This window comes from Mycobacterium kyorinense (assembly GCF_001672775.1).
In the GTDB taxonomy this organism is placed as follows: Bacteria; Actinomycetota; Actinomycetes; order Mycobacteriales; family Mycobacteriaceae; genus Mycobacterium; species Mycobacterium kyorinense_A.
In genome coordinates this window covers 56,004-113,399 of sequence record NZ_LZKJ01000125.1, presented here as the reverse complement: position 1 = coordinate 113,399, position 57,396 = coordinate 56,004, and the positions used below count along the sequence as shown (strand labels likewise).

52 protein-coding genes and 2 riboswitches (1 of these 54 cut by a window edge) are annotated in these 57,396 nt (G+C 67.2%); of the genes, 31 read left to right on the top strand and 21 right to left on the bottom strand.

Going from position 1 to position 57,396, the window contains the following annotated elements:
* The first annotated feature begins 235 nt into the window (after positions 1-235).
* The 3 genes from A5707_RS13975 to A5707_RS13965 all read left to right on the top strand — a co-directional run bounded on the left by A5707_RS13975 (position 236) and on the right by A5707_RS13965 (position 2,723).
* Positions 236-1,042, top strand: coding sequence for a hypothetical protein (locus tag A5707_RS13975; RefSeq protein ID WP_419866427.1), 807 nt, complete (start codon positions 236-238; stop codon positions 1,040-1,042).
* Positions 1,043-1,132: 90 nt separating this feature from the next.
* A complete protein-coding gene (locus tag A5707_RS13970; protein ID WP_065015051.1) occupies positions 1,133-1,711 on the top strand; it encodes a sigma-70 family RNA polymerase sigma factor in 579 nt (192 codons plus the stop codon).
* Positions 1,704-2,723 carry an anti-sigma-D factor RsdA gene (locus A5707_RS13965; RefSeq protein ID WP_065015050.1) on the top strand — a complete coding sequence of 340 codons (1,020 nt, stop codon included), beginning with the start codon at positions 1,704-1,706 and terminating at the stop codon, positions 2,721-2,723. The genes A5707_RS13970 and A5707_RS13965 overlap by 8 nt, the downstream gene beginning before the upstream one ends.
* On the opposite strand, the gene A5707_RS13960 is transcribed toward A5707_RS13965, so the two are convergent.
* Complete coding sequence (locus A5707_RS13960) at positions 2,720-3,112, bottom strand: DUF5319 domain-containing protein (protein WP_065015049.1); 393 nt, start codon at positions 3,110-3,112, stop codon at positions 2,720-2,722. The genes A5707_RS13965 and A5707_RS13960 overlap by 4 nt on opposite strands.
* A gap of 150 nt (positions 3,113-3,262) precedes the next feature.
* On the opposite strand from A5707_RS13960, the gene guaB reads away from it, so the two are divergent.
* From guaB to A5707_RS13945, 3 genes are all read left to right on the top strand, one after another.
* Positions 3,263-4,840 (top strand): IMP dehydrogenase, encoded by a 1,578-nt coding sequence (gene guaB / locus A5707_RS13955; protein ID WP_065015072.1) that lies wholly within the window; start codon positions 3,263-3,265, stop codon positions 4,838-4,840.
* Between the two features lie 20 nt (positions 4,841-4,860).
* Positions 4,861-5,988, top strand: coding sequence for a GuaB3 family IMP dehydrogenase-related protein (locus A5707_RS13950; RefSeq protein WP_156657920.1), 1,128 nt, complete (start codon positions 4,861-4,863; stop codon positions 5,986-5,988).
* A 111-nt stretch (positions 5,989-6,099) separates the two neighbouring features.
* Positions 6,100-7,836: a GMC family oxidoreductase gene (locus A5707_RS13945; RefSeq protein WP_065015048.1), complete on the top strand. Its 1,737-nt coding sequence runs from the start codon at positions 6,100-6,102 to the stop codon at positions 7,834-7,836.
* Here the strand turns inward: A5707_RS13945 and A5707_RS13940 are convergent.
* A complete protein-coding gene (locus tag A5707_RS13940; RefSeq protein WP_065015047.1) occupies positions 7,833-8,723 on the bottom strand; it encodes a TauD/TfdA dioxygenase family protein in 891 nt (296 codons plus the stop codon). The genes A5707_RS13945 and A5707_RS13940 overlap by 4 nt on opposite strands.
* A gap of 63 nt (positions 8,724-8,786) precedes the next feature.
* On the opposite strand from A5707_RS13940, the gene A5707_RS13935 reads away from it, so the two are divergent.
* Positions 8,787-9,350, top strand: coding sequence for a TetR/AcrR family transcriptional regulator (locus A5707_RS13935; RefSeq protein WP_082969455.1), 564 nt, complete (start codon positions 8,787-8,789; stop codon positions 9,348-9,350).
* A gap of 75 nt (positions 9,351-9,425) precedes the next feature.
* On the top strand, positions 9,426-9,737 hold the full coding sequence (locus tag A5707_RS13930) for a hypothetical protein (protein ID WP_156657909.1): 312 nt from the start codon (positions 9,426-9,428) through the stop codon (positions 9,735-9,737).
* A 7-nt stretch (positions 9,738-9,744) separates the two neighbouring features.
* Here A5707_RS13930 and A5707_RS13925 read toward each other — a convergent pair whose 3' ends face one another.
* Positions 9,745-12,135 (bottom strand): glycoside hydrolase family 65 protein, encoded by a 2,391-nt coding sequence (locus A5707_RS13925; protein WP_065015045.1) that lies wholly within the window; start codon positions 12,133-12,135, stop codon positions 9,745-9,747.
* A complete protein-coding gene (locus tag A5707_RS13920; protein ID WP_065015044.1) occupies positions 12,132-12,869 on the bottom strand; it encodes a beta-phosphoglucomutase family hydrolase in 738 nt (245 codons plus the stop codon). Before A5707_RS13920 ends, A5707_RS13925 begins: the two co-directional genes overlap by 4 nt.
* A gap of 93 nt (positions 12,870-12,962) precedes the next feature.
* Here A5707_RS13920 and guaA point away from each other — a divergent pair, with 93 nt between their 5' ends.
* The 3 genes from guaA to A5707_RS13905 all read left to right on the top strand — a co-directional run bounded on the left by guaA (position 12,963) and on the right by A5707_RS13905 (position 16,953).
* On the top strand, positions 12,963-14,516 hold the full coding sequence (gene guaA / locus A5707_RS13915) for a glutamine-hydrolyzing GMP synthase (protein ID WP_082969454.1): 1,554 nt from the start codon (positions 12,963-12,965) through the stop codon (positions 14,514-14,516).
* Positions 14,517-14,747: 231 nt separating this feature from the next.
* Positions 14,748-15,383 carry a hypothetical protein gene (locus A5707_RS13910; protein WP_065015042.1) on the top strand — a complete coding sequence of 212 codons (636 nt, stop codon included), beginning with the start codon at positions 14,748-14,750 and terminating at the stop codon, positions 15,381-15,383.
* Positions 15,384-15,387: 4 nt separating this feature from the next.
* On the top strand, positions 15,388-16,953 hold the full coding sequence (locus A5707_RS13905) for a DNA polymerase Y family protein (protein ID WP_082969453.1): 1,566 nt from the start codon (positions 15,388-15,390) through the stop codon (positions 16,951-16,953).
* A 25-nt stretch (positions 16,954-16,978) separates the two neighbouring features.
* Here the strand turns inward: A5707_RS13905 and A5707_RS13900 are convergent, their stop codons facing one another.
* Complete coding sequence (locus A5707_RS13900; RefSeq protein ID WP_065015040.1) at positions 16,979-17,569, bottom strand: TetR/AcrR family transcriptional regulator; 591 nt, start codon at positions 17,567-17,569, stop codon at positions 16,979-16,981.
* 124 nt (positions 17,570-17,693) lie between these two features.
* Between A5707_RS13900 and A5707_RS13895 the strand changes: the two genes are divergently transcribed.
* A complete protein-coding gene (locus tag A5707_RS13895; RefSeq protein ID WP_232000722.1) occupies positions 17,694-18,137 on the top strand; it encodes a DUF1772 domain-containing protein in 444 nt (147 codons plus the stop codon).
* Between the two features lie 32 nt (positions 18,138-18,169).
* Positions 18,170-18,532 carry a hypothetical protein gene (locus A5707_RS13890; protein ID WP_156657916.1) on the top strand — a complete coding sequence of 121 codons (363 nt, stop codon included), beginning with the start codon at positions 18,170-18,172 and terminating at the stop codon, positions 18,530-18,532.
* 16 nt (positions 18,533-18,548) lie between these two features.
* Here the strand turns inward: A5707_RS13890 and A5707_RS13885 are convergent, their stop codons facing one another.
* The 4 genes from A5707_RS13885 to A5707_RS13870 all read right to left on the bottom strand — a co-directional run bounded on the left by A5707_RS13885 (position 18,549) and on the right by A5707_RS13870 (position 23,054).
* Positions 18,549-19,514, bottom strand: coding sequence for a nucleoside hydrolase (locus A5707_RS13885; RefSeq protein WP_065015037.1), 966 nt, complete (start codon positions 19,512-19,514; stop codon positions 18,549-18,551).
* The gene (locus tag A5707_RS13880; RefSeq protein ID WP_156657907.1) at positions 19,511-20,218 is read right to left on the bottom strand and encodes a 2OG-Fe dioxygenase family protein; all 708 of its coding nucleotides are present in this window, start codon (positions 20,216-20,218) and stop codon (positions 19,511-19,513) included. Before A5707_RS13880 ends, A5707_RS13885 begins: the two co-directional genes overlap by 4 nt.
* A 44-nt stretch (positions 20,219-20,262) precedes the next feature.
* On the bottom strand, positions 20,263-22,275 hold the full coding sequence (locus A5707_RS13875; protein WP_065015036.1) for an SDR family oxidoreductase: 2,013 nt from the start codon (positions 22,273-22,275) through the stop codon (positions 20,263-20,265).
* Between the two features lie 71 nt (positions 22,276-22,346).
* On the bottom strand, positions 22,347-23,054 hold the full coding sequence (locus tag A5707_RS13870; protein WP_065015035.1) for a histidine phosphatase family protein: 708 nt from the start codon (positions 23,052-23,054) through the stop codon (positions 22,347-22,349).
* Between the two features lie 113 nt (positions 23,055-23,167).
* Here A5707_RS13870 and A5707_RS13865 point away from each other — a divergent pair, with 113 nt between their 5' ends.
* Positions 23,168-24,040 carry a MaoC/PaaZ C-terminal domain-containing protein gene (locus tag A5707_RS13865; protein WP_065015034.1) on the top strand — a complete coding sequence of 291 codons (873 nt, stop codon included), beginning with the start codon at positions 23,168-23,170 and terminating at the stop codon, positions 24,038-24,040.
* 72 nt (positions 24,041-24,112) lie between these two features.
* The gene (locus A5707_RS13860) at positions 24,113-24,418 is read left to right on the top strand and encodes a hypothetical protein (protein WP_065015033.1); all 306 of its coding nucleotides are present in this window, start codon (positions 24,113-24,115) and stop codon (positions 24,416-24,418) included.
* 1 nt (position 24,419) lies between these two features.
* On the opposite strand, the gene A5707_RS13855 is transcribed toward A5707_RS13860, so the two are convergent.
* Positions 24,420-25,643: a serine hydrolase domain-containing protein gene (locus tag A5707_RS13855; protein WP_065015032.1), complete on the bottom strand. Its 1,224-nt coding sequence runs from the start codon at positions 25,641-25,643 to the stop codon at positions 24,420-24,422.
* A 118-nt stretch (positions 25,644-25,761) separates the two neighbouring features.
* Here A5707_RS13855 and A5707_RS13850 point away from each other — a divergent pair, with 118 nt between their 5' ends.
* The gene (locus A5707_RS13850; protein WP_065015031.1) at positions 25,762-26,508 is read left to right on the top strand and encodes an ANTAR domain-containing protein; all 747 of its coding nucleotides are present in this window, start codon (positions 25,762-25,764) and stop codon (positions 26,506-26,508) included.
* On the opposite strand, the gene otsB is transcribed toward A5707_RS13850, so the two are convergent.
* Complete coding sequence (otsB, locus tag A5707_RS13845) at positions 26,505-27,647, bottom strand: trehalose-phosphatase (protein ID WP_065015030.1); 1,143 nt, start codon at positions 27,645-27,647, stop codon at positions 26,505-26,507. The genes A5707_RS13850 and otsB overlap by 4 nt on opposite strands.
* A gap of 57 nt (positions 27,648-27,704) precedes the next feature.
* Here otsB and A5707_RS13840 point away from each other — a divergent pair, with 57 nt between their 5' ends.
* The 3 genes from A5707_RS13840 to A5707_RS13830 all read left to right on the top strand — a co-directional run bounded on the left by A5707_RS13840 (position 27,705) and on the right by A5707_RS13830 (position 32,675).
* Complete coding sequence (locus tag A5707_RS13840; protein WP_065015029.1) at positions 27,705-28,580, top strand: universal stress protein; 876 nt, start codon at positions 27,705-27,707, stop codon at positions 28,578-28,580.
* Between the two features lie 38 nt (positions 28,581-28,618).
* A complete protein-coding gene (locus tag A5707_RS13835; protein ID WP_065015028.1) occupies positions 28,619-31,930 on the top strand; it encodes an error-prone DNA polymerase in 3,312 nt (1,103 codons plus the stop codon).
* 103 nt (positions 31,931-32,033) lie between these two features.
* Entirely contained in the window at positions 32,034-32,675 is a 642-nt protein-coding gene (locus A5707_RS13830; RefSeq protein WP_065015027.1) for a nitroreductase family protein, read from the top strand.
* Positions 32,676-32,744: 69 nt separating this feature from the next.
* Here the strand turns inward: A5707_RS13830 and A5707_RS13825 are convergent, their stop codons facing one another.
* Positions 32,745-33,206 carry a tRNA (cytidine(34)-2'-O)-methyltransferase gene (locus A5707_RS13825; RefSeq protein ID WP_065015026.1) on the bottom strand — a complete coding sequence of 154 codons (462 nt, stop codon included), beginning with the start codon at positions 33,204-33,206 and terminating at the stop codon, positions 32,745-32,747.
* A gap of 75 nt (positions 33,207-33,281) precedes the next feature.
* Here A5707_RS13825 and A5707_RS13820 point away from each other — a divergent pair, with 75 nt between their 5' ends.
* From A5707_RS13820 to A5707_RS13800, 5 genes are all read left to right on the top strand, one after another.
* Positions 33,282-33,887, top strand: coding sequence for a class I SAM-dependent methyltransferase (locus tag A5707_RS13820; protein WP_065015025.1), 606 nt, complete (start codon positions 33,282-33,284; stop codon positions 33,885-33,887).
* Between the two features lie 213 nt (positions 33,888-34,100).
* The gene (locus A5707_RS13815; protein ID WP_065015024.1) at positions 34,101-36,869 is read left to right on the top strand and encodes a sensor histidine kinase; all 2,769 of its coding nucleotides are present in this window, start codon (positions 34,101-34,103) and stop codon (positions 36,867-36,869) included.
* Entirely contained in the window at positions 36,866-37,279 is a 414-nt protein-coding gene (locus tag A5707_RS13810) for a roadblock/LC7 domain-containing protein (protein WP_065015023.1), read from the top strand. The genes A5707_RS13815 and A5707_RS13810 overlap by 4 nt, the downstream gene beginning before the upstream one ends.
* A 6-nt stretch (positions 37,280-37,285) precedes the next feature.
* Positions 37,286-37,660: a DUF742 domain-containing protein gene (locus A5707_RS13805; RefSeq protein WP_065015022.1), complete on the top strand. Its 375-nt coding sequence runs from the start codon at positions 37,286-37,288 to the stop codon at positions 37,658-37,660.
* The gene (locus tag A5707_RS13800; RefSeq protein WP_065015021.1) at positions 37,641-38,234 is read left to right on the top strand and encodes a GTP-binding protein; all 594 of its coding nucleotides are present in this window, start codon (positions 37,641-37,643) and stop codon (positions 38,232-38,234) included. The genes A5707_RS13805 and A5707_RS13800 overlap by 20 nt, the downstream gene beginning before the upstream one ends.
* Before the next feature lie 12 nt (positions 38,235-38,246).
* Here A5707_RS13800 and A5707_RS13795 read toward each other — a convergent pair whose 3' ends face one another.
* Positions 38,247-40,850 carry an ATP-binding cassette domain-containing protein gene (locus tag A5707_RS13795; protein ID WP_065015020.1) on the bottom strand — a complete coding sequence of 868 codons (2,604 nt, stop codon included), beginning with the start codon at positions 40,848-40,850 and terminating at the stop codon, positions 38,247-38,249.
* A gap of 82 nt (positions 40,851-40,932) precedes the next feature.
* Positions 40,933-42,126 carry an NADH:flavin oxidoreductase gene (locus A5707_RS13790; protein WP_065015019.1) on the bottom strand — a complete coding sequence of 398 codons (1,194 nt, stop codon included), beginning with the start codon at positions 42,124-42,126 and terminating at the stop codon, positions 40,933-40,935.
* A 38-nt stretch (positions 42,127-42,164) separates the two neighbouring features.
* Here A5707_RS13790 and A5707_RS13785 point away from each other — a divergent pair, with 38 nt between their 5' ends.
* Positions 42,165-43,013, top strand: coding sequence for a bifunctional methylenetetrahydrofolate dehydrogenase/methenyltetrahydrofolate cyclohydrolase (locus A5707_RS13785; protein ID WP_065015018.1), 849 nt, complete (start codon positions 42,165-42,167; stop codon positions 43,011-43,013).
* Positions 43,010-43,303, top strand: coding sequence for a DUF3017 domain-containing protein (locus A5707_RS13780; protein ID WP_419866426.1), 294 nt, complete (start codon positions 43,010-43,012; stop codon positions 43,301-43,303). Before A5707_RS13785 ends, A5707_RS13780 begins: the two co-directional genes overlap by 4 nt.
* On the opposite strand, the gene A5707_RS13775 is transcribed toward A5707_RS13780, so the two are convergent.
* From A5707_RS13775 to A5707_RS13765, 3 genes are all read right to left on the bottom strand, one after another.
* Positions 43,300-43,692, bottom strand: coding sequence for a DUF732 domain-containing protein (locus tag A5707_RS13775; RefSeq protein WP_156657905.1), 393 nt, complete (start codon positions 43,690-43,692; stop codon positions 43,300-43,302). The genes A5707_RS13780 and A5707_RS13775 overlap by 4 nt on opposite strands.
* 84 nt (positions 43,693-43,776) lie before the next feature.
* Complete coding sequence (locus tag A5707_RS13770) at positions 43,777-44,439, bottom strand: AAA family ATPase (RefSeq protein WP_232000721.1); 663 nt, start codon at positions 44,437-44,439, stop codon at positions 43,777-43,779.
* A 7-nt stretch (positions 44,440-44,446) separates the two neighbouring features.
* On the bottom strand, positions 44,447-44,803 hold the full coding sequence (locus A5707_RS13765; RefSeq protein ID WP_065015017.1) for a type II toxin-antitoxin system prevent-host-death family antitoxin: 357 nt from the start codon (positions 44,801-44,803) through the stop codon (positions 44,447-44,449).
* A 147-nt stretch (positions 44,804-44,950) separates the two neighbouring features.
* On the opposite strand from A5707_RS13765, the gene A5707_RS13760 reads away from it, so the two are divergent.
* On the top strand, positions 44,951-46,405 hold the full coding sequence (locus A5707_RS13760) for an FAD-dependent oxidoreductase (protein WP_065015016.1): 1,455 nt from the start codon (positions 44,951-44,953) through the stop codon (positions 46,403-46,405).
* Positions 46,406-46,473: 68 nt separating this feature from the next.
* On the opposite strand, the gene A5707_RS13755 is transcribed toward A5707_RS13760, so the two are convergent.
* Genes A5707_RS13755 through A5707_RS13745 form a run of 3 tightly spaced genes read right to left on the bottom strand, consistent with a single transcriptional unit; the run spans position 46,474 to position 49,707 of the window.
* Positions 46,474-47,205: a class I SAM-dependent methyltransferase gene (locus A5707_RS13755; RefSeq protein WP_065015015.1), complete on the bottom strand. Its 732-nt coding sequence runs from the start codon at positions 47,203-47,205 to the stop codon at positions 46,474-46,476.
* Positions 47,202-48,341: a homoserine O-acetyltransferase MetX gene (gene metX / locus A5707_RS13750; protein WP_065015065.1), complete on the bottom strand. Its 1,140-nt coding sequence runs from the start codon at positions 48,339-48,341 to the stop codon at positions 47,202-47,204. Before metX ends, A5707_RS13755 begins: the two co-directional genes overlap by 4 nt.
* Positions 48,342-48,351: 10 nt before the next feature.
* Complete coding sequence (locus tag A5707_RS13745) at positions 48,352-49,707, bottom strand: bifunctional o-acetylhomoserine/o-acetylserine sulfhydrylase (RefSeq protein ID WP_082969452.1); 1,356 nt, start codon at positions 49,705-49,707, stop codon at positions 48,352-48,354.
* A 175-nt stretch (positions 49,708-49,882) separates the two neighbouring features.
* Positions 49,883-50,003: riboswitch (SAM riboswitch) on the bottom strand.
* Positions 50,004-50,242: 239 nt separating this feature from the next.
* Between A5707_RS13745 and A5707_RS13740 the strand changes: the two genes are divergently transcribed.
* A complete protein-coding gene (locus tag A5707_RS13740) occupies positions 50,243-52,486 on the top strand; it encodes an NADP-dependent isocitrate dehydrogenase (RefSeq protein WP_065015013.1) in 2,244 nt (747 codons plus the stop codon).
* A 131-nt stretch (positions 52,487-52,617) separates the two neighbouring features.
* Positions 52,618-53,844: an NADP-dependent isocitrate dehydrogenase gene (locus tag A5707_RS13735; protein WP_065015012.1), complete on the top strand. Its 1,227-nt coding sequence runs from the start codon at positions 52,618-52,620 to the stop codon at positions 53,842-53,844.
* A gap of 10 nt (positions 53,845-53,854) precedes the next feature.
* On the opposite strand, the gene A5707_RS13730 is transcribed toward A5707_RS13735, so the two are convergent.
* Positions 53,855-54,685: an alpha/beta fold hydrolase gene (locus A5707_RS13730; protein WP_065015011.1), complete on the bottom strand. Its 831-nt coding sequence runs from the start codon at positions 54,683-54,685 to the stop codon at positions 53,855-53,857.
* 79 nt (positions 54,686-54,764) lie between these two features.
* A riboswitch (cobalamin riboswitch) is annotated at positions 54,765-54,955 on the top strand.
* A 110-nt stretch (positions 54,956-55,065) separates the two neighbouring features.
* Here A5707_RS13730 and A5707_RS13725 point away from each other — a divergent pair.
* Positions 55,066-56,730: a PPE family protein gene (locus A5707_RS13725; RefSeq protein WP_065015010.1), complete on the top strand. Its 1,665-nt coding sequence runs from the start codon at positions 55,066-55,068 to the stop codon at positions 56,728-56,730.
* Between the two features lie 44 nt (positions 56,731-56,774).
* A protein-coding gene (gene trpS / locus A5707_RS13720; protein WP_065015009.1) for a tryptophan--tRNA ligase crosses the window boundary here: on the top strand, positions 56,775-57,396 show its 5' portion. Its footprint extends 398 nt past the window's final position; the window shows 622 of its 1,020 coding nt (coding positions 1-622); the start codon lies at positions 56,775-56,777; its stop codon lies beyond the right edge, outside the window.

Sequence of the window (57,396 nt, the reverse complement as noted above, 5' to 3'; positions counted from 1 at the left end):
GAAATTCCGTCAATCTCGGCTTGTGTGACCGAATATCCAACTGTGCCTTGAGAATTTACTTCGCGTTCATCGCCGCGATGCAATTGTTGGGGGCACTAGGTGCTACCGCGACGATGCTCTATGTCGGGATTTGCCTGCTCGCGCTTAGGCGGTATGGAAACCACGAGGATTAATACCGGCCCTGGGTTAATGTCGCCGTAACAAAGAAACCACGAACTTTTAACTAATGCTCACAGTGATTGATACCCGTTGCGCTTCGAAGATCGAGGCAACCCTTACCGCAGCGGCGTTCGGAGATCAGCCCGGACGCTGGCCGCTGCCGACCGCGCACACCCCGCAGCAGCTGTGGCTGCGCGCGGTCGCAGCGGGCGGGCAGGGCCGCTACGGCAACGCGCGCACCGATTTGGCGACGCTTATCCGCGCTGCGCCGAGCGGTCGGCTGGCGTCGCTGGCGCACAGCACGCGGGCATCGTTTCTGCGGCAGCTCGGATGGCACGCCCTCGCCCGCGGTTGGGACGGCCGCGCGTTGGCGCTGGCCGGGAGCGATCCCGAGGCGCGCGCCGACGCGGTGATCGGACTGGCCGCCGACGCCCTGGGCGTGGGTCGGTTCGCGGCCTCGGCGGCGTTGCTCCGCCGCGCGGAGCCCTTGGCGGAATCGGCGGGCCAGCGGTTGGCGGTGCGCCGCGCCTGGGTCACTGCCGAGCTGGCGATGGCGAGCGGCGACGGCCAGCGCGCAGTCAGTCATGCCGAGATCGCAGTCGAGCTGGCCGCGGCCGCCGACTCGGCGCGGCATCGGGTCAAAAGCGCCGTGGTGCTCGCCGCTGCGCTGTGCAGCGCCGGCGACCTGAATCGGGCCCGCGCCGTCGGCGAGGCGGCGCTGCAGGACACCGACCAGTGGGGTCTGGCGCCGCTGCGCTGGGCCGTGGCCTGCCTGCTGGTCGACCTCGGCAGCACTGCGCATACCAACCAAGCGCTGCGCGAGATCCGCGACACGGCCGCCGAACACGTGCGCCACGCCGGAGGGGTCTGGAGCGCGCGCTAACCGGGAAACAGCGAAGCGGACCTTATGGTTTTAGCTGGGTCGCCGTGCCGGGCTGTGTTCGGTTCGTAACGTTGGAGATATCGCCGTCGAATGACAGTGCAGGAAGAACGTCTCGACGCTGTTGTCGCTGACGCTGTGGCAGGGGATCGGGACGCGCTTCGAGAAGTGCTGGAAACGATCCGCCCGATCGTCATTCGCTACTGCCGCGCGCGCCTCGGCACGATCGAGCGGGGCGGCCTCTCGGCCGATGACGTCGCGCAGGAGGTGTGCTTGGCCGCCATCACGGCGCTGCCGCGCTACCGGGACCGCGGACGCCCCTTCCTGGCCTTTGTGTACGGCATCGCCGCACACAAAGTGGCTGACGCGCACCGCGCCGCCGGCCGCGACCTGTCCTACCCGGCGGAATCGCTTCCCGAGCGACGCTCAACCGATGCGGGGCCCGAGCAGTTGGCCGTCGAAGCCGATTCGGTGAGCCGGATGGCGGAATTGCTCGAGATCTTGCCCGACAAACAGCGCGAGATCCTGATTCTGCGGGTCGTGGTCGGGCTGAGCGCCGAGGAGACCGCCACCGCCGTCGGCACCAGCGCGGGCGCGGTCCGAGTGGCACAACACCGCGCGCTGACCCGGTTGAAGTCCGAAATCGTCGCGGCAGGACGTGACTATGTCTGATTACGGTCGCACCCCGTTTGACCAACCCGACCTGGCCGCGTTGGCGCACACCGACCGGCTGCTTGACGCCCTGGCGACACGCGAGCCCGTCGGCTTCCCCGAGTTCGTGGAACCCGGCGACGACGCGCTGGCCGCGCTGCTGGCGGACTGGCGCGACGACTTGAGGTGGCCGCCGGCAAGCGGCTTGGTCAGCGACGCCGAGGCCATCGCGGCGCTGGAACGCGGACTGACCGACCAGCCGCCCCGCCGGCGCGGCCTAGCGCTGGCCGGGTCGGCCGCCGCGGCGGTGCTGGCGCTGGGTGGCTTCGGCGCTCTGGTGGGCAACGCGCAGCCCGGCGACGCGCTCTACGGGATGCACAGGATGCTGTTCGGGGAACCACCGTCAGTGCATGACGATCGCGTCGAACTGGCCGCCAAAACCGAGCTGGAGCAAGTCCAGCAAATGATCAACCAAGGTCAGTGGAGCCAGGCGCAGGACAAGCTCGCCGCGGTCAACGACAGTGTGCAAACCGTCAACGACACCAGCCGCAAACAGCAGCTGGTCGATCAGATGAATCAGTTGAACGCCAAGGTCGCCACCCACGATCCCAATGCCACCGTCGCCCCCAGCACGGTGCCCGACCCCGGGGTGCCACCGGCGACCACGACGACGATGCCGGTGAGCGTCTCGGCGTCCAGCTCCGAGCCCACCACCTCGGTGCCGTCCTCTGCTGCGGCGCCGACCACGACCGCACCGGCCGCGACAACCACGGCAAGCCCGGTGCCGGCCTCGACGCCGACGTCGGTGCCGCCCGCCGCGGCCTCGCAAACCCCGCCCAGCCCGTCGACCTCGGCGCCGCCGACCGCCAATGCGACCACGCCGACGACGTCAGCACCGACGCCCGCTCAGTCGCCCTCACAGGTGGTCACTGTGACTCAAACCACGCAGATGCCGTCGACTGCGGCGAAAAGCACCAGCCAACAACCCGTTCCGAGTAGTGACGGAAAAAACGACGGTCCGGGTGAAAATTAGCTTTCCGTCGTCGCCTCGTTGAGCGAGGCATCGGCGTACCCGCGGCAGTAATCCCAGGTCACGTAGGCATCTGGTTCCGGGTCATAGGCCGGCTCATGGGGGCGGACGGTCCCGTCGACGAGCAACTGCAACAGGTTGGCGCGCAACATGTCCCAGTCGTGGTAGTGGTCCTGCTGACATTCGTCGCAGCACACCACCAGACCGCGAATACCCTTGTGCGCCAACAATGCCTCATATACCGCGAGGTCGGCCAAGTCGGCTTCGACCGCCATCCGCTCCTGGGCATCCAGCGGCTGACCCGGCTCGACGGCATCCAGCGCCGCCGACGGATCGCATGGGTCATCGGCAAAGGGGTCGGGCGGCAAACCCGGTGGGAGGTAGTCGCGCACGGCTCCACATTACGCAGCCGGGTTGGTATCGCGCCAGCGGTCTAGCCGCTGCCGACCGGCCACGCCGCGGTCCGCGAGCCACAATCCAGCGCGAAGCGCCGAGCCGATAGGATGGGATCTTCACTCCGCCTGCGTATGGAGGCCTCATCGATGACCGGTCTTGACGGCAGCGCCGACCTGATTGTCAGCCCGTCCGCCCGCGTCGGTGGCATGCCTGACGACGCGGTGCCCACCGGCGGCGACGACCCGCACAAGGTCGCGATGCTCGGGCTGACTTTCGATGACGTGCTGCTGTTGCCGGCAGCCTCCGATGTGGTACCCGCCACCGCGGATACCTCCAGCCAGCTCACCAAGAAAATCCGGCTCAAGGTGCCGTTGGTCAGCTCGGCGATGGACACCGTCACCGAGGCGCGGATGGCGATCGCGATGGCCCGCGCCGGCGGCATGGGGGTGCTGCACCGCAACCTGCCCGTCGCCGAACAAGCCGGGCAGGTCGAGACCGTGAAGCGGTCGGAGGCGGGCATGGTCACCGATCCGGTCACCTGTCGGCCGGACAACACGCTGGCCGAGGTCGACGCGATGTGCGCCCGATTCCGCATCTCGGGACTGCCGGTGGTCGACGACGCCGGCGCGTTGGTGGGCATCATCACCAATCGCGACATGCGCTTCGAGGTCGACCAATCCAAGCCGGTGGCCGAGGTGATGACCAAAGCCCCGCTGATCACCGCGCAGGAAGGTGTCACGGCCGACGCCGCGCTGGGCCTGCTGCGCCGGCACAAAATCGAGAAGCTGCCGATCGTCGACGGACGCGGCCGGCTGACCGGGCTGATCACCGTCAAGGACTTCGTCAAGACCGAACAACACCCGCTGGCCACCAAGGACAGCGACGGCCGGTTGCTGGTCGGCGCGGCCGTCGGGGTCGGCGACGACGCCTGGACGCGGGCCATGACGCTGGCCGACGCAGGCGCCGACGTGCTGGTCGTCGACACCGCGCACGCGCACAACCGGCTGGTGCTCGACATGGTCGGCAAACTCAAGGCCGAAGTCGGCGACCGGGTCGAAGTGGTCGGCGGCAACGTCGCCACCCGCTCGGCGGCCGCGGCGCTCGTCGAAGCCGGCGCCGACGCCGTCAAAGTGGGCGTGGGCCCGGGCTCGATCTGCACCACCCGGGTGGTGGCCGGAGTCGGGGCGCCGCAGATCACCGCAATTCTGGAGGCCGTCGCGGTGTGCGGGCCCGCGGGCGTACCGGTGATCGCCGACGGCGGCCTGCAGTACTCCGGCGACATCGCTAAGGCGCTGGCCGCTGGCGCGTCGACGGCGATGCTGGGTTCGCTGCTGGCCGGCACCGCCGAAGCGCCCGGCGAGCTGATCTTCGTCAACGGCAAGCAGTACAAGAGCTACCGCGGCATGGGGTCGCTGGGGGCCATGCAGGGCCGCGCGGAGGGCAAGTCGTACTCCAAGGACCGCTATTTCCAGGACGACGTGCTCTCCGAGGACAAGCTGGTGCCCGAGGGCATCGAGGGCCGGGTACCGTTCCGCGGCCCGCTGTCGACGGTGATCCACCAGCTCACCGGTGGGCTGCGCGCGGCGATGGGATACACCGGCTCCACCACCATCGAGGCTTTGCAGCACGCGCAATTCGTCCGGATCACCGCGGCGGGCCTGAAAGAAAGCCACCCGCACGACATCACGATGACCGTCGAAGCGCCCAACTACTACGTGCGGTGAATGGGTCGTTCATGCGTGACATGGTCGAGATCGGCATGGGCCGCACCGCCCGTCGTACCTACGAACTCGACGACATCAACATCGTCCCGTCCCGGCGCACCCGCTCCTCGCAGGATGTGTCGACGGCCTGGCAGCTCGACGCGTACCGGTTCGAGATCCCCGTCATCGCCCACCCGACCGATGCCCTGGTGTCTCCGGAATTCGCGATCGAGCTGGGCCGGCTCGGCGGCCTGGGAGTGCTCAACGGCGAAGGGCTGATCGGCCGGCACGCCGACGTGGCGGCCAAGATCGACCAGGTTGTCGAGGCCGCGGCCAAAGAACCCGAACCCTCGGCGGCGATCCGGCTGCTGCAGCAATTCCACGCCGCGCCGCTGGATCCCGAGCTGCTGGGCGCCGCGGTGGCCCGCATTCGCGAGGCCGGCGTGACCACCGCGGTGCGGGTGAGCCCGCAGAACGCGCAGGCGCTGACCCCGGCGCTGGTGGCCGCCGGTATCGACCTGCTTGTCATCCAGGGCACGATCATCTCCGCCGAACGCGTCGCCAGCGACGGCGAGCCGCTCAACCTCAAGACGTTCATCTCCGAGCTCGACGTGCCGGTGGTGGCCGGCGGGGTGCTCGACCACCGCACCGCGCTGCACCTGATGCGCACCGGGGCTGCCGGCGTCATCGTCGGCTACGGCTCGACACGCGGTGTGACCACCAGCGACGAGGTGCTGGGCATCAGCGTGCCGATGGCCACCGCGATCGCCGACGCCGCCGCGGCCCGCCGCGAATACCTCGACGAGACGGGCGGCCGCTACGTGCATGTGCTGGCCGATGGGGACATCCACACCTCCGGCGAGCTGGCCAAGGCGATTGCCTGCGGCGCCGATGCGGTGGTGCTGGGCACGCCGCTGGCCGAGGCGGCCGAAGCGCTCGGCGACGGGTGGTTCTGGCCGGCCGCCGCGGCGCACCCGTCGCTGCCGCGCGGCGCGCTGTTGCAGGTCGCCATCGGGGAACGGCCGCCGCTGCGCCAGGTCCTCAGCGGCCCGTCCGACGACCCGTTCGGCTCGCTGAACCTCGTCGGTGGTTTGCGCCGTTCGATGGCCAAGGCCGGGTACTGCGACCTCAAGGAATTCCAGAAGGTCGGCCTGACCGTCGGCAGTTGACGAGCCGCCGCCCGCCCCCACCGCCGAGCGTGAACTTAGCTTCACGTTGGGCACCGAGCGTGAACCCAACTTCACGCTCGAGCGGGGGGTTTTGGGAGCTAGGCTGGCCGGGTGCAACCGGATTACGACGTTCTCATCATCGGTTCGGGGTTCGGCGGCAGCGTCACCGCGCTGCGATTGACCGAAAAGGGCTACCGGGTCGGCGTGCTGGAGGCGGGTCGCCGCTTCGCCGACGCGGATTTCGCCAAGACCTCGTGGAACCTGCGCAAATTTCTGTGGGCGCCGAAGCTGGGCTGCTACGGCATCCAGCGCATCCACCTGCTGAACAACGTGATGGTGCTGGCCGGCGCCGGCGTCGGCGGGGGATCGCTGAATTACGCCAACACGTTGTACGTGCCGCCGGAGCCGTTCTTCGCCGACCGCCAGTGGAGCCACATCACCGACTGGCGTTCTGAGCTGATGCCGCACTACGACCAGGCGCAGCGGATGCTGGGCGTGGTCAAGAACCCGACGTTCACCGATGCCGACCGCATCGTCAAAGAGGTTGCCGACGAGATGGGCGTGGGCGACACGTTCGTGCCCACCCCGGTCGGAGTGTTCTTCGGGCCGGACGGGCAGAAGGTCCCAGGCAAGACCGTGCCCGACCCGTATTTCGGCGGCGCGGGCCCGGCCCGCGCGGGTTGCCTCGAAGTCGGAGAATGTATGACCGGCTGCCGCCACAACGCCAAGAACACACTGGTCAAGAACTACCTGTATCTCGCGGAATCCGCTGGCGCGCAAGTACATCCGATGACGACCGTCACCGGCTTCGAGCAGCGGCCCGACGGTGTGTGGCAGGTTCATACGGCGCGCACCGGTCGCTGGGTGCGCCGAGACAAGCGCACCTTCACCGCGACGCATCTGGTGCTGGCCGCGGGCACGTTCAACACCCAGAAGCTGCTGTTCAAGATGCGCGACACCGGCAAGCTGCCGCGGCTGTCCGAGCGGTTGGGGGTGTTGACCCGCACCAACTCCGAGTCGATCGTCGGCGCCGGCCGCCTGGAAGTCAGCTCCGACCTGGATCTGACGCACGGGGTGGCGATCACGTCGTCGATTCACCCGACGTCGGACACCCACGTCGAACCGGTCCGCTACGGCAAGGGCTCCAACGCGATGGGGCTGTTGCAGACTCTGATGACCGATGGGCCCGGCCCGGAGGGCACCGACACCCCGCGGTGGCGACAGCTGCTGGATCAGGCCCGCGAAGACCCGCGCGGCATTCTGCGGCTGCTCAACCCGCGGCGGTGGAGCGAGCGCACGGTGATCGCGCTGGTCATGCAGCACCTGGACAACTCGATCACCACGTTCACCAGGCGCGGGCGGTTTGGCATTCGCCGCTACTCCAGCAAGCAGGGGCATGGCGAACCCAATCCGAGCTGGATTCCGGTGGGCAACGAGGTCACTCGCCGCATCGCCGCCAAGATCGACGGCGTGGCCGGCGGAACGTGGGGAGAGCTGTTCAACATCCCGCTGACTGCGCACTTCCTGGGCGGTGCGGTGATCGGCGACAGCCCCGAACACGGCGTCATCGACCCGTATCAGCGGGTGTACGGCTATCCGACGCTGTTAGTCACCGACGGCGCCGCAATCTCGGCCAACCTGGGCGTCAACCCGTCGCTGTCCATCACTGCGCAAGCTGAGCGTGCCGCGTCGCTGTGGCCGAACAAGGGCGAGAATGATCTACGCCCGCGCCAGGGTGAGCCGTATCGGCGCCTGGACCCGATCGCTCCGCAGCATCCGGTGGTGCCCGCCGACGCGCCCGGCGGGCTGCGCTGGCTGCCGATCGAGCCGATGAGCTCGGCGGGTTAACCCGCGACGGCCTCCAGCGGGGCACCGCTGATCACCCGGCTCCGTTGCCCCGCCACGTCGACGGGTACATCACCCATCAACGTGACCCGGTGCATCAGGCGGCGCTGACCGTCGTAGTCGTCGACGGCCCGGTGCTGGGTGGCCCGGTTGTCCCAGATGGCGACGTCACCGAGCTCCCAGTTCCACCGGATCGTGTTCTCCGGCACGGTGATTCGCCGCTGAAGCAAGTCGAACAGCACACGGGACTCGTGCTCGTCGAGCCCGACGAACCCGCGGACGAAATCTCCGGCCACCAGCGTGCGTTCGCCGGTCTCCGGATGCACCCGCACCACCGGGTGCTCGGTGCGAAAGTCCCGCTTCTCGAACGCCTCTCGCAGCGTCCGCTGCTCGTCGGTCATGGTGGCGGCCGCGGCGTAGTCGTACCGGTTGCTGTGCAGCGCCCAGAGACTGTCGGCAAGCCGTTTGAGCGGTTCGGGTAGCGCCGCATAGCCGGCCGCGGTCGAGGCCCACAACGTCGATCCGCCGTAACTGGGCAGGGTGACGGCCCGCAGGATCGATGCGGCCGGGTAGTTCGGGACAAACGTGACGTCGGTGTGCCAGCGGTTGGCCTTGCCGTACTCGGAGTCGATCGGCGTGATGGTCGGCGCGTCGTCGTACTTGATCGCCGGGTGGCCGACCGGGGTGCCCAGCAGGGTGGCGAAGGCCAGCTGTTGGGCGTCGTCGAGGTGGTGTTGACCGCGGAAAAAGATCACCTTGTGGGCCAACAGCGCCCGGTGAATCTCCTCGAGCGTCGCCGCGTCGAGGTCGCCGCCGAGTCGGACGCCGTCGATGCGCGCGCCGATGCGACTGCCCAGCTTGGTCACGGCCAGAGCCGAGGGAATGGTCATCTCGAAGGTCCTCGAATCGCAATATGACTGTAGCCAGTTGACTACGTAGGCTAGTGTAGTCATATGACTACGCGAGTGGCAAGAGACCGGGGCGAGCAGATACCGGTAGGGCGGGAAGAGGTGGTGGCGGCCATCCTGGCCGCCGCCGCCGACCTGTTCGCGGAGGGCGGCCCGGCCGCGACGTCGATCCGCGACATCGCCGCCCGGTCGAAGGTCAACCACGGGCTGGTGCATCGCCACTTCGGCAGCAAGGAGAATTTGGTCGGCGCGGTTCTCGACCACCTGGGCACAACCACCACCGAGCTGCTGCAGACCGGCGCGCCGGAAGCGGAGCGGGCCTTCGACCGGCATCTGCGGGTGCTTGCCCGGGCATTACTCGATGGCTATCAAGTCGGGCAGTTGCAGACCCGGTTCCCAGGCGTGTCGCAGCTGCTGGACGAGGTCCGGTCGCGACACGACAGCGAACTAAACGCGCGGGTAGCCGTCGCCAATGCTGTTGCCTTGCAGCTTGGTTGGCGGTTGTTTGAGCCTTTCCTGCGTTCGGCGGCCGGCATCGGCGAGCTGACCGAGTCAGACTTGCAGCAGGCCGTCACCGCCGAGGTGGCGCGGCTGGTTGAACCGCATTGACCAGCCGGTGACGTTTGAAGCCGGCACATCCGGGGCAACGCTGGGTGAACAGTCCTCGCCAATGAAGGAGGGACGTTGCTCTGGCTGGCCGTAGTGTGCGTCATCGTCGGCGCCGTGATGTTTGTGGGCGGGCTCATGCTCTTCACCAACGGCGGCGGGGTGGCGCCGCACCGTCGTACCGCGGGTGATCCCACCGGCGCCAAGCGGGCCGCATCGCGGGTGCAGTGGCGCGAGGTGTTTCGCCGGATACCGCAAAGCCTCGGGGTCATGATGGGGCGGGACGCCGAGCGCAGCGACAAGTTGATGTCGGTGGGCTCGCTGTGCGTGCTGGCCGCTCTTGTCGCCTGGTTTGCCGCAGTGCTGGCGTTCATCACCGCGTTCATCTGAGCGCCGATCAGGTCGTCGGACTGACGGTCTGTCCCTGGGACCGGATCATGCGCCGATGCGTGGGCTCACGGTTCGGCGGCTGGTGCGGGGTGGGCAACAGCGGCTCCCGGCGCCGGAGACCAATGGTCGACGGCTCGCTGGTCGACAGCTTGAGATCTTCCCCGGCGTGGCGGATCGTCAACTCACCGTCGGGCCCGTCGCGCAGCGTATAGGTGACGTCGTCGTGCGATACGCAGACCGTCAGCCGAAAACCCTTCCACCGCAACCGGAATCGTAGACACGAAATACCGTCGGGCAGTGCGGGGTCCAGCGAGAGGATGCCCTCGTCGTCGCGCAGCCCACCGAAACCCGCGACCAACGCAGTCCACGCCCCGGCCAGCGAGGCCATGTGCAGACCGTCGCGGCTGTTGTGGTGCAGATCCCGCAGGTCGATGAGCCCGGCCTCAAAGGCGTAGTCGTGAGCCAAATCCAGATGCCCCACCTCGGCGCACATCACCGCCTGGATGCACGCCGACAGTGACGAATCGCGCACGGTGCGCCGTTCGTAATAGTCGACATTGCGGGCCTTTTCCTCCGGGGTGAACGCGTGGCTTTGCCACTGCATCGCCAACACCAGATCGGCCTGCTTGATCACCTGCGCCGGATAGAGCCGCACATACGGCTTGTGCAGCAACAATGGGTAAGTGGTGTTTGCTTCAAAGTCCCACTCCGCGAAGGTGGTAAAGCCCTCACACTGCTGGTGCACGCCCAGGTCCTCGTCGTAGGGGATATGCGCGGCGTCGGCGGCGTCTCGCCAGGCAGCCATCTCCTCGGTAGTGACGCCCATCGCCTGGGCCGCCTCGACGTGGCGGGCACACGCATCGGCCGCGGTGCGCAGATTGTGTGAGGCCATCAAATTCGTGAACACGTTGTCCCGGACGATCGCGGTGTACTCGTCGGGGCCGGTGACCCCGTCGAGATGCCACACGCCATGCCGGTCGTGGTGTCCCAGCGAGCGCCACAGCCGGGCGGTTTCGATCAGCACCGCCAGCCCGCAGTCCTCTTCCAACGACTGGTCGCCGGTGACGACGCGATACCGCTCGAAGGCCATCGCGATCGCGGCGTTGATGTGAAAGGCCGCAGTGCCGGCCGGCCAGTAGCCCGAGCACTCCTGGCCGCGGATCGTCCGCCAGGGAAAGGCCGCGCCGTCGAGACCGAGCTCTTCTGCCCGCTCCTTGGCGAGGTCCAGTGTCGAAGCCCGCCACCGCAGCGCATCGGCTGCCGCGTGCGGCGCGGTGTAGGTCAGAACTGGCAGAACGAATCCCTCGGTGTCCCAAAAGGCGTGGCCGTCATAGCCGGTGCCGGTCAGCCCCTTGCTGGGGATCGCGCGCTGTTCGGCGCGTGCACTGGCCTGCAGGATGTGGAACAGCCCGAACCGCACCGCCTGTTGGCTGTCGGCGTCGCCGTCGACCTCCACGTCGGCGCTGTCCCAGAAGTCGTCGAGATATTCGCGTTGGGCGTCCAGCAGCCCCTGCCAGCCTACATAGCGGGCGCCGGTGATGGCGCCCGCCGCCTGGTCACGCAAGGCCGGCCGCGAGCGCAGACTCGACCAGCCATAGGCCAGATATTTGACGATGCGCAGTTTCTGGCCCGGGCGAAGCCCGCAGATGATCGTCGTCCGGGCCAGGTCGGGACGCGCTTCGGTGGAGGCCTCGACGCGTCCGGGAACATCGATTTCGTGGTCCATCACCGCGGCCATCATCAGCCCGCTGCCCCGGGTGCGGTGCATCAGCATGGCCCGGTGGTCGGTGGTGCTTTCGTGGTCGACGGCCTCCAGTGGTTCGTCCAGCACGGCCGACACCCGCGGATCGGCTGAGGTCTGCGGCTGGTCCTCGTTGGCGACGAGCTCGGATTGCACTGTCACGCGGACGAATTCGTCGAGCGCCTCGACGACATATTCGATCGCCGCCACGCTGCGCTGGTCCAGCGACACCAGCCGGGTGGACACCACCTTCACCTGCTTGCCCGCCGGCGAGCGCCAGTGCGCGTGACGGGTCAGCGTTCCGGCCCTCAGGTCGAGAATCCGCTCGTGGGCGAGCAGTTCGCCGTAGCGGACGTCGAACAACTCGTCGTCGACCATCAGGCGCAGGATCTTGCCGTTGGTGACGTCGACGACCGTCTGGCCGGCCTCCGGATACCCGAAGCCGGCTTCGGCGTACGGCAATGGCCGTACTTCGTAAAACGAATTCAGGTAGGTGCCCGGCAGGCCGTGCGGCTCGCCTTCGTCGAGATTGCCGCGCAACCCGATGTGGCCGTTGGACAGCGCAAACAAGGATTCCGACTGGGCCAGCACGTTCAGGTCGAGCCGCGTTTCGCGCACCTGCCAGGGCTCGACGGGGAAGTCCTCATCGGTGATCATGACAGCAGCTCCGCCAGGTCGGTGACGACGACGTCGGCGCCGTCGCGGCGCAACTCCTCGGCCTGTCCCACCCGGTCGACGCCGACCACGAACCCGAAGTTTCCGGCGCGACCGGCGGCCACACCCGACAGCGCGTCCTCGAACACCGCGGCCGCGTCGGCGTCCACCTGCAGCAGCTCGGCTGCCCGCAGAAACGAGTCCGGGGCGGGCTTGCCCGCGATGTGCTCTTCGCGCAGAGTTACCCCGTCGACGCGCTGCTGGACGAACCGGTCCAGGCCGGTCACTTCGAGCACCTCGCGGGTGTTGGCGCTGGACGACACCACCGCCACCGCCAGGCCGGCGTCCGCGACGGCTTCCAGGTAGCGCCGCGACCCGTCGAACACCTCGACGCCGTCATCGCGCAGGGTCTGCTGAAACGCCTCGTTCTTGCGGTTGCCCAGGCCGTGCACGGTCTCGGCGTCGGCGGGATCGTCGGGGCCGCCCTCGGGCAGCTCGATGCCGCGACTGTCCAAAAAGGACCGGACACCGTCCTCGCGTTTCTTGCCGTCCACGTACTGCCGATAGTCGGCGGCCGGGTCGAACGGCACGAATTCCTCGCCGGTGCGCTCGGAGCGCCGGCGAAGGTAGTCGTCGAACATGGTCTTCCAGGCTTTGGTGTGCACGCTCGCGGTGTCGGTGAGGACACCATCGAGGTCGAACAGACAGGCATGCACCTTTTCCGGCAGACCCAGCACAGCAGACCTCCTTTCAGTTGGGGCACTACCACTTCACCATGCCGGTGATCGGCAGGCAGCGTTTCGCCAAGGGCCGCTCACTAGACTGGGCCGGTGCAGTCAGCATCGCCCCGCCCTGTGTTGGTCGTCGATTTCGGCGCGCAGTACGCCCAGTTGATCGCCCGCCGGGTGCGCGAGGCCCGGGTGTTCTCCGAAGTCATTCCACACACCGCCTCGGTCGAGGAGATCAAGGCCCGCGACCCGCAGGCGCTGGTGCTCTCCGGCGGGCCGGCCAGCGTGTACGCCGAGCAGGCGCCGCAGCTCGATCCGGCCCTGTTCGACCTGGGGCTGCCGGTGTTCGGGATCTGCTACGGCTTCCAGGCCATGGCCCAGGCGCTCGGTGGTACCGTCGCGCCCACCGGGACCAGTGAATACGGCCGGACTCAATTGAAAGTGCTTGGCGGCGAACTGCATTCGGACCTGCCGGATAACCAGCCGGTGTGGATGAGTCATCGGGACGCCGTCACCGCCGCACCGGACGGATTCGAGGTGGTGGCCACCAGCGCCAGTTCGCCGGTCGCCGGCTTCGAGGACCGGGCCCGACGGCTGGCCGGCGTGCAATACCACCCCGAAGTGATGCACACCCCGCACGGGCAGCAGGTACTCAGCCGCTTCCTGCACGACTTCGCCGGCCTCGGCGCGGATTGGACGCCGGCCAACATCGCCAGCGCGCTGGTCGAGCAGGTGTCCGAGCAGATCGGCGACGGCCACGCGATCTGCGGGCTGTCGGGCGGGGTCGATTCGGCGGTGGCCGCGGCGTTGGTGCAGCGTGCCATCGGTGACCGGTTGACCTGTGTTTTCGTCGACCACGGGCTGCTGCGGGCCGGCGAGCGCGCGCAGGTGCAGCGCGACTTCGTGGCCGCCACCGGCGCCAACCTGGTCACCGTCGACGCGGCGCAGACCTTCCTCGAGGCGCTGTCGGGGGTGACCAACCCCGAAGGCAAACGCAAGATCATCGGCCGCCAGTTCATCCGGGCGTTCGAAGGCGCGGTGCGAGATGTCATGGGCGACACCGAGATTGACTTTTTGGTGCAGGGCACGCTGTATCCGGACGTGGTGGAGTCCGGTGGCGGCACCGGCGCTGCGAACATCAAAAGCCACCACAATGTCGGCGGATTGCCCGATGATTTGAAGTTCAAACTCGTCGAGCCGTTGCGATTGCTGTTCAAAGACGAGGTGCGAGCGGTCGGACGGGAGTTGGGTCTGCCGGAGGAAATCGTTGCACGCCAACCCTTTCCGGGGCCGGGGCTGGGGATTCGGATCGTCGGCGAGGTCACCGCGGCGCGGCTAGAGACGCTGCGGCGCGCCGATGCGATCGCGCGCGAGGAGTTGACCGTGGCGAGCCTTGACACCCAGATCTGGCAGTGCCCGGTGGTGCTGCTGGCCGACGTCCGCTCGGTGGGCGTGCAGGGCGATGGCCGTACCTACGGGCATCCGATCGTGCTGCGGCCGGTGTCCAGCGAGGACGCCATGACAGCCGACTGGACGCGGGTGCCCTACGAGGTGCTGGAGCGCATTTCCACCCGGATCACCAACGAGGTCGTCGAGGTCAACCGGGTGGTGCTGGACATCACCAGCAAGCCGCCCGGCACCATCGAGTGGGAGTAGCTGACTGCAGTTTCGACGCAGCGGCCGGGCCCCCGTGTTCGCGAGAGTGCAACTACCGACGCCTCTTCTCGGGCGATGCGTCGGCAGTCGCACTTTCGCGGCGTATCGAAGCACCATTTGCCCCACCAGCACCGACCGCATAAAGCAGCCTCTTGCGTTGCTTGACGGTTGTCGGTGGGCCGGTGTTGACTCATCGGTATCGAACATACATTCGAGAACGTGAGGGATTTTATGCCGACCGCTGCAGTTGATGACCGCGCTGAGCAGCTGAAACTGCTGCGCCGGCAGATGGCGGCGGTGTCGGGGAAGGTCGGCTCCGGGCGGCAGGCGGAGTCAGAGGCCAGGTTGCCGGTCCCGCCGTTGCTGGCCGATGTGCTGCCCGACGCGTTGCCCCGCGGGACGGTGGCGGTGCTGTCGGGGGCCCGGTCGCTGCCGCTGAGCATGGTGGCCGCGGTGACGGCCGACGGCGGCAACGCGGCGATCGTCGGCCAGCCGGATATCGGGCTGCTGGCCGCCGTGGAGATGGGCGCGGACCTGAGCCGGCTCGCGGTGATACCGGATGCCGGAACCGACCCGGTCGAGGTGGCCGCGGTGCTGATGGACGGAATGGATCTGGTGGTCCTCGGGCTGGGTGGACGCTCGGTGCCGTTGACCCGGGCGCGGGCGGTGGTGGCCCGCGCGCACCAGAAAGGCTGCACGCTGCTGGTCACCGACGGCGATTGGCAGGGAGCGCCGCTGCGGCTGGAGGCTCGGGTCTGCGGTTATGAGACCGGCGTGCCAGGTTTTGGCCGTATCGGGCAGGTGCGGCTCCAGGTCAGCCGGGTAGGCGGGCGAGGCCGAATGGTTGGGCGGATACGGGCGGGTTAGTTCGATGGCCTCGCGGGTGCTGGCGATCTGGTGTATGGATTGGCCGGCGGTGGCCGCAGCGGCGGCCGCCGGCCTGCCCGCGACGGCGCTGGTCGCGGTCACTCTGGCCAACCGGGTGATCGCCTGTTCGTCGGCCGCCCGTGCGGCGGGGGTGCGACGTGCGCTGCGGCGACGGGAAGCGGTTGCGCGCTGTCCGCAACTGCACGTGGTGGCCGCCGACGCCGACCGCGACGCCCGCTTCTTCGAAGGCGTCGTCGCCGCGATCGACGATTTGGTGCCGCGCGCCGAGGTGCTGCGGCCCGGGCTGGTGGCGGTGCCGGTGCGCGGGGCGGCCCGCTTCTTCGGATCCGAACAGGCTGCCTCCGAGCGGCTGATCGACGCGGTGGCCGCCGCCGGCGCCGAATGTCAGGTCGGAATCGCCGACCAGTTGTCGACCGCGGTCTTTGCTGCCCGTGCGGGCCGAGTCGTGCAACCGGGACACGACGCGCGGTTCCTGTCGGTGTTGTCGATCCGCCAGCTCGCCACCGAGCCCAGCCTGTCCGGTCCCGGCCGCGACGACCTGGCGGACCTGTTGTGGCGGATGGGAATTCGCACGATTGGGCAGTTCGCCGCCTTGTCGCGTACCGACGTGGCGTCGAGGTTCGGTACCGATGCGGTGATCGCGCACCGGTTTGCCCGCGGTGAGCCGGAGCGTGGGCCATCCGGACGGGAGTTACCGCAGGAATTCGATGCCGTCCTGCACTGCGACCCGCCGGTCGATCGGGTCGACGCCGCAGCCTTCGCCGGCCGCTCGTTGGCCAGCGCGCTGCATCAGACGTTGATGGGCGCCGGGGTGGGATGCACCAAGCTGGCCATTCACGCCGTCACCGCCAACGGCGAAGAGCTGCAACGGGTATGGCGTTGCGCCGAGCCGTTGACCGAGGACGCCACCGCCGACCGGGTGCGCTGGCAGCTGGACGGGTGGTTGAACAAGCGGACCGCCGGCGATCGCCCCACCGCGCCGGTGACGCTGCTGCGGCTGCAGGCGGTGGAGGTGATCTCGGCCGGGGCGCTGCAGTTGCCGTTATGGGGTGGACTCGGCGACGACGACCGGTTGCGCGCCCGCCGGGCGCTGGTGCGGGTGCAGGGTCTGCTCGGGCCGGAGGCGGTGCAGGTGCCGGTCCTGTCTGGCGGGCGCGGGCCGGGCGAACGCATCACCTTCACGCCGCTGGGCGACGAGCCGGTGCCGCAGGCCGACCCGCGTCAGCCATGGCCGGGTCAGCTGCCGGAGCCCTCACCGACGGTGTTGCTCGACGACCCAGTGGAATTGTTTGACACGCACGGCAATCCGGTACGGGTGACCAGCCGCGGATTGTTCTCCGCCGACCCGGCGCGACTGACCGCCCGCGGCCGCGACAACCGGCTGTGCTGGTGGGCCGGCCCCTGGCCGGTCGACGAACGCTGGTGGGATCCGCAGCGGGCTAAGGGCCGCACCGCCAGGGCGCAGGTCCTGCTCGACGGTGACCCCGCTAGGGCGCTGCTGCTGTGCTACCGCCGGCGGCGCTGGTATCTGGAGGGGATCTACGAGTGACGGTTTGTCGGAGCCGGTCTCACCATCAACCTGACCGCGCGCTTGCCGAAGCGAACCGGCTTATCAGCAAGTCGACACGGGCAGCGTGTTGCTCCGGGCGTAATCGGCCGCCGCGGAAGAGCGTGACCAGTCCGTGCAGCGCCGCCCACAGCACCTCGGCGAGGGTGTCGACATCCTGGCGGCCTGCGATTCCCGTGACTGCTTGACGGAGCTCGGCAAAGCCTTTTACCAACTCGGGCGGGGTATCTGCATCAGCGAATCGCAATGTGGTGGCGCGGGTGAACATTGCGTCGTAGAGCGCTGGGTTCTTTTCAGCGAACTCGAGATAGGCATGCGCGATTCGTTTCAGCGTGGCCTCGGGACCTCGTCGCCCACGGCGGGCGCGCGACAGCACCTCGGCAAGTTCGTCGAACCCGTCGATCGCCACGGCCTCGGCGATACTGTCCATCCCCGAAAAGTGCTTGTACAACACCGGCTGGCTGTATTCGATCTCCTCGGAAAGCCGACGCGTGGTAACCGCTTCCCATCCTTCGGTTTCAGCCAATCCGCGGGCCGCGCTGATGATGAGGCGACGACGTGCGGCTTGCTCACGCGCTCGGCGCTCATTGATGGCCATATCTGATAATAGCACCGCTAGGAAATCTAGCGGTGCTATTGACGCGCGCATGCGACAGCGCTAGCATTGCTAACCTTACGACTGAGAGTGAGGCGCGATGATCGAACTCGCCGAGGTGTTGGCGATGATCGCGGTGCTGGGCACTGCGGTGGTGTACGGCACCGACGTATTCTGCGCGGTTGTTCAGCGACCAGCATTGGCCGCCGTTGACGATGGTGCCCTGGTGGCCGTGATGGGCAACGTGCATCGCTACGGTGACCGCCGCATGCCAGTGCCCGGTGTTCTCGGCGCCGTGGCCGCCATCGCCAGTGCTGCGCTGTTCGCGGTCGCCGGTCAATGGGCCCAGAGCATTACGGCATTCTGCGCGGTAGTGATGCTGCTGCTTTGGATCGTGCTTTATGCGCGGGTCAGCGCGCCGATCAACCGCCAGCTGACCCGGGCCGCTATCAGCCGCCAGTTCCCGGCGAACGCGCGTGTGTTGCAGTCCGGTTGGGACCGCATCATCAACGTTCGTGCCGCGTTGCAGGGACTTGCGCTCGCAGCGCTGTGCCTCACGATGATCGTCTGACCCGCAATGCCCACACCGGAAAGGAGGTCGCAATCGTGCGACCGCAAACACTTGGCCGACTCTTGATGCGCGCGGCACCGCTTTTCAACGCGCCGGTGGCCGCGGTGGCCAACTCGCCACGCTTCGGCGGGCTGGTGAACCGCAACATCGCGATGCTCAGCTATACCGGACGGCGGTCCGGACGTCGGTTCAGTATCCCGGTGGGATACCGCCGCAGCGCTGACGAGGTCGTCATCGGCGTCAACATGCCGGAGGCAAAGACGTGGTGGCGCAACTTTCTCGGCGAGGGAGCTCCACTGACGTTGCTGCTCGACGGCAGCGAACGCGCCGGGCATGCGGTCGCCACGCGTGACCAGAAGGGGCGCGTCACCGTCACCGTGCGACTGGCCAACTGATTTACCGGAGCGCGGGTCAGCCCAGCTGACGCGCGAACAGCCCGACCCGCTCGATGAACCGGTCGAAGAACACTACCGGGTCGACGTCAACGCCGATGAGCGCGTTGGGGTCTCGACCCCAACGTCCCGACCAGTCGGTCACTGTCATGCCGCGGGTCAGGCTGCCCGTCAGCTCGACGTCCACCGTCGCCGGTCGGGTCGCCACCAGCTGCGGGTCCAACGCGACCGCGGCGGCCAGCGGATCATGCAGGTGCGCCAGATACCCGTAGCCGGCGTTGGCGTGGGCCTCGAAGTAGAACCGCATCGCATCTTCGATGAACCGGATCAACGGATTGGGGGTCGTCGTCGCCATCCGCGACAGGTGCTCCGGTGTCATCGCGATGTGCTGGGTCAGGTCCAACCCGCACAGAATCGGAAGACGTTCGGCGCCAACCCAGCTCCCGAAGACTTCCGCCGCCGCCTCGGGGTCCACGCTGATGTTCCATTCGGCCACCGGGTTGGTGTTGCCGCGGTAGTCGTAGGCGCCGCCCATGATCACCAGACGGCGCAGCAGCGTCGGCAGCGCGGGTTCGGCGCGCAACGCCAACGCCAGGTTGGTCAGCGGCCCGGTAGCGACGCCGATCAGCTCGCCGGGATACGCGCGTGCCGCCCGGACCCAAGCGCTCGCCGCGTCGTAGCCGGTGAGCGGACGATCAGACGGCGGCAGCTCGGCATACCCTAACCCGTTGGGCCCGTGAGCTTTTCCGGGAGGGCACATCGGACAGTTCAGTGGCTGCCCGGCGCCCTTGGACACCGGGATCGCGCCCGCCCGGCATAGGTCGAGCAATCCCAGGTTGTTCTCGCAAACCTGGTCTACCCCAACGTTTCCTCCGGTCGAGGCGATGCCCACCAGTTCGGCCTCTGGGCTGGCCAGCAGATACACCAGTGCCAGCGCATCGTCGACACCCGTGTCGACATCGACGAAAATCGGTGATGTGTTCACGCAAACGTGATTACCAGAACGTCGCGCAGTGCAGGCGCCGACTCGTCAACTGGCCGGATCGGCGAGACGCCATGCACGGTACGACGGTCGTCGCCCAGCAGCAGTGTCCCGGGCTCGGCCAGCGTGGTGGCCAGCAGTTGACGACCGCTCACATCGAAGACCGTGCTCTGGCCACCGGCGGCATTGCTGCGATTGATCAGCAGCGAGGCGACCAGCGTGACGCCATCGCGGTGCAGCCCCTCCGGAGTGGGCTGACCGTCGTCATCCGCCGATGCCACCACCCGAAACGGATGCACCTTGACGGTCCACTGCGCAGCGTCGTCAAGGACAGTTGCGAACCGGCCCAGCAACCCCAGGATCCGTTGCAGCAGCGGATCGCTGGCGAACGTCTCAGTCAACGGCTCGAAGTGGCGATTGCGCTCGACGTAAAGCGGGTTGGAGTTGTCCGGCTGCACAAATGCACCGACCGGTATCGGCGCCGCGACTCCAGCCTTGACCGTGTAATGGCCGTAGCGGCGCAACCGGCGCACGCCGAGCTCGGCGGCGTAACGGTCCGGCGCCAAATCCTCCCAGTGCTTGGCAAAGCGCGCCCACCCGCCGTCGGACACGCCCAAAGTTGCCGAGAGATCCGCGGCGGGCAGCACGCCAGTGCCCGACGAGGTGAGTGTCGAGGTGGCAGCCGCTACTGGATCCGTGTCCAACACACCGCCGGTGTACCTGCCAGCCGGGCCGGCTAAACGCAACGGTATTACCAGTGCACGCCGGGCACCAGCCGCACGGCGCGTTTGACCGGACGAGGCACTCGCACTCGAGGGACCGCTCGAACCGGGCGCTTCGGCTTGCGCCGCGACGACGGCTGGGCGGCAACGGGTTCGGCCGGTTCGATCCCGAGCGCCGCCGCGGAGTCGGGGTAGCCGAGATAGAGCTGATGCAGGATTCGCCGCGACAGCTTCGGAGTGAAGTAATTGCCGACATCAGCAAGGGTCCCCAACGGGGTGTCGATGCGCGCCGGCTTCTCGACCAGGCCGCGCACCACCATCGCCGCCGCGTGCTCGGGGCTGATCGCGCGCATCGGGTTGAGCCGCCGCGACGGCGCAATCATCGGCGTGGCCACCAACGGCATATGGATGTTGGTGAACGTGATGTGATCCGACAGCGTCTCCGACGACACCACCTCGGCGAACGCGTCCAGCGCCGCCTTGGACGGCAGATACGAGCTGTACTTGGGGCTGCGGGCCTGCACCCCGGCACTGGACACGTTGACGACGTGACCGAACCGTCGCTCACGCCAGTGCGGCAACAGCGCCAGCATCATCCGCACCGCGCCGAAATAGTTGACCGCCATCACTCGCTCGTAATCGTGCAGTCGCTCAGTGGAATTGACCACCGATCGGCGGATCGAGCGGCCCGCATTGTTGACCAGATAATCGACGTGGTCGAACCGGCCCAGGATGTCCTTGATGGTGTGCTCGACCGACGCCGAGTCGGTGACGTCACAGGTGAACGCATAGGCTCGGCCACCGCCTGCCCGGATGTCGGCGACCAGCTCGTCGAGCGCCTCGCCGTTGCGGGCCAGCGCGAACACCGTCGCACCCCGCTCGGCGACCGCGAGGGCCGAGGCCCGGCCGATGCCGCTGGATGCGCCGGTGATGATGACGTGCCGACCGACCAGCGGGCCGGCCGGATCGTCGCGCCGGGCACGGTCAGGATCTAGATGCTGCGCCCAGTACCGCCACAACGCCGGCGCGTAATCGGCGAACTCGGGCACGCTGATCCCGGTGCCGCGCAACGCCTGCCGTGTTTCCTCGGAGGTGAACGTGGGCGCGAGGTCGACGACGTCGAGAACCTCGGCGGGAATACCGAGTTGGGTGGCCGCCATGTTGCGCCACACCTTGGCCCGGCCGCGCACTTTGAGCACCGGGGCGGCCACCGTGCGGGGCAGCGAGCCGCGCAGCGCCGGCAGGCCGGCTTCGGTGGCGATACCGCGGTAAATACCGCGCAAGCCAATGGTTTTCGGGGCGGTCAGGTGGAAGGCCTGTCCGTCTCGGCCCCCGGTGTGCATCAGCGCCACCAGCGCGTTGACGACGTAGTCGACCGGGACGATGTTGGTGCGGCCGGTGTCGGGCAACATGATCGGCGTGAACGACGGCAAGACGGCCAGCTTGGTCAGCAGCGGAAAGAAGTAATACGGCCCGTCGACCTTGTCCATTTCGCCGGTGCGCGAATCACCCACCACTACCGCCGGCCGGTAGATGCGGTAGCGCAACCCAGGCGCCGAACGCACCAACGACTCGGCTTCGAACTTGGTCTGGTGATAGGGCGTCGGCAGCTGCTGCCCGACGTCGAAATCGGCTTCGGTGTACTCGCCGCGGAAGTCGCCGGCCACCGCGATCGACGACACATGATGCAGCGTCGCGTCGAGCCGGTGGGCCAGTTGGATCACCGCGCGGGTGCCGTCCACGTTGGCGGCGCGTTGGTCGGCGTCCGACGCGGTGATGTCATAGATCGCCGCACAGTGCACCACATGGTCGACGTCGCTCAGCTCGGCAACGGCCTGGTCGGTCAATCCAAGGTCGGCCGCCGTCAGGTCACCGACCAGCGGTTTTACCTGCTCACCCCAGTCCCGGGCCAGCCGCTCGAACCGGCCCAGCGTCGGCCGGCGGACCAATACGAACACCTCGGCGCCCGGCTGGGTGGCGAGCAGACGGGAAACCACTCGTCGACCAATAAACCCGGTACCGCCGGTAACGACATACCGCATGCAAGCCATCGTGACGGCTGACACCGCGCCCGTCAACGCACTGTGACGGGATCGTCTAGATCAACCGCGGCCTAATAGCTGAAGTCGCGGACGCCATCCCAATCCACCAGCGTCCAGCCCATCGCGGGACTGCCCTTGATGACGACGCGCCCGGTGTTGGGCAGCGGATGGCTTTTCACCAAGCTGTCCTTGGGGTTCTTCACGTTCATCAGCGTCCAGTACATGATCGACGTGCTGTGCGAAAACGCGATCGGTTTGCTGTTGCCGCTGTCGTAGATCTTTTGGACGGCCGCGCCGAATTGGTCGTTGAACTTGCTCCCGCTGATGGACCCGGGGATGGCGTCCTGGTGATCGCCGTTGAGCCAATCCGCGGGCGCGAGCAGATAGGTCGAGCTGGCCCGGTCTGATCGGGTGTTGTCATACCAGCCGGCGTCGACTTCGCGGAGACCAGGCAGGATCTGAACCTGCTCGTTGAGTTCCTTGGCCAACGGGGCAGCGGTCTGCTGCGTGCGGACCATCGTCGAGGCGTACACGCCGTCGTAGTCGTTGCGGGCTAGCTGGTGGGCGAGCTGCTCGGCCTGCCCCTCACCTTCCTCGGTGAGGCCCGGACCGGGCACCTCGGTGTTGATCATGCCCGCGGCGTTGCTCTCGGACTCGGCGTGCCGCACAAAGGTCAACGTGATGGTGCGCATGTGCGGCGTTCCCCCCGAGCAGGCGCCGACGACGATGGCCGCGGCAAGCGCGGCCGCCGCCTTCCAGATAATGGTGCGGTTGAGCATGCCGATAGCCTGCCTTGTCAAGGGCGTCGGTGTGAAGCATTTGCCCGGGTTGGAATGAAGAAGTGTCGCGGCAGCACACACTGCCGAGTGAATCTGATCGAGAGGAGACCCGCATGGCGATCGACCCGAAGGCCGTCGGTGCGACGACGGAGCCGATGCTGTTCGAATGGACCGACCGCGACACGATGCTATATGCGCTCGGTGTCGGCGCCGGCACCGACGAGCTGTCGTTCACCACTGAGAACAGCCACGACATCAGCCAGCAGGTGCTGCCCACCTATGCCGTCATCTGCTGCATCGGGTTCGCGGCCGCGGCCAAGGTCGGCCAGTTCGACTTCAGCCAACTGCTGCACGGGTCGCAAGAGATCCGGTTGTTCGCCCCGCTGCCGCCGGCCGGCCGGCTCAGCGTCGTCTCCGAGGTGGCCGACATCCAAGACAAAGGCGAGGGCAAAAACGCGATCGTCATGTTGCGCGCCCGCGGCACCGACCCGAACACCCAGCAGGTCGTCGCCGAAACCCTGACCACGGCCGTCATCCGCGGTGCCGGCGGGTTCGGCGGAGAGCCGGGCCAGCGGCCGGCGGCGCCCGAGATCCCGGACCGCGAACCCGACGCCCGGATCACTTACGCCACCCGCGAAGACCAGGCCCTGCTCTATCGGCTCTCCGGTGACCGCAACCCGCTGCACAGCGACCCATGGTTTGCCCAAACGCTGGCGGGCTTCCCCAAGCCGATCCTGCATGGGCTGTGCACCTACGGGTTCGCCGGGCGCGCGCTCGTCGCCGAACTCGGCAACGGCGATGCCACCAAAATCACCAGCATCGCCGCACGTTTCACCTCGCCGGTGTTTCCCGGCGAAACGCTGACCACCTCGATTTGGCGCACCGAGTCCGGCCGGGCGGTGTTCCGTACCGAGGCGTCCGGGCCCGACGGCGGCGACGCCCGGTTGGTGCTCGAGGACGGCGCGGTCGAATACGCGGGCGAGTAGCGCGCACTGTTTGCAACCGAGTAATTTGCCGCAGTCGGTTTACCAGGGGCGTTCTTGTGGCACTTTGCGACTATGGCGTTCAAACTCACCTACAGCGACGGGCAAGAGACCGATTACGACGACGACACCAAATGGGAAGTCGAAAACGGCGTCCTGAAAATGGGACGGGAGCCGGGCAAGTGGACGGTGTTCATTTCCCCGAGTCATTGGGCCACCCTTGAGATAACTCAGGCTAAGGACGGCGGCAAAGACAAGGACGGCGGCAAAGACAAGGACGGCGAGAAAGACAAGGACGGCGAGAAAGACAAGGACAAAGAGGGAGGCGACGGCGAAGACCGCGACGAAGACGACGGCAAAGAGAACGAGAAGGACAGCTGAGCTATCGTCCCGGCGGCGCGTCGTTAGGCGCCAGTTCGGCGCCGATCTTGCGGAACAGCGTCTCGGCCTCGTTGCGGTAGTTGCCCTGGGCGTCGAATGCCTCGGGTTGGTAGGTGACCGCGACCGCGATCGCCGTCTTCTGCGCCGGGAGGTAGGCCTCGACGGCGGACTCGCCGGCGAACATCGGGTTCTGCAGCAGCCAGTTCCCGGAGATCACGATCCCGAGTCCGTAGGTGTAGTCGTCGTTGTGCACCCGACAGGTGTCGCAGCCCGGCAGCGCGGTGGTGTGGCCGCGCAGCTCGGTGGACACCATCGCCCGATACGACTCGGGCGAGAGCAGCTTGCCTGAGCCGATACCCACCGCGGTGGCCTCCATGTCGTAGATGTTGGTGGTCTGAACCGCACCGTGGGTCATCGTCCAGGACGGGTTCCAAAAGGTGGAGTCCTCGTAAAACGGTGTGCCGGCCGGGACCTTGAGCGCCGCGCGGCGTTCCGAAGTGAAGGCATGCAAGGTCGGCACTGGAATTTGCGGGGTGAACGAGTTGGCGGTGTTGAACAATGCCAGCGGCTCGAGCACCTTGTCCTGCAACAGTTTCGACATCGCCGCCCCGGTGGCTTTCTCCAGCGCCAGGCCGAGCAGCAGGTAGTTGGTGTGGGTGTAATTCCAATTGGTTCCGGGCTCATACAGCAGCGGCTTGTGCACCGCGTAGTCGAGCAACTCCTGCGGCGTCCATTGCCGGAACGGATCAGCGGCCCGGGCAGCGTCGAACTCGGCGTTGCCCAGCGCATAGTCGGGATAGCCCGAGGTCATCTGGGCGAGTTGCCGCAGGGTGACCCGGTCGGAGCTGGGAATGTCGGGAAGCCACTTCGACAGCTTGTCGTCGAGCCCCACCTTCTTCTCGTCGACGAGCTTGAGCAGCAGCGTCGCCACGTAGGAGATCGCCACCGCGCCGTTGCGAAAGAACATGCTGGGGGTGGCGGGCACGCCCGTCATCGCGTCGCCGACAGCCTGCGTGACGATCTCCTTGCCCCCGACGGTGACGCGCACAATCGCCGCCTTGAGGTGAGCCTGCGACATCGTGTCGTGGACGATCTTCATCACCGCTTGAGCCTTGGCCGGATCGGCGGACGAGGAGGAGGCGGGAAGTTCGTACGTCGAGGTGCAGCCCGCCGAAAGCACGGCAACGACGCACGCCACAGATCCCAGTCGCCGGAAGATCGCCATCGTTTGATCTTTACAGCTGCAGCCGAGCGCTGAGTAAGCAGACACTGGTGGATTGAGCGTCGACGGATGTGGGCACCCCCATCACGTCCGTTAAATCGTTCACGGTGGGGTTTCGGAAGTGCCAGATCAGACGTCATTTGGTCTGATTGCTCGCAGTGTCGTGCCGGAGTCGTCGGCGATGCCGATGCTGTTGCTGGATCCGACGCTGCGGATTCGTGGGGTGAACAGCGCCTATGAACGCGCGACCCTGCGCCCGCGCGACGAGCTGGTCGGTGAGCTGTTGTTCGAGGCGTTCCCGGACAACCCCGACGACCCGGAGGCGTGCGGCACCCACAACCTCGGTGCTTCGCTGGAGACCGTGATGCGCACCGGCCGTAGCCACGATATGTGGGTTCAACGCTATGACGTCGCCGATCCCGCGCAGTCGGGAAAATTCGTGCCGAAGGTGTGGGGCCCGCGCAATTCGCCGGTCTACGACCATGGCGAGCTGGTCGGCATCGTCCATCAGGTCGAAGAGCTGACCGATCTGCAAAGCACTCTGTCAGCGATGGCGCACGCGCTCGAAGCTGACGACACGTTATCTCCGGCCGAGCAACTGCACGTGCTGGCGGTTTTCGCGGCCGCGCTGCCAGCCGAGCGGGAACGACTCCGCGCGTTGTCCGCGGAGAACGAGCAGTTGCGCCAAGCGGTGGAAACCCGCGACATCATCGGCCAGGCCAAGGGCATGGTGATGGAGCGCTATGGCCTTAGCGCTGATGCGGCATTTCGGTTGCTGGTCAGATTGTCACAACAAAGCAATACCCGGGTCGTCGAGATCGCTCGCAGGCTGGTGGAAATCGACCAGCCGCGCGACACTGCCCTTTAAGAAACGGTGCCGCCGCGTTCGGTACCGATCTGACGTGCCAGCCGCCGCGTGAATGCAACAACGCGATCCGGACTGTCCAATGCGTAGCCCGCTGCGGTGGCGCGGTCACCGTCGTCGCTGTGGCGCACCACGATTCCGACGCCGTCGTCGCGGATCGCGTCAAAGGCGTCCTCGTCGGTGATGTCGTCGCCGAGATAAATCGGCAGCAGCGGGGCGGAGTCAGCATCTTGGATGTAGTCGAGCACCCAGTGCAGCGTCTTTCCCTTGTCCCAGTCGACGTTGGGCCGTAACTCGATGACCTCGCGCCCAGTGGTCACCCGCAGCTCACTGCGTCGGCCGGCGGTCCGCACGACGGCCGAAACCTCACCAACCCGGTTCCGTGCGGCATTTCGATAATGCACGGCGATACCAAATCGCTTGTGCTCCACGACAACACCGTCGACCGCAGCCAGCTGACTGCGTAACTCGGCAGCCGCCTTCTCGAGCACTGGGATGCTGGCGGCAGCTTCCTCGTTTTGGTGGTGCTCACCGTCGGCGCCGGTCAGCTCGAAACCATGACTGCCCGCATACCAGATGCCGGGTAGCCCGATCCGCTGCTGCACGTCGGCGAGATCGCGGCCCGACAGCACCGCAACCGGGCACCGCGTGGTCAACAGCCTCAACGCCTCGGCTGCGCCCTCGGCCAGCCGCGCGGTGTCGGGATCGTCGACGATCTCCGACAGCGTGCCGTCGAAGTCGAAGAACACCGCCGGGCGCTGTTCGGCCAGCTCGTCGGCGGCTTGCAGGCCGTCGGCCAGCTCCGACATCCGCCGATCTCCGGTCCGCACGGCGACCTCACCCAGGTCGGCGACCACCGCGTCGGCGCCCCGGTCACGCAGCCCCTCGGCGGATCCCGTCGCAACACCGATGACCAATGCGAATCCGGTGTCCCGCGCCGCGGCCACTCCCTGCGGTGTTGCGGTGACGACGGCACACCGGCCCGGCCGGACCGACAGCCGGTCCGCCGCCGCGACGAACGCGGGCGCTTCGGCTGGCGCGGTGGCGACACCGGCGTCGCGCAGTCGCTCGAGCAGTGCGGTGTCGGCCGGCAGGTCGAACAGCACCGCGTCGTGGCGGCGCGGGTCGATGACGACTGACATACCCATGACATTAGGTGCGCCGCCGAATTAGCGTGGTAGCAGGTGAGGAGGAGCATCATGTCGGCCCCGGTATCGCACAACGGAATTCTGGTCGGTGTGGACGGATCACCGTCGTCGAAAGTCGCGGTGAATTGGGCGGCACGCGATGCACTCATGCGTGGCGTTTCGCTGACGTTGGTCCATGTGCTCGCCCCGCCCGTGGTGATGACCTTTCCGGAGACCCCGATGCCGCCCGGGTACATGGAATGGCAAGAGGAGCAGGGGCAACGCCATCTGCAAGAAGCCTTGACGCTCGCCCAGCGGGCCGGGCTGGCCCACGTCGGCACGGAATCCATAGTCGGCTCAACCGTTCCCACCCTGGTGGACTTGACGAAGGAAGCCGCGATGGTGGTGGTGGGATGCCGCGGCCACGGATGGTTGCGGCGCAGCCTGCTGGGCTCGGTCAGTTCCAACCTCGTCCGGCACGCGCGCTGCCCGGTGGCGGTCATTCACGACGAAGAACCCTCGGCGCACCCCGCCGACGCCCCGGTGGTCGTCGGTGTCGACGGTTCCCGGGTCTCCGAGGCGGCGACGGCGGTGGCCTTCGAGGAGGCGGCGTTGCGCGGCGTCGAGCTTGTCGCCGTGTACGCCTGGCACGACGCCAACGTCTTCGAGTTCGCCGGTATCGACCTCGCCACCATGCAGTCGGAAGGCGAGCGGGTACTTGCCGAGGCGCTGACGGGCTGGCAAGAGCGCTATCCCGAAGTCACGGTGCGCCGCGTGGTGGTGAGCGACCGGCCCGCCGACCAGTTGATCGAGCAATCACGTTCCGCCCAGCTGGTCGTCGTCGGCAGCCACGGTCGGGGCGGCTTCGCGGGCATGTTGTTGGGTTCGGTCAGCGTGGCCGTCGTGCAGGCGGCACGTACGCCGGTGATCGTGGCCCGGGGGGCATAGCCAATTCACTTCGAACATATATTCGATACACTGGCCGGGTGGGCTGGGGCAATGGCCCGCCGACCTGGGCGGAGATGGAGCGGGTGCTCGACGGCAAGCCCCGCGGCGATCGCAAGCGCGGCGAAGCCGAGCGCGGCGGGTCCCTTGCGGCTGCGCCGCCCGACGACGGCCCCCGATCGCGCAAGCGTGGAAGCTATCAGCCGCCGGAGGGTAACCGGGCAATTCGTTCGTCGGTCGCCTATGCCGAGTTGCACGCGCATTCGGCGTTCAGCTTTCTCGACGGGGCCGGCACGCCGGAGGAGTTGGTCGAAGAGGCCGTGCGACTGGATCTACGCGCTATCGCGCTGACTGATCACAACGGTCTGTACGGCGCGGTGCGGTTCGCCGAAGCCGCCGCGGAACTGGACATGGCAACCGTCTTCGGCGCCGAACTGTCTTTGGCGTCCGGCGCCCGCACCGACGAGCCCGACCCGCCCGGTCCGCACCTGCTGGTGTTGGCCCGCGGTGCCGAAGGCTATCGACGGCTGTCCCGGCAGCTGGCCGCCGCGCACCTGGCCGGCGGTGAAAAAGGTAAGCCGCGCTTTGATTTCGATGCGCTGTCCGAGGCAGCGGGCGGGCATTGGCACATTCTGACCGGCTGCCGTAAAGGCCATGTCCGGCAAGCGCTTTGTAGCGGAGGCCCGGAGGCGGCGGCGGTGGCGTTGGCCGAGTTGGTGGACCGATTCGGCGCCGAGCGAGTCAGCGTCGAACTAACCCATCACGGCCAGCCATGCGACGACCAGCGCAACGCCGAATTAGCCGAGCTGGCAACTCGATTCGGGCTCGGCGTCGTCGCCACCACCGGCGCACACTTCGCTGCGCCCTCGCGAAGTCGACTGGCGATGGCCATGGGCGCGATACGGGCCCGCCAGTCCCTGGACGAGGCCGCCGGCTGGCTGGCCCCGCTGGGCGGCTCGCACCTGCGCTCCGGAGAGGAGATGGCCCGGCTGTTTGCCTGGTGTCCCGGCGCGGTGACCGCCGCGGCCGAGCTTGGCGAGCAGTGCGCCTTCGGGCTGGCGTTGATCGCTCCCCAGCTGCCGCCGTTCGACGTGCCGGCCGGCCATACCGAAGACAGCTGGCTGCGCGAGTTGACGATGACCGGTGCCGGTGACCGCTACGGCCCCCCCGAGCAGGCGCCGAAGGCCTACGCACAGATCGACCATGAACTGAATGTCATAGAGCAGCTGAAGTTTCCGGGCTATTTTTTGGTGGTCCATGACATCACCCGGTTCTGCCGGAAGAACAACATCCTGTGTCAGGGCAGGGGATCGGCGGCCAACTCCGCGGTCTGTTTTGCGCTCGGGGTCACCGCGGTCGATCCAGTGGCCAACGAGCTGCTGTTCGAACGCTTCTTGTCGCCGGTTCGCGACGGCCCGCCCGACATCGACATCGACATCGAGTCGGACCAGCGGGAAAAGGTCATCCAGTACGTCTATGACCAATACGGTCGCGACTATGCCGCCCAAGTCGCCAACGTCATCACCTACCGCGGGCGGATTGCGGTGCGGGACATGGCCCGTGCGCTGGGGTTCTCGCAGGGGCAGCAGGACGCGTGGAGCAAACAGATCAGCACATGGAACGGGCTGGCCAACTGTCCCGACGTCGACGGCATCCCCGAGCAGGTGATCGACCTGGCGACGCAAATCCAGAACTTGCCGCGGCATATGGGCATCCACTCCGGCGGCATGGTGATCTGTGACCGCCCGATCGCCGACGTGTGCCCGGTGGAATGGGCGCGGATGGAAAACCGCAGTGTGCTGCAGTGGGACAAAGATGACTGTGCAGCAATCGGTTTGGTGAAATTCGATCTGCTCGGGCTGGGCATGCTCTCAGCGCTGCACTATGCCGTCGACTTGGTGGCCGAACACAAGAGCATCGAGGTGGACCTGGCCAAGCTGGACCTCTCCGAACCGGCGGTCTATGAGATGCTGGCCCGCGCCGATTCGGTCGGGGTATTCCAGGTGGAGTCGCGAGCCCAGATGGCCACCCTGCCGCGTCTACGACCACGCAAATTCTATGACCTGGTGGTCGAGGTTGCGCTGATCCGTCCCGGGCCCATCCAGGGCGGCTCGGTGCATCCCTACATCCGGCGACGCAATGGCGTCGACCCGACTGTCTACGACCACCCGTCGATGGAATCCGCGCTGCGGAAAACCCTTGGCGTACCGTTGTTTCAGGAACAGCTGATGCAGCTCGCGGTCGACTGCGCCGGGTTTTCGGCGGCCGAGGCCGACCAGTTGCGGCGGGCCATGGGGTCCAAGCGCTCAGCCGAGCGGATGCGACGGCTGCGTGGCCGGTTCTACGACGGCATGCGTCAGCTACACGGCGCCCCCGACGATGTGATCGAGCGGGTGTACGAAAAGCTGGAAGCGTTCGCCAACTTCGGCTTCCCGGAAAGCCATGCGCTGAGTTTCGCGTCGCTGGTGTTCTACTCGTCGTGGTTCAAGCTGCACCATCCGGCGGCGTTTTGTGCAGCGTTGCTGCGTGCCCAGCCGATGGGCTTCTATTCGCCGCAGTCGCTGGTGGCCGACGCCCGCCGGCACGGGGTGATCGTGCACGGGCCCGACGTCAACGCCAGCCTCGCGTACGCCACCCTGGAGAACGCCGGGATGCAGGTGCGGCTGGGGCTGGGCAGTGTGCGTCATATCGGCGACGATCTGGCCGAGCAACTGGTGGAGGAACGAAAAGCCAACGGCCCGTTTACTTCTCTGCTGGATTTGACGATGCGTGTGCAGTTGAGCGTGCCGCAGACCGAAGCGTTGGCCACTGCCGGAGCGCTGAGTTGCTTCGAGCTCTCCCGACGGGAGGCGCTGTGGGCGGCGGGGGCGGCCGCCACCCAACGCCCAGACCGCCTGCCCGGAGTGGGCTCGTCGTCGCACATCCCGGCGTTGCCGGGGATGAGCGAGCTGGAGCTGGCCGCCGCCGACGTGTGGGCGACCGGCATTTCCCCGGACAGCTATCCGACCCAGTTTCTGCGCGCGGATCTGGATGCGATGGGGGTGCTGCCCGCCGAGGCATTGTTGTCGGTGCCCGACGGCGATCGGGTGTTGATCGCCGGCGCGGTGACTCATCGGCAACGGCCGGGGACCGCCCAGGGAGTGACGTTTCTCAACCTCGAAGACGAGACCGGGATGGTCAACGTGCTCTGCACGCCAGGAGTGTGGGCGCGACACCGCAAGCTGGCGCAGACAGCGTCGGCGCTGGTGGTCCGCGGCCAGGTCCAAAACGCCAGCGGCGCAGTCACTGTCGTCGCCGAGCGGTTGGCCGAGCTGACCTTGAGAATGGGCTCGAAGTCCCGCGACTTCCGCTGATGTTCCGCGCGAGTTCGTGCGCGAGCGTGCGTAAAACCGGTTATAGACCCGGCGTGTCGTCCGGGGACACGCACGCTCGCGCCCAGGGGGATAACCTCCACACATGACCTTGAATCTGTCGTTCGACGAAGTACTCACCACCACCCGATCGGTGCGCAAGCGCCTCGACTTGGACAAGCCGGTGTCCCGCGACGTGCTCAACGAATGCCTGGAGTTGGCGCTGCAGGCGCCCACCGGCTCCAACGCGCAGGGCTGGCAGTGGGTGTTCGTCGAAGACGCCGACAAGAAGAAGGCGCTGGCCGATATCTACCGCGCCAACGCCACTCCGTACCTCGACCAGCCCAAGCCGGAGTACGGCGACAGCCGCGACGAACGCCGACCCCACGTCTACAGCTCGGCCAAATATCTCAACGAGCACTTCCACGAGGTGCCGGTAATGCTGATCCCGTGCCTGGAGGGCCGCCCGGACGGGGCGCCGGCCGGGATGAGCGCGTCGTTCTGGGGATCGCTGCTGCCGGCGGTGTGGAGCCTGATGCTGGCGTTGCGCTCCCGCGGCCTGGGCTCGGCGTGGACGACACTGCACCTGCTCGGCGACGGCGAGAAGCAGGCCGCCGACCTGCTCGGCATTCCGTTCGACAAATACAGCCAGGGCGGGCTGTTCCCGATCGCCTACACCAAGGGCACCGACTTCAAACCCGCCAAGCGGTTGCCCGCCGAGACCGTCACCCACTGGAACAGCTGGTAATGCCTTCGCCGAATGCCAGTTATGCCACGGTTCGAGGCGATTCGCGTGCATTAAGTGGCCACTCGGCGGTCAAGAACCGCTGAACCCCTGCTGGCGCCACGCTTCGTACACCGCCACCGCCGCGGCGTTGGACAGGTTCAGCGACCGTCGCCCGCTCAGCATCGGGATGCGGACCGCGTCGGTGATGTGCGCATCGGCCAGAGTGGCCGCGTCCAGCCCGGTGGGCTCCGGCCCGAACATCAACACATCGCCGGGCTGATAGCTCACCTCGGTGAACAGCGTCGTCGCATGCGCGGTGAACGCGAAGACCCGCCCCGCCGACAACGTCTGCCACGCGGCCTCCAGCGAGGGGTGCACGGTGACCGACGCCAGGTCGTGGTAGTCCAGCCCGGCGCGACGCAACTTGGGTTCGGACAGGTCGAAGCCCAACGGCTCGACCAAATGCAGCTCACAGCCGGTGGCCGCCGCAGTCCGGATCGCGTTACCGGTATTGGGCGCAATCCGGGGCGAGTAGAACAGCATCTTGAACACAACTCGCCATCCTCCCCTGTACACGGGTGCTCGCCAGCTACGGAGGCGCCGTCTGCTCCGGGGATAATTGCTCCTATGGTCGAGCAGAGCATCTGGATGCAGAGGGTCGCGGCCGATCCCGGCCATTCGCACTGGTACATCGAGCGCTTCCGCGCCATGGCGCGCGCCGGCGAGGATCTGGTCGGCGAGGCTCGGCTGGTGGACGCGATGGCGCCCCGCGGGGCCCGCATCCTCGACGCCGGCTGCGGCCCGGGCCGGCTGGGCGGGTATCTGGCCGCGGCCGGTCACCAGGTGGTCGGCGTCGACGTCGACCCCACGCTGATCGAGGCGGCCGAGCAGGACCATCCCGGATCACGCTGGCTCGTCGGCGACCTCGCCGAACTCGACTTGCCCGCGCGCGGCATCACCGAACCGTTCGACCTCATCGTGTCGGCGGGCAATGTCATGACCTTCCTTGCCCCGAGCACCCGCGTCCAAGTGCTGGGCCGGCTGCGCGCCCACCTGAGGGCCGGCGGTCGAGCGGTGATCGGCTTCGGCGCCGGCCGCGACTACGAGTTCGCGGAGTTCCTCGACCACGTCGCCGACGCCGGGTTCGCCCACGATCTGCTGTTGTCCACCTGGGATCTGCGACCGTTCACCGACGACTCCGAATTCCTCGTCGCGATCCTTCGGCCGGCGTAGGCCTTGCCGGTTTGCTCAGCTATCGTTTCGGCAGTCCGGCACGGGGTCGCGAACTCTGTCTGTTCAGTAAGAATTATGGTCACCGTGGCCGCAGGCTGTCATACTCGTCGGATTGCCAGGCGTATATATCGCTCGCCCGTCTGCCTGGGCGGGTGCAATTGAGCAGGAAGTCCTATGAACGACGCGCGAACACACAGCCGTGGTTCGGGCCCCATGTTCGCCCGCCCGGCCGAAGTGGTCGAGCCGGCTGATCCAGAAACCCCAAGCGCGGAAGTCGCTGCGTCGCAACGACCGCCGACATGGTCGCTGCGCAATTGGCCGGTCCGTTGGAAAGTCGTCGCGATCGTCGTGGTGCCGCTGGCGCTCGCGATGGTGTTCGGCGGATTGCGGATCGCCGGCGCCATGACCGACGCGAAGGATCTGCGCCGCGCCGCCGACCGCGCCGAAGTCGTGCCGGCCATCACCAAATACATGTCGGCACTCGACGTGGCGTTGCTGGCCACCTCCACCGGGGGCGATGTCGAGGGCGCCAAGAAGAACTACGAGGCGCGCAAACACGAACTGCAGGCGCGGTTGGCCGACACCGACGCCGCGCCCGACGTTCGAGCCGGCGTCAACACCATGCTCAACGGCGGGCAGGCGTTATTGGACCGGGTGGCATCGAACAGCATCGGCTTGCGAGAGCGGGTGACCACGTATGCACCGATCCTGCTGACGGCCGAGAATGCCGTGGACGGGTCGGTACGCGTCGACAACGAGAAGATCCGGGCCGGTGCGCAAGGCCTGAGCCGCGCGATCGGGGCCCGCGGCCAAATGATGATGCAGCAGCTGCTGGTCACCCGTGGCGGGGATCTGCCCGAGCCGGAGCTGCGCACCTCGATGATCACGTTGGCCGGCACCGAGCCGTCGACGCTGTTCGGGATGGCCGAGGTGCTCGGCGTCGGGTCACCGGACGCCAAGAAGCTGCAGCAGCAGATGGTGACCCGGATGGCGATTATGTCCGACCCGTCCAGCCTGCTGGTCGACAACCCGGCGCTGCTGCGGTCGATCCAGACCACCGACTCGATCGCCGCGGAGCTGATCAAAGACACCACCGCCACGGTGACCAAGTCGGTGGAGGATCGGGCCAACGATCGCCGCGACGCTGCGATCCGCGACACCGTGCTGGTGCTGGCAGCCATCGTGGCCGCACTGGTGATCGTGCTGCTGGTGGCGCGCTCGCTGATCGCCCCGCTGCGGGTGTTGCGCGACGGCGCGCTGAAGGTCGCCCACGAGGACCTCGAACGTGAAATCGCCCGGGTACGGGCCGGCGACGAGCGCGCCCCCGAGCCACTGCCGGTCTACACCACCGAGGAGATCGGACAGGTCGCGCACGCCGTCGACGAACTGCATACCCAGGCGTTGCTGCTGGCCGGTGACGAGGCGCGGTTACGGCTGCTGGTCAACGACATGTTCGAGACCATGTCCCGACGCAACCGCTCGCTGGTCGACCAGCAGCTCTCACTGATCGACCGGCTGGAGCGCAACGAGGACAATCCCGATCGTCTCGAGAGTCTCTTCCGGCTGGACCACCTGGCCGCCCGGATGCGCCGCAACGGAGCCAACCTGCTGGTGCTGGCCGGCGCCCAAAGCTCGCGGGGCGATCAGCGCGAGCCGGTGCCGCTGGCGACGGTGATCAACGCGGCCACCTCCGAGGTCGAGGACTACCGCCGGGTGGAGACCCCGACGGTGCCCGAGTGCGCCATCGCCGGCGTCGCCGCCGGCGACGTCATCCATCTGCTCGCGGAGCTGATCGACAACGCGCTGCGCTACTCGCCGCCGACCGCACCGGTCCGGGTGACCGCCGCACGCCGCAACGACGGCGGAGTCCACCTCGAGATCGTCGACGCTGGGCTGGGCATGACCGACGCCGACCGGCGCATCGCCAACATGCGGTTGCGCGCCGGGGGCGAGGTCACCCCCGACAATGCCCGCCACATGGGTCTGTTCGTCGTGGGCCGGCTGGCCGGCCGGCACGGCATCCGGGTGCGGCTGCGCGGCCCCTCCCGCGACGACCGCCGTTCGGGCACCACCGCCGAGCTGTACCTGCCGACATCGGTGCTGGCCGACGCCGAGCAGTATGGCGAGCCGGTATCTGCTGTGCCGCCGCCGCGCACTGTCGACGACGCCGTCCCGGCGCCCGACTACGCCGAAACCGCCGAATTCGCCGCGGCGGCCCAACCGGCGGAGCGCAACGGGTCGCATTCGCCCGACTCACCGTTTGGCCTGTTGCCGCGGCGCACCCCCGGGTCCAGCGGCATCACCGGAGCGCCGCCCGGCCCGCCCGAGCAGGACGATCGACCGGGCCGACGCGAACTGCCGGAACCCTGGCGTCAGACCGAGCGCCAGGAGCCGGTCGGGCCGTCTGCGCCGCAACCGTTTTCGAATACCTCTTCGTTCTTCTCCTCGCGAGCACGGGCCATGTCGGAGCCCGATGTCGAGGAGCCGCACGACGACTGGCCGCCGGATGTCGCCGCGTCGCCGGGCCGCGCCAACCAGGCACCGGAGGCGCCCGAGGACCTGATCTATCAGCGGATGCTCTCCGAGTGGCTCGTCGATCCGCACGAGTTGGCGCGCAGCGCAGACCTGGACTGGAAATCGGTGTGGGACCGTGGCTGGTCGGTGGCCGCCGAGGCCGAGAACGTACCCGTCCAGGACCACACCGAGCAGGGGCTGCCGGTGCGTGAACCCGGTGCGCGTTTAGTGCCCGGCGCGGCCGTCGAGGCGCCCCCCGACCGCGGGGACCGGGTCAACGGCGTCGCGCAGCATCGGGCCGACGAAGCCGACGCGGTAGCATCGAACGGCGGATTTGGTTCCGGCCGGCATCAAGCTCCGGCGCGAAACCCGGACGCGATCCGCGCTTCCATCAGCAGCCACTTCGGCGGTGTGCGCGCCGGACGGTCGCACGCCCGCGAGACACATCAAGGACCCGATCACGAATGACCAACCAGGCGTACGGCAACTCGCTGGATTGGCTGGTATCGAACTTCGCCCGCGAGGTGCCCGGAGTGTCGCACGCGATTCTGGTATCCGTCGACGGACTGCTGATGGCTGCCAGCGAGCACCTGCCGACCGACCGGGCGGATCAACTGGCCGCGGTGTCGTCCGGGCTGGCCAGCCTGGCCACCGGCGCCGCGCAGCTGTTCGACGGCGGGGCAGTGCTGCAGTCGGTGGTGGAGATGCAGAACGGCTACCTGTTGTTGATGCGCGTCGGTGACGGCTCGCATCTGGCCACGTTGGCGTCGACGTCGTGTGACATCGGCCAGATCGGATACGAGATGGCCGTGCTCGTGGAACGGGTGGGCGGCGTCGTCCAGTCGTCGAGACGCGCCCAACCCATCCAGCACTCGTGAGCCGCCATGGACAGACGCGAGCCGCCGCCACCGCGACCTGAGGCGAGCCTGGTCCGCCCCTACACGCTGACGGCCGGACGGACCGACACCACCGTCGACCTTCCGCTGGAAGCGCCGGTGCAGACGTTGGAGTCGGCGCTGTTCCACAAATGGCCGACCGACGACATGAGAGGAAGAATCGTCCAGCTGTGCACCAAAAGCCCCTCCGTTGCCGAAATCTCGGCCCGGCTGAATCTGCCGCTGGGCGTGGCGCGCGTCCTGGTCGGAGATCTGGTGACCGCGGGCTACCTTCGAGTGAGCCCGACCTTGACCGAGCGTTCGACCCGCGATGAACGCCGCGAACTCATAGGAAGGACGCTGCGTGGCCTTCGAGCACTCTGAGCGGCGGGACCCGCGACGGGAAACAGCTTCGACGAAGATCGTCGTCGCGGGCGGGTTCGGCGCCGGCAAGACGACGTTCGTCGGTGCGGTGTCCGAGATCATGCCGCTGCGCACCGAGGCGATGGTCACCGACGCGTCCTCCGGAGTCGACATGTTGGAGGCCACCCCCGACAAGCGGACCACCACGGTGGCCATGGACTTCGGTCGGATCACCCTCGACGAGGATCTGGTGCTCTACCTGTTCGGCACGCCCGGGCAGCGTCGGTTCTGGTTCATGTGGGACGACCTGGTGCGCGGTGCCATCGGCGCGATCGTCCTGGTCGACTGCCGACGCCTGCAGGACAGCTTCGCGGCCGTCGACTTCTTCGAACACCGCAATCTGCCGTTCCTCATTGCGGTCAACGAGTTCGACGGTGCGCCAAGGTATCCGGTCGCCGAAGTGCGCAAAGCATTGGCGCTGGCCGCGCACATCCCGATCATCAGCATCGATGCCCGCGATCGCCGATCGGCCACCGACGCGCTGATTGCGATCAGTGAATACGCGCTGGCGAGCCTGTCGCCCACCGGCAGCTGACCTCGGCGATGCTCAGCGTTTGAGCCGGATGTGCCACCTGATGTAGAGGCCATAGGCCACCGACAGCGCGGCCAGCATCAACATGTCGATCACGAAGATGTGCTTCGAGTGCTGCCACCACCGGTCTTCGGTTGGAATTTGCGGCACTTTCACCAGGTGCGGGAAGTCGACCGACGACGCCCCGGCGGCGAACCCCCAGCGGGCCGGCGTCACAAACGACAGCTGGTTCAAACCGAACCGGCCGGTCACCGGGATCCCCATCCCGCCGCAGAGCACCAGCTGCGACATGATCGACACCACCAGCAGCGGCATGATCTGCTCGTTGGAATTCGCGAGCGCCGACAGCAGCAGGCCGAGCATCGCCGAGGCGACACAGGTGGCGGCCACGGTGAAGAACAACGACAACGTGGAGCTACCGAAGAACGGCGGATCCGCGGTGGGCGCGCCCTTGCCGAGCCGGACGATGATCACCGCGATCCCCGCCTGGAGGGTCGCGAACACAGAGAACACGACGACCTTCGCCAGCAGGTAGGCCGTGGTGGACAGCCCCACCGCCTGTTCTCGGCGGAAGATCGGGCGTTCGCCGATCAGGTCACGGATCGTCAACGCGGTGCCCATGAACACCGCGCCGATACACAGCAGCACCAGAATGTACTGCGGCTGCGTGGGCGCGGCGCCTTGTGGGTCAGCAACACCGAGTCCTGGCTTGTGCCCTTTCACGGTCAGCGTCAGCGCGCCCATCAGGAACGGCAATACCGCCAAGAACACCGTGTAGCCGCGGTCGGAAACGACGAGCCGAACCTGACGCCGGGCAATCGTCGATAGCTGCCGCCACAAGTCGGTGTGGACCGGCTCGCCCAAGTCGCCTGGCGCCTCCTGACGCCCGCCGGCTTGGGACGGCAGCTTGTCACCTTTCCTCTCGATGAAGCGCCGGTTGGCTTCGTCGGGGTCGGCGCCCACCTTGGCGAAGATTTCTGCCCAGTTCGTGGTACCGAACGCGGACTCGACCTGGCTGGGCGGACCGCAAAACGCGGTCTTACCGCCCGGCGCCACCAGCAGGATCTGGTCGCACACGTCGAGATAGGACACCGAGTGGGTGACCACCAGCACGGTGCGGCCGGCCTCGGCCAGCGACTTGAGCATGAGCATGACTTGCCGGTCCAGCGCCGGGTCCAGCCCGGACGTCGGCTCGTCGAGGATCAGCAGTGAGGGCTGGGTGAGCAGTTCCAGCGCCACCGAGGCGCGTTTGCGTTGGCCGCCGGACAGCTTGTCCACCCGGGTGTCGGCCTGCTTGGTCAGGTCGAGTTCCTCGAGCACCTGCGCGACCACCTGGGCGCGTTCCTCTTTGCTGGTGTCAGGGGGCAGCCGCAGCTCGGCGGCGTAGCCCAGCGCTTGGTTGACGGTGAGCTGGCGGTGCACGACGTCGTCCTGCGGGACCATCCCGATCCGGCTGCGCATCGTCGCGTACTCGCGGTGGATGTCGTGTCCCTCGAAGGTGATCGCGCCCTGGCTGGGATTGGTGTATCCGGCAACGAGCCGCGACAGCGTGGTCTTGCCCGCACCGGAGCCACCGATGATCGCGGTCAGCGTGCCGGGCCGAGCGGTGAACGAGATGTTGTCGATCAGTTCCTTGCCGTCGATCTTGAAGTGAACCGCGTTCACCTCCAGACCGCCGGTGCGGGTCGCGGCCTCGGTGCGGCGGACCAGGTTGCCGTCGGTGAATACCAGGTCGATGTTGCCGATCGTGACCACATCGCCCTCGCTCAGCACCGCCGAGCCCACCCGCACCCCGTTGACGAACGTGCCGTTGATGCTGCGCGCGTCGCGGATCTCGGTGCCCAGCGGCGACGGCACCAGGAACGCGTGGTGCCGCGACGCCAGCACGTCCTGGATGACGATGTCGTTGTCGTTGGCGCGTCCGATCGTGGCCGAACCGGCAGGCTTGTCCGGCGTCGCGGCTCCCGGCCGGAACGCCTGGAACATCTTGGTCGCCAGGTTCCCCACCTCGGGGGGCTTGCTGGCGGCCGGCGCCATCTGGGTGCGCGGTGAGGGCGGCGGCGGTGGTGGCTGCCGCGGCGGCGGCGGGGTGCTCGGATAACCCGCGCGCTGACCGCCGCTGTTCTGGTACATCGGCTGCGGTGGCGGACCGGAGGGATGAGACGGGCCGGGGGGATGGGGCCGCATGCCGGGAGACTGCGCGGCGTGCGGTGCGCTGCCCCCGCGCGCCGGCTGCGGCTGCGACGGCCGCGGCGGCGGCTGAACGACTCGCATCGAGGCGGTCTGTGGCGGTCGGCCGGCCATCCCGGCGTGCCGTCCGACTTCGAAAGTCAGCCGCGGCCCGTCCGGATTGCCGATGTTGACCGTCTGGCCGTCGTGGATGTCGACCACCGGGACTCGGCGTCCGTTGACGAACGTCCCGTTCAACGAACCGTTGTCGATCGCCAGCCAGCGACCTTGGTCGAACCGCAGCAACAGATGCGCGCGCGAAATCAGCGGATGGGTGATGCGCATGTCGGCGCGAAGGTCGCGACCGACGACCACGTCATGGCCCGCCGCGAAGGTACGTTCAGATCCGTCGTATCGAACCGTCAGCGCGGGCGGTGCTGCTTGACTCATCGAGACAACTGTAGCCGGTTGATTCACCGAACCGACTGTATGCGTTGTGGCGGCGGGCGGCGCAAGACGCTGCGCGCTGGCCCTACCCGACCGGCAATCGGTCGGGCGCGCCGGTCACCACGCAACGGGTGCGGCTGTAGATCGTCGGCATGCATTGGTTGCAGTGCGTACATGCCGAATGAACAGCGTGTTCGTCGCGGATCCGGTTGACCAAGTCGGGCTCGGCCAGCAGCGCGCGGGCCATCGCGACGAAGTCGAACCCTTCGGCCATCGCCAACTCCATCGTTTCCCGGTTGGTGATGCCCCCGAGCAAAATCAGCGGCATGGACAGCTCGGCGCGGAACAGCCGGGCGTCGCGCAGCAGATACGCATCGCGGTAAGGGTATTGGCGGAGGAACTTGTGACCGGTCATCCGCATCCCCCAGCGCAGCGGCGGCTTGAAGGCGCCGGCGAATTCCTTGATCGGCGCGTCGCCGCGGAATAGATACATCGGGTTGACCAGTGAGCTGCCGGCAGTGAGCTCGAGCGCATCCAGCCCGCCGTCGTCCTGCAGCCACTTGGCGGTGGTCAGCGACTCTTCGAGCGAGATACCACCGCGCACACCGTCGGCCATGTTGAGTTTGGCGGTCACCGCAATCTGCTGATCGACGGCGCGGCGAACGGCCAGTACCAGTCCGCGCGCGACCTTGGCCCGGTTCTCCAACGAGCCGCCGAACTCGTCGGCGCGCCGGTTGATCAGTGGACTCAGAAAAGAACTGGCCAAATAGTTGTGGCCCAAATGGATTTCGACGGCGTCGAATCCGGCGTCGACGGCCAGCCGGGCGGCGTTGGCGTGCGCCGCGATGACGTCGTCGATGTCGTCGCGGGTGGCCTTCTTGGCGAAGCGCATCCCGATCGGGTTGAAGAACCGCACCGGCGCCAGCGCGCGGGCCTTGTTGGAGCGGGCGTCGGCCACCGGGCCTGCATGCCCGATCTGAGCGCTGACCGCTGCACCCTCGGCGTGCACGGTCTCGGTGAGCCGGCGCAATCCGGCCACGGCCTCCGGGCGCATCCAGATCTGGTTGCCGCCGGTGCGGCCGCCGGGGGAGACCGCGCAGTAGGCCACTGTCGTCATGCCGACCCCGCCGGCCGCCGGCAGCCGGTGGTATTCGATCAGGTCGTCGGTCACCAGCGCATCGGGCGTGCGGGCCTCGAACGTCGCCGCTTTGATGATGCGGTTGCGCAGCGTCAGCGGACCGAGTTTGGCGGGAGCGAACACGTCCGGGGCAGCAGTCATAGCGGGAGCTTAACGGCGAGCATGAAACACTGTCAGGTGTGGCTGCGAACACACTGGACGGCAAAGCAACACGCGATGAAATCTTCGTCGACCTCAAGCAGCGGGTGGCGGCACTGACGGCCTCCGGGCGCACCCCCGGCCTGGGCACCATCCTGGTCGGCGACGATCCCGGCTCGCAGGCCTATGTGCGGGGCAAGCACTCCGACTGCGCCAAAGTCGGCATCACCTCGATCCGCCGCGACCTGCCCGCCGATGTCAGCCAGGCCAAGCTCGACGAGACCATCGACGAACTCAACGCCAACCCCGAATGCACCGGCTACATCGTGCAGCTGCCGCTGCCCAAGCACCTGGACGAGAACGCCGCACTCGAGCGTGTCGACCCCGACAAGGACGCCGACGGGCTGCACCCGACCAATCTGGGCCGGCTCGTGCTCAATACGCCGGGGCCGCTGCCGTGTACACCACGCGGCATCGTGCATCTGCTCCGCCGCTACAACGTGCCGATCGCCGGCGCGCATGTGGTCGTCATCGGTCGCGGTGTGACCGTCGGCCGGCCGTTGGGCCTGCTGCTGACCCGCCGCTCGGAGAATGCCACGGTGACGTTGTGCCACACCGCAACTCGTGACCTGGCCGCGCTGACCCGGCAAGCCGACATCATCGTGGCCGGCGTCGGCGTGCCGCATCTGCTGACGGCCGACATGGTGCGCCCGGGCGCGGCCGTCGTCGACGTCGGGGTCAGCCGCACCGACGACGGGCTGGTCGGCGACGTGCACCCGGGTGTCTGGGAGGTCGCTGGTCACGTGTCGCCGAATCCCGGCGGCGTCGGCCCGCTGACGAGAGCTTTTCTGCTGACCAACGTCGTCGAACTGGCCGAGGCTGCGCCGTGAGCGTGTCCGACCGGACCCGGATGATCTTCGCCGCCCAGTGGCCGATCGTGCTGGTCGTGCTGATCTTCGTCGTCGCCTTCGCGCTGGCTGCCGCCAACTTCTGGCGCCGCGGCGCGCTGCTGATCGGCATCGGTGCGGGGGCGGCGGCGGTGCTGCGACTGGTGCTGTCCGAGGACCGCGCCGGGCTTTTGGTGGTGCGCAGCAAGGGAACTGACTTTGCCACCACGGCGGTGGTGGCGACGGCGATGGTCTACATCGCGTCGACGATCGACCCGCTGGGGACGGGCTAGAGCGCCGGTATCCCCGGCATACCCGGCAGCTGCGGCAGGTTCGGCATGTTGCCGTCGGCCAGCGACGCCATCATCGACGGGCAGTACATCGAGATCGCAATGCTGGTGAACAACTGCGCCATACCCGGCGACATCCCGTTGTTGCCCACCACGTTCGACGCCGCGGACGCGAACGTTCCGCCCGGCTGAGCCAGCATGGGGCAGATGGACTGACCGAGCTCGGCCGCGCTGCCCGGATCTCCGTAGTTGACGCCGGCGCCGTTGAGCGCGGAGAGGAAACTGTCGTCGATCGAGTCGGCCTGCGCCGGCGCCGCCAATGCCGCAGCGGCGATCAGCCCGGTGGATATCGTCAGCGCGATTCTGTTGCGACAGCTGTTCAATGCCGGCATGCTCTGCTCCTCACTCACGTCGCTCCCAGGAACAGTGGGCCACGACAGTCACATTCACGACGCGATGAGGTCAAGGTTTGAACACTATGCGTCTGGTGGCGGCTCGAGTTCGAGCGCGGCGGCGACGATCGGCTTCGCCCAGTCGGGCGTGGACGACAGGTCGTCGGGACCGATGATACGTCCCCGATTGACGTGCAGCACAAGCTGCGGCTGCGGTGCTTGGCCGGCGGCCGGGTCGGCCTGCGCGGAGTTGTCGTAGACACGCAATTCGGTGAGCGCGGGCAGCAGATGCACCAGGTTGAGTCGGCTGTGCCGATAGCGGCGCCGGATGTCGGCGTCGGGAATGTCGTGGCCGCCGCCACGCACCCGCTGTCGGACCCGCTCGATGTGCGCGTCGGCGCTGGCCAGCCCGACATAGAACACGCGCACCTCGATTCCCTGCGACGCGGCTTCGGCGATCAGCCGGGCCATGGTGCTCCCACCCAGAGTGGTCTCGATCGCGAAATCAAGATGCTCGCGAATCGCTTTCTCCAGCATGCGTTTTCCCTGCTGCCACGCAAGTGAGTTGGCGCTGGCCTGGTCCAGGCTCGGGTCCGCCGCCCGCACCGCGCGCGCCACCTCGTCGGGATTGAAGTAGTCCGCCCCGGCGGCGCGAATGGCCGCACCGCCGATGCTGCTCTTACCGGCGCCGTTGACCCCGGCGAGCACGTACAGCCGGGCCGGCGGCGCATCGTCGTTGCGGGCCACCGAGTGGTTAGCGCGGGGGCGTTGGGCGGGCAGCCTGCACGGCAGCGCGGCCTAGCTGCGCGGGCGTGGCGTCGAACGCGGCCGCCATCGCCGCCTTGTTCTCCGGCCGTTGCATCCGGTCGAGCAGGTCGTCGAAACGCTCACTCAACTCGTCGAGGGCGGGCTCGCGCGAACGGGTCAGCGCTTCGAATTCGGCCACCGACAGCAACACCGCCTTGGGGGTGTTGTGCTTGGTGATCGCAACGGCGCCGGAGTGCGCGGCTTCCTCGAAGACTGCTCCGAACTGGTTTTTGAACCGGGTGGCCGCGACCGTCGGCAGGTCGACCAGTTTGCCGTCGCGATTGCGGAAGGTCAGTGTGGTCATGGTACGGCCCTTTCATTCGGAGGCCTGACGCTAGCCAATACAGCCATTATAGCCAATTTGGCTAGTTAATCCGACACGTCGTCCGGGTCGACGGATATCGCGGTTTCGTCGTCGACAATTCGGAGATGACACCTCAAAGGTCGTGCCGTGGCGCGTGAGATCTCGCGGCAGACGTTTCTGCGAGGTGCGGTCGGAGCGTTAGCCGCCGGCGCAGTTTTCGGTTCGGGTCGAGTCGGCTCGCTGCGGGCCGGCGCCGAGCCGGCCGCCTCCGGCTGGGAGGGTCTGGCCAACGCCCTCGGCGGGCATGTGTTGACACCCGGCGATGGTGGCCAATTCGCCACGGCCAAGCAGGTTTTCAACACCAACTATAACGGCTCGACACCAGCGGCTATCGTCGCTCCGACCTCGGCGGCCGATGTGCAGAAGGCGATGGCATTCGCTACCGCCCACAACCTCAAGGTCGCTCCGCGCAGCGGCGGGCACTCCTATGTGGGCGCCTCCACGGCCAACGGCACCATGGTGCTCGATTTGCGTCAGCTGGCCGGGGGAATCAATTACGACGCCGCCACCGGCCAGGTCACCGTGACGCCGGCCACCAGTCTGTATGCGCTGCACGAGGCGCTGGCCGCCGCCGGCCGGGGGATCGCGACGGGTACGTGCCCGTCGGTTGGCACCGCGGGACATGCTCTCGGCGGCGGGCTGGGGGCGCAATCCCGCCATGCGGGGCTGATGTGTGACGCGTTGACGTCGGCGTCGGTGGTGCTGCCCAGCGGGGAAGCGGTTACCGCGTCTGCCGCCAACCACCCAGACCTGTTCTGGGCGTTACGTGGCGGCGGTGGCGGGAACTTCGGCGTGACGACCTCGCTGACGTTCGCCACGTTCCCCACCGCCGACGTCGACGCGGTGAACCTCAACTTTCCGCCGCAGGCATTCGCGCAGGTTCTGCTCGGCTGGCAGAAGTGGCTTACTACGGCCGACCGCAGCAGCTGGGCGCTGGCCGACAGCACCACCGACGCGATGGGTACGCACTGTCGCATCCTGGCGACCTGCCCGGCCGGCACGGGCAGCAGCGTCGCCGCCGCGATCACGTCAGCCGTCGGAGTACAACCGACCGGCACCGAGAACCACACGTTCAACTATCTGGACCTGGTGCGGTATCTGGCCGTGGGCAATCTCAACCCGTCGCCGCTCGGCTATGTCGGCGGGTCCGACGTCTTCCCGACCATCAACGCCGGTGCCGCTCAGGGGATCGCCGCGGCCGTCGACGCCTTCCCGCGCGGCGCGGGCCGCATGTTGGCGATCATGCATGCGCTCGACGGCGCGCTGGCCACCGTGGCGCCAGGAGCTACCGCCTTTCCGTGGCGCCGGCAGTCCGCGCTGGTGCAGTGGTACGTCGAAACATCCGGTTCGCCGTCGGCTGCCACCAGCTGGCTGGCCACGGCGCACCAAGCGGTGCAACCGTATTCGGTCGGCGGCTACGTGAACTACATCGAGGTGAACCAGCCGCCGTCGCGCTATTTCGGCCCGAACCTAAGCCAGCTCAGTGCCGTACGCCAGAAATACGATCCCCGTCGGATCATGTTCTCGGGCCTGAACTTCTAGACCGTCGAACGTCGACTTGTTGGGCTCCAAACCGCCAATTCGCCCAACAACTCGACGTTCGGCGCAAGTTAAGACAGGGTGGCGCGTACGCAGACCGTCACGTACGGCAGCGCGAGACCGCCTGCGCTTGCCAGCGCGGGATGGGTGGCCAGCAACTGGCGTACCTCATCGAGTGTCTTGCTACGCACTTCGGTCGGTGAGGTGATGCAGTAGCTGCGGGAAGCCACCAGGTCGATAAGCGCTTGCGGCGTCAGGTAACTCGTCCACTCGACCTGGTGGCGTTGCACATCGGTGAAGGGCTCGGACAACGTCACTTTGTCACGCACCGGGTCACCGTCGCGTCCGATGATGCGACCCAGCTCGCGCACCCAGCCGAGCCGCTCGTCGCGGGTGTTCCATACCAGGGCCAGCCGCCCACCGGGCCGCAGCACCCGGGCGACTTCCGGAATAGCGCGTGCCGGGTCGAACCAATGCCACGCCTGGGCGACCAGCACCGCGTCAACACTGTTGTCCGCCAGCGGAATCTCTTCGGCAGTCCCCAGCAGCGCGGGGGTATCCGGCAACGAGCTGCGCAGCACCTCCAACATCTCAGCGATCGGGTCCACCGCCACCACGGCCAGGCCGCGTTCCACCAGCCGAGTGGTCAGCTTGCCGGTCCCCGCGCCGAGGTCGAGCACGTCACGGGCCTCGGCCGGCAGCAGCCAGTCGATGGCCTCCGGCGGGTAGGACGGACGGCCCCGCTCGTAGGCGGCCGCTTCGGCGCCGAACGACAGCGAGCGGGCTTGCCGGGAGCGGGTCACCGCCGGCGCACACCTTCATTGGCGGCTAAATCCAGCGTCTGACGCACCAATTCGCCGACCGCTTCGGATTCCACCAAAAAGCCGTCGTGCCCATAGATCGAGTCGATGACCTGTAGCCCGGTGCATCCCGGCATCAGGGCGGCCAATTCCTCCTGGAGCCGCAGCGGGAAGAGCCGGTCGGAGGTAATGCCCCCGATCACCACCGGCACCGGACAGTTGCGCAGTGCCTCGGCGACTCCCCCGCGGCCGCGACCGACGTCGTGGCCAACCATCGCGTGGGTCAAGGCCACATAGCTTCCGGCGTCGAACCGGGCGACCAGCTTGCTGCTCTGATACTCCAGATAACCCTGCACGGAGTACCGACCGCCCGTCGCCGGATCTTCGCCGCTCTGAGGATCATTGGCGAAGCGGGTGTCCAACTCGACCTCGCCCCGGAAAGCCAGGTGCGCAAATTGGCGGGCGATCGCCAGTCCGACGTCGGGTGAGCGGCCGGTGCCGTAATAGTCACCGCCCTGCCAGTTCGGGTCGGCCTCGATCGCTGCGAGCTGGCTGACCTGGGTGCCGATCTCGTCGGCAGTGCTACGCGCACCCACCGCCAATAGCAACGCGGACGCAACCTCGTCGGGGTGGCCGATAATCCATTCCAGCGCGCGCGCACCGCCCATCGATCCGCCGACCACGGCGGCAACTTTGGTGATGCCCAGTGCGGCCAGCGCCGCGATGTCTGCCTCCACCTGATCGCGAATCGTGATCAACGGAAACCGTGAGCCCCAGGGCTTTCCGTCGGGTGCCGGCGAGCTTGGCCCGGTCGAGCCACGGCAGCCGCCCAGCACGTTGGTGGACAGTGCGCACCAACGGTCGGTGTCGATCGGCGCACCCGGCCCGGCGATGCCGTCCCACCAGCCCGGCGTGGGCTGCCCGGGCCCGGCAGGGCCGGTGATGTGCGAATCACCGGTGAGCGCGTGCAACACCACGACGACGTTGTCGCGTTCCGGCGACAACTCGCCCCAGCGCTGCACAGCGATCTGGACGCCGTCGAGCACCACGCCGCTTTCCAGTGTCAGCGAACCGACGTCGACGACGCCGAGTTCCCCTTCAGCGGGAAGCGCTTGAGTTGGCACGTCGGAGATTGTCACCCAAGCCTCCTCAGATTGCCGCCACGGCATGCGGGTCGCCGGCGGCGGCTCCGAATTTGCGAGCCGCGGCAAAGCCGAGCTCGAGGTCGGCCAGGATGTCGTCGATGCCCTCGACCCCGACGGCTAACCGCACCAGTCCTGGGCTGACACCGGTCGAGAGCTGTTCGTCGGGACTGAGTTGGGAGTGGGTCGTCGATGCCGGATGGATCACCAGCGACCGCACATCCCCGATGTTGGCGACGTGGCTGTGCAGCTGCAGCGCATTGACGAACGCCTTCCCGGCCTCCGCGCCGCCGGCCAACTCGAAGGCCAGCACTGCGCCGGTTCCCTTGGGCGCCAGCTTCTTTCCCCGTTCGTACCACGGCGAGCTCGGCAGCCCCGCATAGTTGACCGACACCACGTCGTCGTGTCCGGCCAAAAACTCGGCGACCCGCTGGGCGTTGGCGACGTGACGCTCCATCCGCAAACTCAAGGTCTCCAGCCCCTGCGCGACCAGGAACGCGTTGAACGGCGAGGCCGCAGAACCGTAGTCGCGCAGCAGCTGCACCCGGGCCTTGAGCGCGAACGCCGGTGGGCCCAACTCGGCGTAAACCACGCCGTGGTAGCTGGGGTCGGGGGTGGTGAATTCGGGGAAGCGGCCGCTGGTCCAGTCAAAGGTGCCGCCGTCGACAATGACCCCGGCGATCGCGGCGCCGTGCCCGCCCAAGTATTTGGTGGCCGAATGCACCACGACGTCGGCGCCCTGGGCGAACGGCTGGATCAGGTAGGGGGTGGCGATCGTGTTGTCGACGATCAGCGGCAGCCCGTTCTGGTGGGCGATGCCGGCTACGCCGGGAGTGTCCAGCACGTCGATTTGCGGGTTGGAGATCGTCTCGGCGAAGAACGCTTTGGTGTTGGGCCGTATCGCCGAGCGCCAGGACTCCAGGTTGTCGGGGTCGTCGATGAAGGTGACCTCGACGCCGACCTTGGCCAGCGAATAGTGGAACAGGTTGTAGGTGCCGCCGTAGAGCCGCGGGCTGGAGACGATGTGGTCACCGGCGCCGGCCAGGTTCAGCAGTGCGAACGTCGACGCGGCTTGGCCGGAGGCCAGGAACAGGGCGGCCACCCCGCCCTCGAGCGCGGCGATGCGCTGCTCGACGACGTCGGCAGTCGGGTTCATGATCCGGGTGTAGATGTTTCCCGGGACCTCCAGCCCGAACAGTGCCGCCGCGTGTGCGGTGTCGTCGAAGGTGAAGGAGGTGGTCTGGTAGATCGGCAGGGCGCGTGCATGGGTGGTCGGGTCTGGCCGCTGCCCGACGTGGATTTGCTTGGTTTCGAACGACCAATGCGCGGTGGGATCGTTGTCGGCGTTCTCGTCAGCGCTCATCTGCATGCTTTCTGTCAATGGCTTGCTGGGGGGTGGTTGCTCGTAGGCGCCTGGGACGCCCTCCGGAGAAGACGTCAACCGGCAGCCATTCGGTCAGCAACGGTGAGACACGATGGGCCAGCCCAAATAGGCGTGCATCAGGTTTCCCTGTCTACTCGGGGGGCCCGTCACGGCGGACCCGCGCTTGCCGCGTAGCCGGTTGTGGCTACTCAACCTGGTCATCACCCGGGGCACCCCACCGCGGTTGGAGGGTTGCCGGCCAGCAAGCCGGGGCTTGAACGCTGGCACTCATGACCGACCTGAAGCTTATCGCACGCCGGCGATACGCCGCCACCTGACTCGCCGACGCTGCCCGCCCGGCCAGCGCGCCCGAGGAGCTTCGGTGCACGGCTATCCACCGGAACGGAAGCACGGTAAACGCCCTTGATAACGCCCGACCCCTTTACCGCCGCCGATTACCGGGTACGGGATACTGGCAGCCACCGTGACACCGCGAGCCGCTGACAATCTGACTTGAGACGCCGGGAGACAGACCGTGTGCGCCGAACAGCCGACCATCATCTACACGCTGACCGACGAGGCGCCGCTGTTGGCGACATATGCCTTTCTGCCGATCGTGCGGGCCTTTGCCGAACCGGCGGGCATCAAGATCGAAGCCAGTGACATTTCGGTGGCGGCCCGCATCTTGGCGGAGTTCCCCGACTACCTCACCGAAGAGCAGCGCGTCCCCGACAACCTCGCCGAACTCGGCCGGCTGACGCAGCTACCCGACACCACGATCATCAAGCTGCCGAACATCAGCGCCTCGGTTCCGCAACTGGTGGCCGCGGTCAAAGAGCTGCAGGGCAAGGGCTTCAAAGTTCCCGACTATCCCGAGAATCCGAAAACCGATCGGGAAAGGGAGCTGAAAAAGCGCTACGCCAGTGTCTTGGGTAGTGCGGTGAATCCGGTGCTGCGGGAAGGTAATTCGGATCGCCGCGCGCCCAAGGCGGTCAAGGAGTACGCACGTAAGCACCCGCACAGCATGGGCGAGTGGTCGATGGCGTCGCGCACTCACGTGGCGACCATGCGCCACGGCGACTTCTATCACGGCGAGAAGTCGATGACGCTGGACCGCGCGCGCGACGTGAAGATGGAGCTGGTCACTAAAAGCGGCGAGACGATCGTGCTCAAGCCGAAGGTGTCACTGGCCGAGGGCGACATCATCGACAGCATGTTCATGAGCGTCCGAGCTCTGCGTGAGTTCTACGAGGAACAGATGGAGGATGCGCGCAAGACCGGCGTGATGTTCTCCCTGCACGTCAAGGCCACGATGATGAAGGTCAGCCACCCCATCGTGTTCGGCCATGCGGTCAAGGTCTTCTACAAAGACGCGTTCGCCAAGCATCAGAAGCTGTTCGACGAGCTCGGCGTCAACGTCAACAACGGCCTGGTGGATCTCTACAACAAGATCGAGTCGCTGCCGGCATCGCAGCACGACGAGATCATCCGCGACCTGCACGCCTGTCACGAGCACCGCCCCGAGTTGGCCATGGTCGATTCGGCGAAGGGAATCTCGAACTTCCACTCGCCCAGTGACGTGATCGTGGACGCGTCGATGCCGGCGATGATCCGCGCCGGCGGCAAGATGTATGGCGCCGACGGACGGCAAAAGGACACCAAGGCCGTCAACCCCGAGTCCACGTTCGCCCGCATCTACCAGGAAATCATCAACTTCTGCAAGACCAATGGCGCTTTCGACCCGGCGACCATGGGCACCGTGCCCAACGTCGGGCTGATGGCGCAGCAGGCCGAGGAATACGGGTCGCACGACAAGACGTTCGAACTAACCCACGACGGCGTCGCCAACATCGTCGACCTCGACACCGGCGAAGTGCTGCTGTCACAGAATGTGGAAGCCGGCGACATCTGGCGGATGCCCATCGTGCGCGACGCGCCGATCCGCGACTGGGTGAAGCTGGCCGTTACCCGCGCCCGCAATTCCGGCATGCCGGTGCTGTTTTGGCTGGACCCCTACCGGCCCCACGAAAACGAACTGATCAAGAAGGTCAGGACGTATCTGAAAGATCACGACACCGAGGGCCTCGACATCCAGGTCATGTCGCAAGTTCGTTCCATGCGCTACACGCTGGAACGGCTGATCCGCGGGCTGGACACCATCGCCGCGACTGGCAACATCCTGCGCGACTACCTGACCGACCTGTTTCCGATCCTGGAACTGGGCACCAGCGCCAAGATGCTGTCCATCGTGCCGTTGATGGCCGGCGGCGGCATGTATGAAACCGGGGCGGGCGGGTCGGCGCCCAAGCACGTCAAGCAGCTGGTGGAGGAGAATCACCTGCGCTGGGATTCGCTGGGCGAGTTCCTTGCGTTGGGCGCCAGCCTGGAGGACATGGGCGCTAAGACCGGTAACGAGCGGGCCGCGATTTTGGGTAAGACGCTCGATTCCGCCATCGGCAAGCTGCTGGACAACAACAAGAGCCCGTCGCGCAAGACCGGTGAGCTCGACAACCGCGGCAGCCAGTTTTATCTGGCCATGTACTGGGCGCAAGAGTTGGCGGCCCAGAACGATGATGAGGAGCTGCGCAAGCACTTCACCGCATTGGCCGACGCCCTGAGCGAAAACGAAGACACCATCGTCGCGGAACTGGCCGAGGCGCAGGGCCAGCCGGTGGACATCGGCGGCTACTACGCGCCGGACCGCGGCAAGACGACCGCGGTGATGCGCCCCAGCAAAACGCTCAATGCCGCCCTGGAGGCCCAGGTCGCGACCGCCTGAGTCCGGATTGTTCAGAACCGTCCGGTCCGGGGCACCCCTTGTAGTGTTGGGTCGAGAGTGCTCTCACCCGCAGGCTCACCGGGTTGCCCACAAAGGCGGCGTTAATCGTCGGGTAGGAGGATCGGACTCAGATGTCTGACGGCGGAAAGATCAAAGTCAAAGGCACGGTAGTAGAGCTCGACGGCGACGAGATGACACGCGTCATCTGGCAGTGGATCAAAGACTTGCTGATCTTTCCGCATCTCGACATCGACCTGGACTACTACGACCTGGGCATCGAGCACCGCGACGCCACCGACGACCAGGTGACGATCGACTCCGCGTATGCGATCAAGAAGCACGGGGTCGGCGTCAAGTGCGCCACCATTACTCCGGACGAGGCCCGGGTCAAGGAGTTCGACCTCAAGTCCATGTATTCGTCGCCGAACGGAACGATCCGGAACATTCTGGGCGGCACGATATTTCGCGAGCCGATCATGATTTCGAACATCCCGAGGCTGGTTCCGGGATGGAAGAAGCCGATTATCATCGGCCGGCACGCTTTTGGCGACCAATATCGTGCGACGAACTTCAAAGTGGACCGGCCCGGCACCGTCACGTTGACGTTCACGCCCAACGACGACAGCGAGCCGATCGTGCACGAAATGGTGAGCATCCCCGACGACGGCGGTGTCGTGATGGGGATGTTCAACTTCAAGGAATCGATCCAGGACTTCGCCCGCACCTCGTTTGCCTATGGCCTGCAAGAGAATTACCCGGTGTACCTGTCGACCAAGAACACCATCCTCAAGTCTTATGACGGCATGTTCAAAGACGAGTTCCAGCGCATCTACGACGAGGAATTCAAGGACAAGTTCGAAGAAGCCGGACTGACCTACGAGCACCGGTTGATCGACGACATGGTGGCGGCCTGCCTGAAGTGGGAGGGCGGCTATGTGTGGGCCTGCAAGAACTACGACGGCGACGTGCAATCCGACGCGGTCGCGCAGGGCTACGGCTCACTTGGGTTGATGACGTCGGTGCTGATGACCGCCGACGGCAAGACCGTCGAGGCCGAAGCCGCGCACGGCACCGTCACGCGGCATTTCCGCCAGTACCAGGAGGGCAAGCCCACCTCCACCAACCCGATCGCTTCGATTTTCGCGTGGACCCGGGGGCTGCAGCACCGCGGCAAACTGGACGACACCCCGGACGTCAGTGAGTTTGCCCAGAAGCTGGAAGAAGTCGTCGTCACCACCGTCGAGGGTGGACAGATGACCAAGGACCTCGCTCTGCTCATTGGCGAGGATCAGGACTGGCAGACCAGCGAGGAGTTCCTCAACACGATCGCCGAGAACCTGGACAAGGCGCTGAGCTAATCGCCCGAGGCTAGCTCGACCTGATCTCGCGGATCGGCGGGCTGGACTGGTCGAGGAAGTCGGTGATGACTTCGGTGATACGCCCCGGCGCCTCGAACATCGGGATGTGACCGACCCCGTCGAGCTCAGTCACCTGCGTGCCCTTGGGAAGTTGGCCCCTGAAGTAGCGGTGGGATCTCGGTCCCGGAAAGACCCGGTCCTTTTCGCAGATCACCAGATGGGCGGGCACCGCGGTGTTGGCCAAGTCCGCCAAGCCGGGCATCAGCAGCGCTTTGATCAGCAGCTGGAAGTAGGCGGGGCAGTGGGCGACGTCGTCGATGATCGCGCGCAGCTCGCTTTCGCTGACGCCCTCCGGCGATCCGCTGATCGGCAGGGTGGCCAGCCGGCGGCTGAACGGCAGCTGCAACGCGCGCGGGCCGAGCAAGCGGGCCAGGGCCCACACCGGCATGCCCATCACGAACTTGGCGATCACCTCGAATTTGCTTGGGCTCCACCGCGTCCATCCGCCCGCTGGGGCGATGCCGGTGACCGTGCGCGCCCGGCCGCGGCTTTCCAGTTCGAACGCCACCCAGCCGCCCAGCGAGTTGCCGACGATGTGGGCGGTGTTCCAGCCCAGCTCGTCGAGTTGCCGCTCCACGTGATCGGCCAGGACCTCCGAGCTCAGAAACCACGTACCTGAATACGGCCCGCCGTTGTGACCGGCCATCGTGGGGGCGAACACTTCATAACGGCCGGTGTCGGCCAATTGCTGAGCGACGGTCTCCCACACCAGCTGCGAGATCAGAAACGGATGCAGCAGCAGGACTGGTTCTCCGGTACCCACATGAATCGGCGCGCGCATACGCCGACACTATGGCGATACCGCCGGTACTGCAATTGGGCTGATGGAATTGCGCAATACCGGCGTCTTGCGACTGATTCGCGAATGGCGGGATTGGCGTGCCATAATTCCGCCGGTAAGGCGACGACGTTGCAGGAAGCCGGTGTGAGTCCGGCGCGGTCCCGCCACTGTCATCGGGGAGCGACCCTCATCCGCCACGGCTGCGAGCTGGAAGGCGAGGCGAGCAACGATCCGAGAGCCAGGACACTCGCGTCGTCGCATCCTGCTACCCGGGGCGGTGTACCCCGAGAGAGCTGACGAATCGCCATGCCATGCATGTCAGGGCCGGCCGTCGCGGCTGCCCATTTCGATAAATCCCCTGCGATTCCCGGTGACCGGCGGTGACCGCGCCGATCTGGATGGCCGCACCGCCGGAAGTGCATTCGACGCTGCTATCCAGCGGCCCCGGCCCCGGCTCACTGCTGGCGGCCGCGGGAGCGTGGAATTCGCTGAGCACCGAATACCTCGAGGCGGCTGACGAACTCACCGCGTTGTTGGGCGCGGTGCAGGCCGGGACGTGGGACGGCCCGACGGCCGAGGGCTACGTGGCCGCACATGCGCCGTATCTGGCGTGGCTGATGCAGGCCGCCACCGACAGCGCCGTCAGAGCCGGCCGGCATGAAACCGCGGCCACGGCCTACATCAGTGCGCTGGCGGCCATGCCGACTCTGGCCGAGCTGGCCGCCAACCACGCCGCCCACGCAGCCTTGGTGGCGACGAATTTCTTCGGCATCAACGCGATTCCGATCGCGCTGAACGAGGCCGACTATGTGCGGATGTGGATCCAGGCCGCCACCGTGATGGGCACCTATCAAACGGTCGCTACCGCCGCGGTGGCGGCATCACCGCAAACCACGCCCGCGCCGCAGATCATGAAAGCCGACGCCTCGGCGGCCACTTCCGATCAGCCGTCACCGTTGCCCCCCGACCGGCAGGACGACGTGCTCGATTGGCTGAACAACAGCGGGTTTACCGATTTCTACAACCGCGTGTTCCAACCGCTCATCGACGGTCTGATGAGCGATCCGTTCTTCCAGGACATGTTCGCCGGGTTCGATCCCTGGCTGCCAGTGCTGGGTAACCCGCTTACCTACCTCAACCCGGCCAACATCGCGTTCGCGCTCGGCTACCCGATGGACATCGGAACCTACGTTGCGCTGCTGTCGCAAACCTTCGGATTCATCGGGGCAGATCTTGCCGCGGCCTTCGCGACGGGTAACCCCGCGACGATCGCCTTCACAATCTTGTTCACCACCATCGAAGCGATCGGCACGATCATCACCGACACCATCGCGCTGCTCAAGACTCTGCTGGAGTCGACGCTGGTGCTGCTGCCGCTGTTTCTGCCGCTGATGACGCTCCCGCTGGTTCCGCTGGTAGCCGCCCCGGTACTGCTGGGCGGCGCGGTGGGCGTGGGTCTGCACCTGCACGGCATCCCGGTCATGCCCGTCATCCCGGCCACCCCGCCCTTGGCGTTCGCGCTGGCGCCGACCCCGCCGCCCGTCCCCGCTCCGGCACCCGCGCCGTCGCCGGCCGCCGCGCCGGCGAGTGCCCCTGCGCCGCCGGCACCCCCGCCGCCGCCGCCGGCGCCGTCAGCACCCCCGGTGGGTCTGACGATGGACGGGTTGGCCTACATGCTCGGTGGACTGACCGCCGATGCGCGGCGGGCGGCCAGCACCAGCGCCCGCCGGAAGAAGTCGCGGCAGGCCGAGGCTGCCCAGCCGGCGGCGGCCGCGGCGGCGATGGCCGAACAGACGCCGGGTGGGCGGCACCGACGGGCGGAAGTCACGCAACTGGGCCGCGGGTACGAATACATGGACCTGGAGCCAGAGCCGCCGGTGGTGCCTTCGGATCAGGGCGCGGGGCCTATCGGATTCGCCGGGACCGAACGCAAGGCGGCCGGTGCGCAGCCGACCGGGCTGACCACGGTGGTCGGCGGCTCCTACGGCGACGGGTCGACGGCGCCGATGATGCCGAGCACCTGGGATCACGAGCTCGACCAGTGACCGTGGCGTGCCGGCCGTGGCCAGCGTGAAAAGATCGAGCCATCATGAACACCGCTACCGCATCGCGCCGGGTCTTCTCCGGTGTGCAGCCCACCTCGGACTCGCTTCACCTCGGCAACGCCTTGGGCGCGGTGACGCATTGGGCCGAGTTGCAGGACGACCATGACACGTTCTTCTGCGTCGTCGACTTGCACGCCATCACCATCCCGCAGGAGCCCGACGTGTTGCGGCGGCGCACGCTGGTCACCGCGGCGCAATATCTGGCGCTGGGCGTCGACCCGGCCCGCAGCACGATCTTCGTGCAAAGTCACGTGCCCGCGCACACTCAGCTGGCTTGGGTGCTGGGGTGTTTCACCGGTTTCGGTCAGGCCTCTCGGATGACGCAGTTCAAGGACAAGTCGACGCGCCAGGGCGCCGAGTCGACGACGGTGGGGTTGTTCACCTATCCGGTACTGCAGGCGGCCGACGTGCTGGCCTACGACGCCGAACTGGTGCCGGTCGGGGAGGACCAGCGCCAGCACCTCGAGTTGGCCCGCGACGTCGCGCAGCGCTTCAACAGCCGGTTCCCGGACACTTTCGTCGTTCCCGACATGCTCATCCCCAAGGTCACCGCCAAGATCTACGATTTGCAGGACCCGTCGGCCAAGATGAGCAAATCGGCGGCCA

Coding starts and splice junctions, on each gene's coding strand:
- A5707_RS13970 (WP_065015051.1), top strand. CDS start 1,133: ATGACAGTGCAGGAAGAACGTCTCGACGCTGTTGTCGCTGACGCTGTG.
- A5707_RS13965 (WP_065015050.1), top strand. CDS start 1,704: ATGTCTGATTACGGTCGCACCCCGTTTGACCAACCCGACCTGGCCGCG.
- guaB (WP_065015072.1), top strand. CDS start 3,263: ATGACCGGTCTTGACGGCAGCGCCGACCTGATTGTCAGCCCGTCCGCC.
- A5707_RS13950 (WP_156657920.1), top strand. CDS start 4,861: ATGGTCGAGATCGGCATGGGCCGCACCGCCCGTCGTACCTACGAACTC.
- A5707_RS13940 (WP_065015047.1), bottom strand. CDS start 8,723: ATGACCATTCCCTCGGCTCTGGCCGTGACCAAGCTGGGCAGTCGCATC.
- A5707_RS13935 (WP_082969455.1), top strand. CDS start 8,787: ATGACTACGCGAGTGGCAAGAGACCGGGGCGAGCAGATACCGGTAGGG.
- A5707_RS13925 (WP_065015045.1), bottom strand. CDS start 12,135: ATGATCACCGATGAGGACTTCCCCGTCGAGCCCTGGCAGGTGCGCGAA.
- A5707_RS13910 (WP_065015042.1), top strand. CDS start 14,748: ATGCCGACCGCTGCAGTTGATGACCGCGCTGAGCAGCTGAAACTGCTG.
- A5707_RS13905 (WP_082969453.1), top strand. CDS start 15,388: ATGGCCTCGCGGGTGCTGGCGATCTGGTGTATGGATTGGCCGGCGGTG.
- A5707_RS13900 (WP_065015040.1), bottom strand. CDS start 17,569: ATGGCCATCAATGAGCGCCGAGCGCGTGAGCAAGCCGCACGTCGTCGC.
- A5707_RS13895 (WP_232000722.1), top strand. CDS start 17,694: ATGATCGCGGTGCTGGGCACTGCGGTGGTGTACGGCACCGACGTATTC.
- A5707_RS13875 (WP_065015036.1), bottom strand. CDS start 22,275: ATGCGGTATGTCGTTACCGGCGGTACCGGGTTTATTGGTCGACGAGTG.
- A5707_RS13870 (WP_065015035.1), bottom strand. CDS start 23,054: ATGCTCAACCGCACCATTATCTGGAAGGCGGCGGCCGCGCTTGCCGCG.
- A5707_RS13865 (WP_065015034.1), top strand. CDS start 23,168: ATGGCGATCGACCCGAAGGCCGTCGGTGCGACGACGGAGCCGATGCTG.
- A5707_RS13860 (WP_065015033.1), top strand. CDS start 24,113: ATGGCGTTCAAACTCACCTACAGCGACGGGCAAGAGACCGATTACGAC.
- A5707_RS13855 (WP_065015032.1), bottom strand. CDS start 25,643: ATGGCGATCTTCCGGCGACTGGGATCTGTGGCGTGCGTCGTTGCCGTG.
- otsB (WP_065015030.1), bottom strand. CDS start 27,647: ATGTCAGTCGTCATCGACCCGCGCCGCCACGACGCGGTGCTGTTCGAC.
- A5707_RS13840 (WP_065015029.1), top strand. CDS start 27,705: ATGTCGGCCCCGGTATCGCACAACGGAATTCTGGTCGGTGTGGACGGA.
- A5707_RS13830 (WP_065015027.1), top strand. CDS start 32,034: ATGACCTTGAATCTGTCGTTCGACGAAGTACTCACCACCACCCGATCG.
- A5707_RS13820 (WP_065015025.1), top strand. CDS start 33,282: ATGGTCGAGCAGAGCATCTGGATGCAGAGGGTCGCGGCCGATCCCGGC.
- A5707_RS13815 (WP_065015024.1), top strand. CDS start 34,101: ATGTTCGCCCGCCCGGCCGAAGTGGTCGAGCCGGCTGATCCAGAAACC.
- A5707_RS13810 (WP_065015023.1), top strand. CDS start 36,866: ATGACCAACCAGGCGTACGGCAACTCGCTGGATTGGCTGGTATCGAAC.
- A5707_RS13805 (WP_065015022.1), top strand. CDS start 37,286: ATGGACAGACGCGAGCCGCCGCCACCGCGACCTGAGGCGAGCCTGGTC.
- A5707_RS13795 (WP_065015020.1), bottom strand. CDS start 40,850: ATGAGTCAAGCAGCACCGCCCGCGCTGACGGTTCGATACGACGGATCT.
- A5707_RS13790 (WP_065015019.1), bottom strand. CDS start 42,126: ATGACTGCTGCCCCGGACGTGTTCGCTCCCGCCAAACTCGGTCCGCTG.
- A5707_RS13775 (WP_156657905.1), bottom strand. CDS start 43,692: ATGCCGGCATTGAACAGCTGTCGCAACAGAATCGCGCTGACGATATCC.
- A5707_RS13765 (WP_065015017.1), bottom strand. CDS start 44,803: ATGACCACACTGACCTTCCGCAATCGCGACGGCAAACTGGTCGACCTG.
- A5707_RS13745 (WP_082969452.1), bottom strand. CDS start 49,707: ATGAGCGCTGACGAGAACGCCGACAACGATCCCACCGCGCATTGGTCG.
- A5707_RS13735 (WP_065015012.1), top strand. CDS start 52,618: ATGTCTGACGGCGGAAAGATCAAAGTCAAAGGCACGGTAGTAGAGCTC.
- A5707_RS13730 (WP_065015011.1), bottom strand. CDS start 54,685: ATGCGCGCGCCGATTCATGTGGGTACCGGAGAACCAGTCCTGCTGCTG.